We start from the raw sequence: 55,451 nt of genomic DNA on the forward strand, positions 1-55,451 counted from the left end.
GAAGCCGGGATGGCGAGCCGACTGGGGATCCTGCGCCTCAATCAGATGGACCGGCAGCGCGCCGCCGGTCAAACGGGAGATGGCCAGGGCGAGCGTCGCCCCGGTCATCCCGCCGCCGACGATCAGCACGCTCATGACTGGCGCGCCGCCGCCATCAGCGCCTCGATCTCATCCGCCTTCTTCACCACGCCGGCGGTGAGATTTTCGTTGCCGTCTTCAGTAATCACGATGTCATCTTCAATACGGATGCCGATGCCGCGATACTGCGCCGGTACGTCGGCGTCGGCGGCGATATACAGCCCCGGCTCGACGGTCAGCACCATTCCCGGTTCCAGGACGCGCGAACGGTCGGTGTCGTAGTGGCCGACATCGTGTACATCCAGCCCCAGCCAGTGGCTCAGACCGTGCATAAAGTACGGGCGGTGGGCGTTGTTGGCGATCAGCTCGTCAACCTCGCCTTTGAGGATCCCGAGCCGCACCAGGCCGGTGATCATGATGCGCACCACTTCCTGATTCACCTGGCAGATTGAGGTGCCCGGGCGGTAGAGTTCCAGCGCGGTCTCCAGCGATTCCAGCACGATATCGTAGATTTCGCGCTGCGGCTGGCTGAATTTGCCGTTCACCGGGAAGGTGCGGGTAATGTCACCGGCGTAGCCGCGATACTCGCAGCCGGCGTCAATCAACACCAGATCGCCGTCGCGCAGTTCAGATTCATTTTCGGTGTAGTGCAGAATGCAGCCGTTTTCGCCGCCGCCAACGATGGTGTTATAGGAGGGGAAGCGCGCGCCGTGGCGATTGAATTCATGAAGAATTTCGCCCTCCAGCTGATACTCGAACATGCCAGGGCGGCATTTTTCCATCGCCCGGGTATGGGCCAGAGCGCTAATTTCACCGGCGCGGCGCATCACGGCCAGCTCTTCCGCCGATTTGAACAGGCGCATCTCATGCACAATAGGCCGCCAGTCGATGACCGAGTTCGGCGCCTGCAGGTTCTGGCGCGAGCCTTTGCGTAGTTTTTCGAGGGCGTTGAACACAATCTGATCGGCATAGGCATATTCGCCCTGGGCGAAATAGATAGCGTCCAGACCGTTGAGCAGCTGATACAGCTGCTGGTTGATTTCGCTGAACGCCAGCGCCCGGTCAACGCCAAGCTTCGCCGGCGCGGCCTCCTGGCCCAGACGGCGGCCGAACCAGATCTCAGCGGTCAGATCGCGAACCCGGTTGAACAGCACGCTATGGTTGTGGGTTTCATCGCTTTTAATCAACACCAGCAGCGCTTCCGGTTCGTTGAAGCCGGTGAAGTACCAAAAATCGCTGTTCTGCCGGTAGGGATATTCCGAATCTGCACTGCGCACCGCTTCCGGTGCGGCGAAAATCAGCGCCGCGCTGCCTGGCTGCATCTGCGCCAACAGCGCCTGGCGACGCGAGAGAAATTCCTGCTGAGTCATGACGCCCCCTGAACGAATTTTAGTTAGTGTAATGTCGGTTTGCGGACTTCCGGTGCGGTTGGCTGCTGACGCGCAAAGGTGTCGTGGCACAGCAGTGCGGCAACGCGGACATACTCGATAATCTCCTCCAGAGACATCTCCAGCTCTTCCTGATCTTCGTCTTCATCGTAGCCCAGCTGGGCAATATTACGCAGATCGTCAATCGCTTCCCCGGTTTCGTCTTTCACTTTATCCAGCTTCGGCTGGCTCACGCCAAGGCCAAGAAGGAAGTGGTTGACCCAGCCGGCGAGAGCGTCGGCGCGATCAAAGACGCTCACCGCATCGCCTTCCGGCAGATACAGTTGAAAGAGGAAGCCGTCGTCATCCAGTGAGTCGCTGATGGCGGAATGCATGTTACGCAGCGCCTGGGCCAGCTCATGGCCGAAGGCGAGACCTTCGTTAGTCAGGTCGTGCACCAGCGGCTGCCAGCTGCTGTCCGTGTTGCCGCCGCACAGCAATCCGCTGATCAAACCGTGCATCTCGGCCGGGGTAAGCCCTACCCCTTGTTGGTTCAGTAACTGGTCTACATCGTTGTAACCAGGCATTTCGTTCTGTATAGACATGCGCATTCGTCATCGTTGGGAGGAATATTCATGGTATGCTACCACTTTGGACCCTGGTGAACCAGAATAGGGCTTGTATCTTCGCACCAGGGTAGCTATAGTGTCGCCCCTTCGCAGACCCGGGTCAGGGTGTGAAGGCAGCGCAGTCAATCAGCAGGAAGGTGGCATGTCTGCACAACCCGTAGATCTCCAAATTTTCGGCCGTTCACTGCGAGTGAATTGCCCGCCTGAACAAAGGGATGCCCTGAATCAGGCAGCTGAAGACCTTAATCAGCGGTTGCAAGATTTAAAAGAACGCACTAGAGTCACAAATACTGAGCAGCTGGTCTTCATCGCCGCGTTGAACATCAGCTATGAGTTGACTCAGGAAAAAGCGAAGACCCGCGACTACGCTTCCAGCATGGAGCAGCGCATTCGCATGCTTCAGCAGACCATCGAGCAAGCATTGCTTGAGCAAGGTCGCATAAGCGAAAGACCAGGGTCGAAGTTTGAATAACACTTTGCAGTTAACTGTGTTAGAGTAACTCCAGGAACAAAATTTCTCTGAGATGTTTGCAAGCGGGCCAGTCCCCTGAGCCGATATTTCATACCACAAGAATGTGGCGCTCCACGGTTGGTGAGCATGCTCGGTCCGTCCGAGAAGCCTTAAAACCGTGACGACACATTCACCTTGAACCAAGGGTTCAAGGGTTACAGCCTGCGGCGGCATCTCGGAGATTCCCTTCCTCACTTCGCATTATTCCCCCTCACCTGTTTTCGGCTGACGCCGCACTGTATTACACTGCTTTCTATTGTTTCGCCTGCTCGCCATGAGACCTGCATGACCCTACAGCCCGATACCCTGCTTTCCCGCCAGCATATTCGCCAGCAGATCCGCGAGCGTCGACGCGCGCTCAGCCCTGAGCAACAGCGGCAGTTTGCCCTGCAGGCCGCAGAGCGAATGATGGCCTGGCCGCCGGTGGTTCTCGCCCACACCGTGGCGCTGTTTCTCTCCTTTGACGGCGAGCTGGACACCCAACCGCTGATTGACCAACTCTGGCGGGCCGGCAAGCGGGTGTATCTCCCGGTGCTGCATCCGTTTAGCCCCGGTAACCTGTTGTTTTTACATTACCATCCGCAGAGCGAACTGATAGTGAATCGCCTGAAGATCCGTGAACCGAAGCTCGACGTGCGCGACGTGCTGCCGCTCGCTGATCTCGATGTGCTGGTCACCCCGCTGGTGGCCTTCGATGCCGGCGGACAACGGCTGGGGATGGGTGGAGGTTTTTACGACCGGACGCTGCAAAACTGGCAGCAGTATCGCCTGCAGCCGGTGGGCTACGCGCACGACTGCCAGCAGGTGGACACCCTGCCGAGCGAAGAGTGGGATATCCCGCTGCCGGCGGTGATCACCCCGGGCAAAACCTGGTGTTGGTAGGTACGTGGGGAGAAGAATTTCTGCCTGGAAGGTGTTAACAAAAAAACGGGCAGGCACGCGACCTGCCCGAGAGGCAAAAATGGTTAGAACAGCAGACGGGCGCGGATAGTCCCCGGGATCGCTTTCATCGCCTGCAGCGCCTGCTGGGCAACATCTTCTTCCGCTTCGATATCAATAACCACGTAACCCATCTGCGGCGACGTTTGCAGATACTGGGCGGCAATATTGATGCTCTGCGCGGCGAAGATCTGGTTGATGGCGGTCAGGACGCCCGGCCGGTTCTCATGGATGTGCAGCAGACGGCGTCCACCGTGCAGCGGCAGAGAAACTTCCGGGAAGTTGACCGCCGACAGGGTAGACCCGTTGTCAGAGTACTTCGCCAGCTTGCCGGCCACTTCCAGACCGATGTTCTCCTGCGCTTCCTGAGTGGAGCCACCGATATGCGGCGTCAGGATCACGTTATCAAACTCGCACAGCGGCGAAGTGAAGGGGTCGCTGTTGGTCGCGGGTTCGGTCGGGAAGACGTCGATCGCCGCCCCGGCCAGATGCTTACTCGCCAGCGCATCGCATAGCGCCGGAATATCCACCACGGTACCGCGGGAGGCGTTGATCAGCAGCGCGCCCGGCTTCATCAGCGCCAGCTCTTCCGCGCCCATCATATTTTTGGTGGAGGCGTTTTCCGGCACGTGCAGGCTGACCACATCACTCATGTTCAGCAGGTCGGAGAGATGCTGTACCTGAGTGGCGTTGCCCAGCGGCAGTTTGTTTTCAATATCATAGAAGAAGACATGCATCCCCAGCGATTCCGCCAGAATGCCGAGCTGGGTGCCGATGTGGCCGTAACCGATAATACCCAGTTTCTTGCCGCGCGCTTCAAAGCTCCCCACCGCCAGCTTATTCCATACGCCGCGATGCGCCTTAGCGTTGGCTTCCGGCACGCCGCGCAGCAGCAGCAGCAGCTCACCGATCACCAGCTCGGCCACCGAACGGGTATTGGAGAATGGCGCGTTAAACACCGGAATACCGCGCTTCGCGGCGGCGTCCAGATCGACCTGGTTGGTACCGATGCAGAAGCAGCCGACGGCAACCAGTTTTTCCGCCGCGGCGAAAATCTCTTCAGTCAGGTGGGTACGGGAACGCAGGCCGATGAAATGGGCATCACGGATCGACGCTTTCAGCTGTTCGGAATCCAGCGCGCCTTTATGAAATTCAATGTTGGTGTAACCTGCCGCGCGAAGGCTATCGATTGCCTTTTGATGCACACCTTCAACCAGCAGAAATTTAATCTTGTCTTTTTCCAGTGATACCTTAGCCATTTCCCCGTCCTGTTTTGTCTTAACTGATGTCGTGCTGAACGAAAGTTCGTCTCAGCAACATATCAAAAAAAACTATCGCGGCAATATGAACGTTTGCGTCGCCGTCCTGAAGAAATGTCATTCAGAAGGAAATGGCAGGACAAAACACCAGAAAGATAATGAACGGTAGCGCGTTAATCAGAATGGTTGCACAAATGTGACAGAAGTCACTAAATTGCGCCAGGTGAAAAAATATTTGCGAGGGAGCCGGTTGGCTCCCTGCGGACAGACTATTTTACGATGGTTTTCACACCGTCAGCGGTGCCGATCAGCGCCACGTCGGCGCCGCGGTTGGCGAACAGCCCCACGGTCACGACGCCAGGAATGCCGTTAATCGCGTTTTCCAGCGCGATAGCATCGAGAATTTCCAGGCCGTGCACGTCAAGGATCACGTTGCCGTTATCGGTCACCACGCCCTGACGGTATTCCGGACGGCCGCCCAACTTGACCAGCTGGCGCGCCACGGCGCTGCGCGCCATCGGAATGACCTCAACCGGCAGCGGGAATTTACCCAGAATATCAACCTGCTTGGAGGCATCGGCGATGCAGATAAATTTATCCGCTACCGAGGCGATGATCTTCTCACGGGTCAGCGCCGCGCCGCCGCCTTTGATCATCTGCATGTGGCCGTTGATCTCATCCGCGCCGTCAACGTAGATCCCCAGGCGATCGACGCTGTTGAGATCGAAGACGGTGATCCCGAGGCTTTTCAGCTTCTCGGTGGAGGCATCGGAGCTGGAAACCGCCCCTTCGATCTGCCCCTTCATGGTGCCCAGCGCGTCAATAAAATGGGCCGCCGTCGAGCCGGTGCCTACGCCCACAATGGTCCCTGGCTGTACGTATTGCAGCGCCGCCCAACCTACCGCTTTTTTCAGTTCATCCTGCGTCATAATTATGGTCCGAGATGTGAATGCCTGTGGCGCATTATAGAACATCGACAGTGGAAATGTCCCTGCGATGCAGATCACACAACAGAGCAGACCAATTTCGTCTGTATCAAATAAAAATTTATGTCATAGTGCGAGATAACGATTAGTTATGGGGGCACGCCAGAATAATGAAACGACCGGACTACAGGACACTACAAGCGCTGGACGCGGTGATTAGAGAACGAGGATTTGAGCGCGCCGCGCAGAAGCTATGTATTACCCAGTCCGCCGTCTCACAGCGTATTAAGCAGCTGGAAAATATGTTCGGCCAGCCGCTGCTGGTACGTACCGTGCCGCCGCGCCCAACCGAGCAAGGGCAAAAATTGCTGGCGCTGTTGCGCCAGGTTGAACTGCTGGAGGAAGAGTGGCTGGGGGACGAGCAGACTGGCTCCACGCCGCTGCTGCTGTCGCTGGCGGTGAACGCCGACAGTCTGGCGACCTGGCTGCTGCCGGCGCTGGCTAATGTGCTGTCGGACTCCCCTATTCGTCTCAACCTGCAGGTGGAAGATGAAACCCGCACCCAGGAACGCCTGCGCCGTGGCGAAGTGGTCGGCGCGGTAAGTATCCAGCCGCAGGCGCTGCCAAGCTGCCTGGTGGATCAGCTCGGCGCGCTCGATTACCTGTTTGTCGCCTCAAAAGAGTTTGCGCAACGCTATTTCCCCAACGGCGTAACACGCTCGGCGCTGCTGAAAGCGCCGGTCGTCGCTTTCGATCATCTGGATGATATGCATCAGGCATTTCTGCAGCAAAACTTCGACCTGCCGCCGGGTAGCGTCCCCTGCCATATCGTCAACTCGTCGGAAGCCTTCGTCCAGCTGGCGCGCCAGGGCACCACCTGCTGCATGATCCCCCATCTGCAGATCGAAAAAGAGCTCAACAGCGGCGAGCTTATCGACCTCACTCCCGGCCTGTTTCAGCGCCGTATGCTTTACTGGCACCGCTTTGCCCCGGAAAGCCGCATGATGCGCCGGGTGACCGATGCGCTCATCGACTACGGCCACAAGGTGCTGCGTCAGGATTAAGCCGCGGGCATAAAAAAAGCCACTTCGCTGAAGTGGCTTTTTTGTTTCTATCGCTTACTGGGCCGGTTTCGCCGGCGTGGCCGGGGCCGCGGCCTGCGCCGGCTGCAGTTCAAACACGACGTCGACCTGGTCGTCAAACTGGATGGTGGCCTGCTCGTAGGTTTCCTGGGCGGAAACCGGCGCAGCGTCAGCGGCCTTCATCATGCGAACCATTGGGCTCGGCTGATAATTAGAGACGTGGTAGCGCACGCTGTACACCGGACCCAGCTTGCTGTGGAAACCTGCGGCCAGCTCCTGCGCCTGATGCACGGCGTCGTCGATCGCCGCTTTACGCGCTTTATCTTTGTAGGCGTCCGGTTGCGCAACGCCCAGCGAGACGGAGCGAATTTCGTTCAGACCGGCTTTCAGGGCGCCGTCCAGCAGACCGTTGAGTTTATCCAGCTGGCGCAAGGTCACTTCGACAGTGCGCACCGCGCGATAGCCTTTGAGAATGCTTTTCCCGTTCTGATAGTCGTAATCAGGTTGAGTGCGCAGATTCGCCGAGTTGATGTCTTTTTTCGCAATGCCGCTCTTTTCGAGGAAAGAGAGGTATTGCGCAACGCGATCGTCAGCCTGTTTTTTTGCCGATGCGGCATCTTTTGCCGCCACGTTCACTTCGATCGCCAGGGTGGCGATATCCGGAACCGCAGCAACGCTTGCTGTACCTGAAGTCACAATATGCGGACCGTCCGGCAATTCGCTGGCCTGTGCCGCCATCGTGCTAAATCCGAGTGTTGCCGCCAGGGCTAAGACTTTTAACTTCACTGTCGTTTCTCCATGTTACTTAAATCGCCCTTACGGGACGCATGCCAGCAAGCTTAGCGCGTACAGCGGGAAAGTCCATCGGACAACGCTTAGTTGAGCAACGCCTGGATATGGCCGACGCCCTCTTTTGCCAGCTGAAACGCAATAAACCACATGACGGCGCCGACCACAATGTTGATGATCCGCTGGGCTCTGGCGGTACGCAGCCGCGGCGCCAGCCATGCGGCCAACAGCGCCAGACCAAAGAACCACAGGAAAGAGGCGCTAATGGTTCCCAGCGCAAACCAGCGCTTCGGCTCCATCGCCAGCTGGCCTCCCAGGCTGCCCAACACCACAAAGGTATCCAGATAAACGTGCGGATTCAGCCAGGTGACCGCCAGCATAGTGATAATGATTTTCCAGCGCCCCTGCTGCATCACCTCGGCGCTGGCGAGCTCAAGATTCTGGCTGAACGCCGTTTTCAATGCGCCAAAGCCGTACCACAGTAAAAAGGCCACGCCGCCCCAGGTCACGAGCGCCAGTAGCCAGGGGGACTGCATCAGCAGCGCGCTGCCGCCAAAAATGCCGGCGCAGATCAGCAGCAAGTCGCTGACGGCGCACAGCAAGGCAATCATCAGGTGATACTGACGACGGATCCCCTGGTTCATCACGAAAGCATTTTGGGGGCCAAGCGGCAAAATCATTGCCGCTCCCAGGGCAAGGCCCTGAAAGTAATAGGTAAACATGAGGATTTTTCCGCTGTGTTCGAGAGTGGCGCTGACTATAACGCGAATAAATTATTAGCGGAAATTGAAAGTATTAATCATTAATAAGCAAAGCTAATGATGAGCCATTAAAAAAGGCCGGCATCGCCGGCCTGAGTCACTGAGTGGCGGTTTACTCGGCTTTTTCCGGCAGACGCACCACATGAACATCCATCTGCGGATAAGGGAAGCTGATGCCGTTGGCGTCAAATTCACGCTTGATGCGCTCGAGGATATCCCAGTAGACGTTTTGCAGATCGCTGCTTTTGCTCCAGACGCGCACCACGAAGTTCACCGACGAGGCGCCGAGTTCGTTCAGGCGAACCGTCATTTCCCGATCGCGCAGAATTCGATCGTCAGATTCGATAATCGAGGTCAGGAGCTGCTTCACCTTGTCGATATCGGCATCGTAAGAGACGCCGATAATAAACTCATTGCGGCGCGCCGGTTCACGGGAGAAGTTAATGATGTTGCCGGCGATGATTTTGCCGTTCGGCACCACCACCACTTTACCGTCGGCGGTACGCAGGGTAGTGGAGAAAATCTGTACGTTAAGCACCGTACCCGCTACACCACCAAGGTCGACATACTCGCCGGCGCGGAAAGGGCGGAACATCACCAGCAGTACGCCAGCCGCGAGGTTAGACAGTGATCCCTGCAGCGCCAGACCGACGGCTAAACCCGCGGCGCCCAGCACCGCAATGACCGAGGCGGTCTGCACGCCCACGCGTCCCAGGGCGGCAATCAGCGTAAAGGCGATAACCGCATAGCGCACCAGCGCGGAGAGGAAATCGGCAACGGTGGCGTCAATTTTACGCGCCAGCATCAGGCGGTTGACGGTATTAGAGACGACGCGCGCCACGATCATCCCGACGATCAGGATAGCGATAGCCGCGACGATGTTGACGGCATAGCTCAGCAGCAGCTCCTGGTTGCGTGCCAGCCACGTCCCGGCGTGGTTGATGCTATCGACAACGTTCAAATCTTCCATTTAACATTCCTTATGAATCCCCCAGGGGGAAGTAAATAACTCAGCCTGCGACAGGGCAGTCAGGTTATAGGGTAAACAATAAGTGCACGTTTTGCCAAATGGATCACAGTTTTCTGCCGCGCTATCCTGTTGTTAAGATAATAAAAAAGCCCGCATTGCTGCGGGCTTCGGGGTAAGAAACAGATTTTTCTTACAGAACGTCGATCGCATTCAGCTCTTTAAATGCCTGCTCCAGACGAGTCACCATGGAAGTCTGTGCAGCACGCAGCCATACGCGCGGGTCGTAGTATTTCTTGTTCGGCTGGTCTTCGCCTTTCGGGTTGCCCAGCTGGCCCTGCAGGTAAGCTTCGTTCGCTTTGTAGTACTGCAGGATACCATCCCAGGTTGCCCACTGGGTGTCGGTATCGATGTTCATTTTCACTACGCCGTAGCTGACGGAGTCTTTGATTTCCTGAGCGGAAGAACCGGAACCGCCGTGGAAGACGAAGTTCAGGCTGTTGTGCGGCAGGTTGTGTTTCTTGGAAACATATTCCTGAGAGTCGCGCAGGATAGTCGGGGTCAGAACGACGTTACCCGGTTTGTACACGCCGTGTACGTTACCGAAGGAAGCGGCGATGGTGAAGCGCGGGCTGATCTTGCTCAGCTCGGTGTACGCGTAATCCACGTCTTCCGGCTGGGTGTACAGGGCGGAAGCGTCCATGTGGCTGTTGTCCACGCCGTCTTCTTCGCCACCGGTGCAACCCAGTTCGATTTCCAGGGTCATGTCCATTTTGGCCATGCGCGCCAGGTATTTAGAGCAGATTTCGATGTTTTCGTGCAGGGACTCTTCAGACAGGTCGATCATGTGAGAAGAGAACAGCGGTTTGCCGGTAGCGGCGAAGTGTTTTTCACCCGCGTCCAGCAGGCCGTCGATCCACGGCAGCAGTTTCTTCGCGCAGTGGTCAGTGTGCAGGATAACCGGCACGCCGTAGTGCTCAGCCATCTGGTGCACGTGGTGCGCGCCAGAGATAGCGCCGAGGATAGCAGCACCCTGAGGAACGTCAGTTTTCACGCCTTTACCTGCGATGAACGCTGCGCCGCCGTTAGAGAACTGAACGATAACCGGAGAGCGTACTTTCGCAGCAGCTTCCAGAACGGCGTTGATGGAGTCAGTCCCTACGCAGTTTACCGCCGGCAGTGCAAAGTTGTTTTCTTTCGCTACCTGGAACACTTTCTGAACGTCGTCGCCAGTGATGACGCCCGGTTTTACGAAATCAAAAATTTTAGACATGTTACTTAGTCCTGTATCTGTATCTTCGACCGTTGAAGAAGGTTCGCGAGCCCTTAAGCGCGCTGAAAAACAGGCGGGTTTCCCCGCCTGAACTGAATTACTGCTTAGCGCGCTCTTCGAGCATCGCTACTGCCGGCAGGACTTTGCCTTCGACGAATTCAAGGAACGCGCCGCCGCCAGTGGAGATGTAGGAAATTTTGTCAGCGATGCCGAACAGGTCGATCGCTGCCAGGGTGTCACCGCCGCCGGCGATGGAGAAACCTTCGCTGTCCGCGATAGCGTTAGCCACGATTTCAGTCCCTTTACGGAAGTTCGGGAATTCGAATACGCCAACCGGGCCGTTCCACAGAATGGTTTTGGCGTTCTTCAGAATTTCAGCCAGTTTCTGTGCGGAAACGTCGCCAAGGTCCAGAATCTGCTCATCATCTTTGATGTCGTTAACAGATTTCAGAGTCGCCGTTGCGGTTTCGGAGAACTCGGTCGCGACGCGAACGTCAGTCGGAACCGGGATATCGCAGGTGCTCAGCAGGCGCTTGGCTTCATCAACCAGGTCCGCTTCGTACAGGGATTTGCCGACGTTGTGGCCCTGGGCGGCAACGAAGGTGTTAGCGATACCGCCGCCGACGATCAGCTGGTCAGCGATTTTAGACAGGGAATCCAGCACGGTCAGCTTAGTGGATACTTTAGAACCACCGACGATAGCGACCATCGGACGAGCCGGCTCTTTCAGCGCTTTACCCAGCGCGTCCAGTTCAGCGGCCAGCAGCGGGCCTGCGCACGCCACGTCAGCAAATTTGCCGATACCGTGGGTGGAAGCCTGCGCGCGGTGCGCGGTACCGAAGGCGTCCATCACGAACACGTCGCACAGCGCGGCGTATTTTTTGGACAGCGCTTCGTCGTCTTTTTTCTCGCCTTTGTTGAAGCGAACGTTTTCCAGCACCACCAGCTCGCCGGCAGCCACTTCAACGCCGTCCAGGTAGTCTTTAACCAGACGTACCGGGCTGGACAGTTTGTCTTTCAGGTAATTAACAACCGGCAGCAGAGAGAATTCTTCGTTGTACTCGCCTTCGGTCGGACGACCCAGGTGGGAGGTTACCATCACTTTCGCGCCCTGCTTCAGCGCCAGTTCGATGGTCGGCAGAGATGCACGGATACGCGCGTCGCTGGTTACTTTCCCGTCTTTAACTGGTACGTTCAGATCCGCACGGATAAAAACGCGTTTACCAGCCAGATCCAGATCGGTCATCTTAATTACAGACATGGTGAATCCTCTCGTTGATTCATAAAGTTTTGTCGACGTTTACGCGTCGAACCTGAAACCAATAGCCGCCATCGCTAACGTCGTGTCGAGCATTCGGTTAGCAAAGCCCCATTCGTTATCGCACCAGACCAGCGTTTTGATCAGATGCGCGCCACTGACCCGGGTTTGCGTGCCATCAACAATAGCACTGTGCGGATCGTGGTTAAAATCTGTCGAGACCAACGGTAATTCCGTATAGTCAACTATACCATGAAATGCACCTTGTGCTGCTTTTTGCAGCAACTGGTTGACTTCACATGCTTTTACCGGTTTTTTAACCGTCACGCTCAGGTCAATTGCCGTCACGTTTATCGTCGGCACCCGCACGGCAATCGCTTCAAAACGGTCGTTAAACTGCGGGAAAATACGGGTTATCCCTGCCGCCAGTTTGGTATCCACCGGAATGATCGACTGGCTGGCCGCGCGGGTACGCCGGAGATCCGGATGATAGGCGTCAATCACCTGCTGGTCATGCATCGCCGAGTGAATGGTGGTGACGGTGCCGGACTCGATGCCATAGGCATCATCTAACAGTTTAATGATCGGAATAATGCAGTTGGTGGTACAGGAGGCGTTGGAGACAATACGGTGCTCGGCGCGGAGTTCATCCTGATTGACGCCATACACCACCGTCGCGTCGAGGTCGTTGCCGCCGGGATGGGAGAAGAGCACTTTCTTCGCCCCCGCCTGCAGGTGCGCCTCACCGTGCTCACGGCTTCCGTAAACGCCGGTGCAGTCGAGCACCACGTCTACCGCCAGCTCGCGCCAGGGCAGCGCCGCAATGGTCGGCTCGTGCAGCAGACGGATGGCATCATCGCCAACAAACAGCTGCTCGCGCTCCTGACGAACATCCCAGGCGAAACGGCCATGGCTGGTGTCATATTTCAACAAATGCGCGATGCCCGCAGCATCCGCCAGCTCATTGATTGCCACCACGGTGATTTCCGCACGGCGCCCGGATTCATATAGCGCACGAACCACATTGCGTCCAATACGACCGAAGCCATTAATCGCGATGCGAATGGTCATAGATCTCCTGCAAGGCTGTCCCTGTGATGAGGTGGCTGACAGAGTAATCCAGCTACGCTCTGAGGGAAACCTTACCAGCTGCAAACTGCGACTGATTGATTAATTGTCGAACATCTAAACGACTGAAACGCTTCAGCTAGAATAAGCCAAACAAGGAATAAAAGGAATGTTTGTCCAGCGCAATAAACCAGCTATATGACTCACATCACATTTTTGCTGGAATAATTTACAACCGTATTACATGGTTCAGGAATAGCAGATACAAAAAAGCCGGGTGGCGAGGTAAAAGCAAAAACGGTAACCCAGGGGTTACCGTTTTTGGTGCTTGCCCCCTCTCCTGTGGGAGAGGGTTGGGGTGAGGGCATTAGCCCGCACCGTACCAGCGATTACAGCAGCGCTTTCGCTTTAGCGACCACATTGTCGACGGTGAAGCCGAACTCTTCGAACAGCTGCTCAGCCGGCGCAGACTCACCGAAGGTGGTCATGCCAACGATAGCGCCGTTCAGGCCAACATATTTGAACCAGTAGTCAGCGATACCCGCTTCCACAGCAACGCGCGCGGTCACGGCTTTCGGCAGTACGGATTCACGATAAGCCGCATCCTGCTTGTCGAACGCGTCGGTGGACGGCATGGAGACCACGCGCGCCTTCACGCCTTCGGCGGTCAGTTTGTCCCACGCGGCAACCGCCAGCTCAACTTCCGAACCGGTGGCGATGAAGATCAGCTCCGGCTGGCCGGCGCAATCTTTCAGCACGTAACCGCCGCGGGCCACGTTCGCCAGCTGCTCTGCGGTACGCTCCTGCTGCGCCAGGTTCTGACGGGACAGGATCAGCGCGGTCGGGCCGTCCTGACGCTCAACGCCATATTTCCACGCAATCGCGGATTCCACCTGGTCACACGGACGCCAGGTGGACATGTTCGGGGTCACGCGCAGGGAAGCCACCTGCTCTACCGGCTGGTGAGTCGGGCCATCTTCGCCCAGACCGATGGAGTCATGGGTGTAGACCATCACCTGACGCTGCTTCATCAGCGCCGCCATACGTACCGCGTTACGCGCATATTCCACGAACATCAGGAAGGTGGAGGTGTACGGCAGGAAACCGCCGTGCAGCGCGATACCGTTGGCGATAGCGGTCATACCGAACTCACGCACGCCGTAGTGAATGTAGTTACCGGCAGTATCTTCATTGATCGGCTTAGAACCAGACCACAGGGTCAGGTTGGACGGCGCCAGGTCAGCGGAGCCGCCGAGGAATTCCGGCAGCAGCGGACCGAACGCTTCGATGGCGTTCTGAGAGGCTTTACGGCTGGCGATTTTCGCCGGGTTGGCCTGCAGCTTCGCGATGAACTCGTTGGCTTTCGCGTCGAAGTCAGACGGCATCTCGCCTTTCATACGACGGGTGAATTCGGCGGCTTCCTGCGGGAAAGCTTTGGCGTAGGCAGCGAACTTCTCATTCCAGGCCGCTTCTTTCGCCTGGCCAGCTTCTTTGGCATCCCACTGCGCATAGATGTCAGACGGGATGTCAAACGGCGCGTGTTTCCAGCCCAGCGCTTCGCGGGTCAGGGCGATTTCGGCGTCGCCCAGCGGCGCGCCGTGGGAGTCGTGGGTACCGGCTTTGTTCGGCGAACCGAAACCGATGATGGTTTTGCACATCAGCAGGGACGGTTTGTCGGTAACCGCGCGCGCTTCTTCTACCGCGCGTTTGATGGCGTCAGCGTCGTGACCGTCAACGCCGCGCACCACGTGCCAGCCGTAGGCTTCAAAGCGTTTGGCGGTATCGTCGGTGAACCAGCCTTCAACGTGGCCGTCGATGGAGATGCCGTTGTCATCATAGAAGGCCACCAGTTTGCCCAGCTTCAGGGTACCGGCCAGGGAGCACACTTCGTGAGAAATGCCTTCCATCATGCAGCCATCGCCCATGAAAGCGTAGGTGTAGTGGTCGACGATGTCGTGCCCCGGACGGTTGAACTGCGCCGCCAGAGTTTTCTCGGCGATAGCCATCCCGACCGCGTTAGCGATACCCTGGCCCAGCGGACCGGTAGTGGTTTCCACGCCCGCGGTGTAGCCGACTTCCGGGTGGCCCGGCGTTTTAGAGTGCAGCTGGCGGAAGTTTTTCAGCTCTTCAATCGGCAGATCGTAGCCAGTGAGGTGCAGCAGGCTGTAAATCAGCATCGAACCATGGCCATTGGACAGTACAAAACGGTCACGGTCAGCCCAGGCCGGATTGTTCGGGTTATGGTTCAGGAAATCACGCCACAGCACTTCGGCAATGTCAGCCATACCCATCGGGGCACCCGGGTGGCCGGATTTGGCTTTCTGTACAGCGTCCATGCTCAGCGCACGAATAGCGTTAGCAAGCTCTTTACGTGAGGACATTTTGACTCCAGTTCGGACTGTTGAAGGCCATGCCCTTAACGACTTGACGAGAGCGCGTTTTGGGCTACGCCGGAAAAAAGTGTGAACAATGTAACCCAAGCGACAAGTCATGTACATGGAGCATCCTTTTGCCCTTTAAGAAATCTCTGGAACAGGTTGTGCTGCGCCGGAATCCGCTCGCCCGTATCCTGCGATACTCTTTATAATTTACGCAGAATACGGTTCCCTGCCGTCGCCGTATTGTCGGATAAACAACCATAAGATTGTGGAAGATAAAAAATGAAAATTCGCTCAACCGTACTTGCTCTTGGGATCGCAGCAACGCTCACCGGATGTCAGAACATGGACTCCAACGGTCTGCTCAGCTCAGGGGCCGAAGCCTTCCAGGCATACTCCCTCAGCGACGCGCAGGTGAAAACCTTAAGCGACCAGGCCTGTAAAGAGATGGACGCCAAAGCGAAAATCGCCCCGGCCAGTAGTGAATACAGCCAGCGGCTGAACAAAATCGCGGCTGCGCTGGGCGATAACATCAATGGTCAGCCCGTGAACTACAAGGTCTATGAGACTAAGGATGTCAACGCCTTCGCCATGGCCAACGGCTGCATCCGCGTCTACAGCGGGCTGATGGATCTGATGAACGATAATGAAGTCGAGGCGGTGATCGGCCACGAAATGGGCCACGTCGCGCTGGGCCACGTGAAGAAAGGGATGCAGGTTGCCCTGGGCACCAACGCTGTGCGCGCGGCGGCGGCCTCCGCCGGCGGCATCGTCGGCAGCCTGTCCCAGTCGCAGCTCGGCGATCTGGGTGAAAAACTGGTGAACTCGCAGTTCTCCCAGCGCCAGGAATCGGAAGCGGACGACTACTCTTACGATCTGCTGCGTAAGCGCGGCATCAATCCGTCGGGACTGGCCACCAGCTTCGAAAAACTGGCCAAGCTGGAAGCCGGCCGTCAGAGCTCAATGTTTGACGATCACCCGGCATCCGAAGCGCGCGCCCAGCATATTCGCGATCGCATGAAGGCCGACGGGATTAAATAACCGCCAGCGGGAGGCATGTCTGCCTCCCTTTTTTATCTACCAGTAAAAATATTTAGCCGCATCAATTGATAATTTAAGCGCACAAACCGTTAATTATGATTGCACCTCGTCGCAGCCAATTATTTTATATGCTGTTACTCAGCAATATATTATTTGGCAAATGAAAAACGGCGTACGCAATCCGCCTTTCAGAACCGGGTTCGACCAAATATTAAATAGTCCATCCCTCTTCGCCAAACGCAGCCAGCGCGCGCCACACCGCTTGTTTCCTGCCGATACCATTGCTCACACAATGATTGCTTTCGACATTATTTCAGGAGAATATCGCGATTGCAGTGATTCCCTTGAATATATCGACAGACAGAGAAGTGCCCTCAGTGAAAAAAGAATTACCATTCATCGCACTTGGCATTATTGCCGCCGCACCGGCTTTCGCCAGCCAACAATCGACCAGCCAGGGCTTTATTGACGACAGTCATCTGGATCTCTTTTTACGTAACGCTTATATCAAACGCGATTATCGCGATGGGCTGCCGGATAAAGCCGAATGGGGCCAGGGAATTATCGCCACCTTCGCATCCGGCTTTACCCAGGGGCCGGTCGGCTTCGGCGTAGACGGCATCGCCCAGTACGCCGTGCGTCTCGACGGCGGCCGCGGCCGTAGCGGCGCGGGCGGCATCGACTTTTTCGCCCAGGATGACGACGGCCGGGCAAAATCCGACCTCGCGAAATTCGGCGCCACCGGCAAAATGCGCTTTTCGAATACCGTGCTCAGCTACGGCAGCCAGCGCCCAATGCTGCCCATCGTCTACGCCGACGACTCGCGCCTGCTCTACGAGAGCTATACCGGCACCATGCTGACCTCACGCGAAATCGACGGTCTGGACATTAACGCCGGCTACCTGACCGCTCAGCAGCGTAAAAGTGACGACAGCCACAACAGCGGTCTGAAAAGCCTCACCTTCGGCGGGGCAAGCTACCGGTTCAACGACCAGCTCAGCGGCGCGCTGTACGCGTCGCATGTCGAAGATGTGCTGAACAAACAGTATCTTGGCCTCAACTTTAAGCAGCCGTTCGCCGCCAGCCAGCAGCTGATTCTCGATTTCAACGGCTATCACTCACGTCTGGATCAAGAATATGCCGATGCCAATGACACCGGACGCAGTAACAGCATCTGGAGTCTGGCCGCCAGCTATATCTGGGATATTCACACCTTTAAAGTCGCTTACCAGCAAAGCAGCGGCAGCACCGGCTACCACTATGGCGGCTACCAGAACCAGGGCGGCGTCGGCGATGGCGGGAACACCATCTGGCTGGCCAACTCCTACTGGTCTGATTTTAACGGGGAAGATGAACGTTCCTGGCAGGCATCGTACGGACTGGATTTTGCCGGGCTGGGGCTACCGGGGCTGACCTGGACCACCGCCTACGTGCGCGGGGATAATATTAAAACGTCAGAGACCAGCAACGGCAAAGAACACGAATGGTTCAATCAGGTTCAATACCAGGTGCAAAACGGGGCGGCGAAAGATTTGAAATTCAGACTCCGGTATTCGGTACTGCGGGTTTCCAGCAACGCCAGCGACTATAACGTCAGCGGCAATGAAGTGCGGTTCTACGTCGAATATCCGTTTAACGTGTTTTAAGCACGTCATGAACCCTCTCCTGCGGGTCGGCCCTCTCCCGGCGCGCAGGAGCAACCGTCCGGCGCCTTGATTAACCCCCTGTGCCGTACGGTACCCTCTCCCCGGAAGGGAGAGGGTTGGGGTCACTGGGTTATCATTAATACAGCGTCTTCTGCGGCGGGCCGGCAAAGCGCAGCGCGCCAATCTGGCCCATCTTCACTTCCACCACCGATGGCCCCGGCATCGCCAGCGCCTCGGTCATCACCGCCTGAAAATCCTCAGCCCGATCCACGCTCCACGCCTGCAGACCCATCGCCTGCGCCAGCAGGGTAAAGCCCGGCGTGTGCAGCTCGTTGTAATACTGGCGACCGCCAAAGTACTTATCCTGAATACCGCGCATCACGCCGTAGCCGCCATCGTTCATAATCAACAGCGTCACGTTGGCCTTCTCCTGCGCCAGGGTAGCCAGTTCGCCAAGGTTGAGGCTCAGGCCGCCGTCGCCGACCAGGCCGACCACTTTCCGTTGCGGATTGGCAATCGCGGTGCCCACCGCCATCGGCAGCCCCATACCGATGGCTCCGGCCAGAGAATGGATATTCATCAGCGGACCGTGAGCGCGGAACAGACGGCTGCCCCACAGGCTGCCGGAAACGGTAATATCGCGCACCAGGATGCCGTCATCGGGCAGCGCCTGCGCAATCGCGTCATTCAATTTAGCGTAAGCGCCGCACTGGTCGCGCAGCCCCTGCTCCGCCGCCTCTACCGCCTCTTTAAGTTGGCTATCCCAATGCGCATCGCCCCACATCCGGCCCTGTACCCGCTTCGCCAGCGCGTCTAATAAAGCGCGGCAGTCCGCCACCAGCGTGTTGTCCATCAGGTAGTTACGGCTGGCCGCCGCCGGGTCGATATCAATCTGCACCCTCGGCGTGGGCAGCGCCAGCGTCCACGAGCGCGTTTCGTTGCTGCGCAGCCGGGAACCGGCCACAAGTGTGAAATCACATTGTGAAATCAGCGCTTCAACCGAGGGAGAATTATGAAACGCGCGCAAGCTGGCGCGATGGCTGTCTGCCAGAATGCCGCGGCCGTGGGTGCTGGAGATCACCGTCACCCCGGCATCCGCCAGCGTCTTCACTGCCTCGCCGCTCTCTAACGCGCCGCCGCCAAGCCACAGCAAGGGCCGCTTCGCCTGCTTAAGCTGCGCCCACAGCGCATCGACCATCGCCGGTTCCGGCTCAACCGCCGGAGCGCGTTTCAGCGGCGCGGTCAGCAGTGAAAGCGGTATTTTGGCGCTCTGAATGTCGATTGGGATCTCCACCGAGACCGGGCCGCACGGCGGCGTCTGCGCCTCCTGAATCGCCTTATGCAGGATAGCCACCGCCTGGTTGGCGTTGCTAATGCGGTAAGCGCGCTTCGAACTGGCTTTCAGAAAGGTCAACTGATCGCGGGTTTCGTGAATAAAACCGGTGTCGGCGTCCAGCCAGGCTTTTTCGACCTGTCCGGTCAGGTGCAGCAGCGGCGTACCGGCGTTCATCGCCTCAACCAGCGCGCCGACCGCATTACCCGCCCCCGCGCCGGTACTGGTCAGCGCCACGCCGAGCCCTGAAAAACGGCCGTGGGCGTCAGCCATGGTCACCGAGCCCGCTTCACCTCGCGCCGGAACAAAGCGGATTTTTTCCCGCTGGCCGACGGCATCGGCGATCGGCAGGTTATGGATAGAAATGACGCCATAAATGGCTTCAACGTGATACTGCTCCAGCGTTCTGGCGATGGCATCGCCGACGGTTATCATTTCGCTCATTGCTCACCCTTTCTCAGTCGCACCAGTGGTTGACGCTATTACCCGTCGCCAGATAAATGCTCTTTTGCTGCATCCAGGCCTTCAGCCCCTGGATCCCTTTTTCGCGGCCCAGACCGCTCTCTTTAAAGCCCCCAAACGGGGTCGAAATGGAGAAAACTTTGTAGGTGTTGATCCACACCGTACCGGCTTCCAGCTGCTCGCTCAGACGCAGCGCGCGGCCGGTATCGCGCGTCCAGATCCCCGCCGCCAGCCCAAAGACCGAATCATTGGCCTCACGGATTAACGCCGCTTCATCGCGAAAACGCATCGCCACCAGTACCGGCCCGAAGATCTCTTCCTGGCAAACGCGGGCCTGATTGTTCAGCCCTTCAATGATGGTCGGCAGGAAATAGCTGCCTGCCGCCAGTGCCGGATCCGCCGGGATCTCGCCGCCGCATAGCACCCTGCCGCCTTCGCGTTTCGCCAGCTCGACGTACTCCTGCACGCTCTGGCGGTGTTTATCGTTGATCAGCGGCCCGACGTGGGTGCCAGCGTTGAACGGGTGACCAACCCGCAGCCCTTGGGTTAACTCCAGCAGGCGGGCCATTAATTGCGGGTACACTCTGTCATGAACAAACAGCCGCGAGCCGGCAATACAGGCCTGGCCGCCGGAGCTGAAAATGCCGTAGCAGATGCCCCGCGCCGCCTGTTCGATATCGGCATCTTCCAGCACGATGGTCGGTGATTTGCCGCCCAGCTCCAGCGACGCCGGGATCAGTTTTTCCGCCGCCACATGCGCCAGGTGACGTCCGGTGGTGGTGCCGCCGGTAAAGGAAATTTTGCGCACCTTAGGATGGCGGGCCAGCGCATCGCCGATAATCGATCCTTTACCCGGCAGCACGCTCAGCAGTCCGGCGGGTAAACCGGCCTGCTCAAAGATCTTCGCCAGCTCCAGCGCCATCAGCGGCGTGGCTTCCGCCGGTTTGAGGATCACCGCATTTCCGGCGGCGATCGCCGGGGCCACCTTCTGCATTTCGCTGGCGATCGGCGAGTTCCACGGGGTGATCGCCGCCACCACGCCCAGCGGCTCATAGCGGCTCAGGGTCAATAGATCCGCCTGCCGCGGCGTCGGCAGCTCGCCTTCCAGCAGTTCACAGGCGGCGGCAAAATAGCGCGCCGTCCCCGCCGCACTCATCACCAGTGCCCGCGCCTCCGCCAGCGGCTTACCGTTATCGCGGCTCTGCTTTTGGCTTAACTCATCAAGTTGCACCTCTATCAGTTCCGCGACCTTATGCAGGATCTTCGCCCGCTGATGCGGCAGCATCGCCCGCCACGTTGGCTCCCGCCAGGTGCGGTCGGCACAGTCGATCGCCTCCTGCAGATCATCGAGGCTTGCCGCATGCAGCGCCGCGTTAATAGCGCCATCCGCCGGAAACTGGCTGTGCATCAAATTGCCGCCGCCGCGACGCCACTGGCCGCCGATAAAAATGTCTAATTCGTCCATCTCAGCCTCTCTGCGTTATGCCAGTTCACGGCAGGCGCGTACCGCGCTCAGTGCCGCGAGGGTCGATGTTTTCGGATTGCTGGCGAGCGGCAGGCCGCTCAGCTCCAGGTGAAACTCGCCGAACAATCCTTCGGCGTGTAGCGTATGGGTGTTGCGTTGCGTAGCCGGATCGACCATCAGCTGTACCCGGGTCGCGTCAAGGCCGATACCGCCCAGCGCGATGGTTGCCGCCACGTTGGCATTCGCAGGGAATAACCGGGCCGCCTCGCGGGCGCTGCCCTCAAAGAAAATCTGCGCTTCATTGACCGCGCTGAGGTCGATAAGCTGTTCAGCATAGCTACCGCGCCAACTGGCCGGGCTTTTACGCGACCGATAGGTCACTCGTTCAAGCCCCCCCTCTTTCGCCGCCGCCAGGCCATCTATTCCGGCCACCGCGCCAGCCAGCAGCGTCAGCTTGCCACCCGCCTGGCGTAAACGCTGTTCCAGTTCGCTGTCCGCCAACGCACCGGTCGAGATCACCGCCAGATGCCAGCCGCGCGCCAGCACCGCTTCGCCGTACTGCGCGACCGCCTGCTGACTGGCGCATTCCAGCACCAGATCCGGCGTCCCACCGCATTGCAGCGGATCGGTAAGCGGCGTCACCGTTTGACCAAACTGCAGGCAGATCGCTGCGTGATGCGATTCGCGCGCCACGATCCACTCCACCCTCACCTGCGGCGGCAGGCGTTCAATCACCGCCTGGGCCATCGCGCCATAGCCAATTAACATGACCTTTTTCATCATCTTTCCTTACACATGGCGACAGAAACCGCCGGAAACGTCCAGCGCCGCGCCGGTGGTAAAGGAGGCCAGCGGCGAAGCGAGGAATAGCAGCGCTTGCGCTGGCTCCTGCGGCTTACCGAGACGCGCCATCGGGATCCCCCGCTTACGGGCGATATCGGCGGTCCACTGCTGCCAACTCTGGCTCTTATCGCTTCGGCTCTCAAAACGGCGCTGCCACTGCCCGGACTCCACCATCCCCAGCAGAATGGAATTCACACGAATGCCTTTATCCACCAGCTCTTTCGACAGAGTCAGCGTCATATTGAGCAGCGCGGCGCGGGCGGCAGAGGTGGCGATCATGTGCTCTTCCGGCTGTAACGCCAGCAGCGAGTTCACACAGGTAATCGAGGCGATATCCGACGCCTCAAGCAGCGACTGAAAGGCCTTTACAGGGTTAATCACGCCGAACAGTTTCAGTTCGGCTTCGTGCAGCCAGGCCTCGCGTGGCGTATCGGCGAAGTGGGCGACATAGCCCTGGCCGGCGTTATTAATCAGCATATCGACGCCGCCGAAACGCGCGGCGACCGCGGCGGCGAACGCCTCAACTTCCGCTTCGTTCAGTACGTCACAGCGCCAGGAGAACACCTCGCCTTCTGGATATTCGTTTTGCAGTGCTGCATAGGCGCTGGCCAGACGATCCGCGTTGCGGCCGCAAAAGGCGACCTTCGCCCCTTCGCCTAGCAACAGGCGCAGCGTTTCAAAGCCGATTCCTGACGAGCCGCCGGTGACTACCGCGACGCGTCCTTCAATTTGTGCATTCATCGCGCACCTCTTCCCCTATGCGTAAAAGCTGTTGATTAAAAAAGATTTCGTTATCGAGATAGCTGGCATGCCCAGCCTGCGGGATGGCGATGTAAGGAGCGCCGTAACGCAGCGCCACTCCTTGCACTAACTCCGGTTGGGTAATGGCATCCTGCTCGCCACACCACACGGAGAGACGACCGCGATAGTCGGCGAGCCAACGGTGAATGTCGTCATGAGCCAGCATCCAGGCCGCGGCGAGATAACCGTCGCGGCGTAGCCTGCGCATCCCCGCCGCCACCGTCGCCACATCAGCTTCGCGCGCGCCAGGGCGCAGAAGTTTTGCCGCTCGCCCCTGGGCCATCGCCTCGCCGCCTTGCGCTATCTGCTGCTGACGCCCTAGCCAGACGTTTTCCCGCTGTGCGACCTCCGCCTGACCGTAGCCCTGCGCGACGTCGGCCAGCACCAGATAAAGCACCCGCTGCGGATATTTCGCGGCGAAGGCAGCCGCCACCAACGCGCCCAGCGAATGGCCGACCAGTACGGTTTGTTCTACCCCGGCACGGTCCAGCATCAGCGCCAGCGCGTCAGCGTAATCGCCAGCATCCGCCGGCGCCGCCGCAAGCATCGGGCTTTCGCCATAACCGGGCATATCCCAGGCCAGGACGCGGTAGCCGGGCAGCGCCATCTGTTTATGCCAGGAGGCTGCGCCGGAACTGATGCCGTGCAGCAGCGTCAGCGGTACCCCGCATCCTTGTTCACGAAAACCCGTCATCATCGCTCCTTAGTTACGCTTCACTTTTGACAGCGGATGATCTTCCGGATAAGTCGGAACATGCGGTTTCGGCGTGCCCAGCATCACGCACATCAGCGCCTCCTCTTCGCCGTGGTTAAACAAACCGCGATAGATTCCGGGCGGCACCGAGATCAGATCGCGTTCGCGCAGTACCGTTTCGGTATAGTTGTCGCCATCCTGAATCATCAGGGTGATCTGCCCTTTGAGCATGAAGAACACCTCTTCTACGTCATCATGCAGATGCAGCGGGCCTTCACATTTGGACGGCAACACCATGGTGGAAAAGGTGAAGTGCTCCGCCGGAACGGTGTTGGTATCGCTGGCGACGCCGGTGGCGCCGGTGCCGATGTAGCGCATCTGCGCGCGGCGATATTTGGGGTCGAAATCGGCCTGGAATTTCAGCGCATTCCAGTCGTATTTACGGCCTTCGAAGCGCGCGATACGCGACTCCACCCACTCTTCCATCGTCAAATGGTCAGGTTTCAAACTCTGTTTTGCAGTTACGGTTGAATCAGTCATCGTTTTATCCTCAGTAACGTCTCAGCAGCGGCAGTAACAGGGCGCAGCCCACCGCCGCCATCACTGCCAGAAAAATCAGCCCGGAATCCATGCTATGGGTGAAGGCGATAAGCGCGCCCATCACCGCCGGCGATAGCGCCCCGGCAAAGTTTCCCAGCCCGTTGAAAATCCCCCCCGCCGTGGCGCTGACCCGTGGATGGGTCGCTTTAGCCAGTAGGGCGAAAATGTTCGGCGCGCCGGTGCCCCACATAAAGGTGCTAAAGCTCATCGCCGCGATTACCGGCAGCGGCGTGGTGAAATGCATCACTGCCGCCAGGCCAATACCCGCGCCTGCCAGGGAAATAAAGCAGGCGGCGGCGCGCTTATCGACGCGGTCGGACAGCCAGGCGCCGATAATTTCGCCTAGCAACATGGCGATAAACGGCATCGACGACAGCCAGCCGGCGTGTTCCAGATGAATGCCTTTACCTTTAATCAGGTAGCCCGGCAGCCAGCCGTTGATCCCCCACAGATAGGCGAGAAAGGCGATGTTGAAGATGCAGATCATCCAAAAATGCGGACTCACAAAGAGCTCGCGACGCGCGCTGCGGCGCGCTTCCTGCGAGGTTTTATCGCTGCTCGCTCTCGCCTCCAGTTGCACGCCGCGCAGCCCGATGCGCACAAAAATCAGCACCGGTACCGTCAGCATCGCCATCACGAAAAATGTGCTCTGCCAGCCGAAAGTATTGAGTAGCCAAATTGACAGCGGGAAACCCAGCGCTGCGCCAACCGGCGTGCCGAGCAGCCACAGCATGGTGGCGCGGGCCTGTAGCCGCTGCGGGAAGGTGTGGCGCACCACGGCAAACGCCAGCGGGAACAGCGGCCCTTCGGCGATGCCCAACAGGACGCGTAGCATCACCATCAGCGCGTAGTTGTGGGTGAAACCCATGATCACCATCAGGATGCACCACACCACCATCATTCCAGTCAGCAGACGCAGCGGCGCAATCCGGTCGCCAAGGCCGCTTAATAACACTGACGAGAAGCCGTAACTCAGCAAAAAGGCGCTCATCAGAATGCCCAGCCGGGTGGTGTCGAAATCGATGCCCATCGCCTGCTGGAAGTGACTATCGGAAAACAGCGCGGCGATACTGATTTTGTCGAAAAAAGCCAGCAGCACGCAGGCCAGCAGGGACAGCGGAATGGCCCAACGAACTGCTTTTTCAGGCGTGCGGACGCCCTCGCCGCTCGCCTCTGCAGGCGCGGCGTTGGTCTCTAATGTGGTCATTTCTCCCCCTTAAGGGTTCGCGTTACTTATCGCAATGACATCAGCGAGAAAGTCGGGTCAGCGAGCGGGACGTTAGAGAGATCCCTTCCCGCCGCCATCCAGCGCTTCGCCAGCTTCACGATACGTGCATTATTGAAGGCCACCAGCTGAGTTAAGCGTCCATCGGCATTCAGGGAGAAGTAGATCGCGCCCTGCGGCTCGTCACGCACAATGGTGCGGCTGCCCGCCTGCGGGATCCCGAGGATCTGGATATTGCGATCGTATTGATCCGACCACAGCCAGGGCGCCTCGTCGTAGCCGCTGGCCTGCGGATCGAGCATCGCTTTCGCCGTTGCGATGGCCTGATTTTGCGCAAAGGCCCACGACTGAATGCACAGGCCGTACTGATGGTGCTGAGCGACATCGCCAGCGGCGAAAATCGCCGGATCGTTACTGCGCCCCTGGGCATTAACGACAATCCCGCGATCGACAGTGAGCCCGGCATCGCGCGCCAGTTCGAGATTCAGATCGACGCCGATCCCCACCACTACCGCATCGAAGGTTTCCCGCTGGCCGTCGCAGTGCAGAGTCGGCAGGCCATTATCATCTTCCAGCTCCAGCGCGCCGCAGCCGCCGCGAATCTCAACGCCCTGCTGGCGATGTAGTTGCGCCAGCGCCTGCGAGACCTCCATACTGACCGAGCGCATGCACAGCGCCGGCTGCTGCTCGTAAAGGGTTACGGCCACGTCGCTTTTGCGCGCCGAGGCGGCGATTTCGAGGCCAATCCAGCCGCCGCCAACGATCGCCAGCCGCGTTGCCGATGCCAGCCGCTGCTTCAGACGCTGCGCGTCCTGCCAGTGGCGCAGGGTATAAACCTGCGGATGCTGCGCCCAGCCCTCGGACGGCAGTCGCGCCCGGCCGCCGGTGGCGATCAACAGTTGGTCATATGCCAGCGTTTCACCGTTGCTCAGCGCCACGGTTTTATTTTGCCGATCGATCGAATCCGCACGCAGCGGGCGATACCAGCGTAGGTTCAGCGCCTGCTGCGCCTCGGCGCTAAATAACCGCGGCAGCGCCGGTTCGGCCTCCAGCAACGCCGCCTTCGACAACGGCGGGCGCTCGTAAAAATCCCATTGCTCTTCGGCAACCACGCAAATCTCGCCGCTAAACCCTTCATCACGCAGCGTTTTCGCCGCCCAGCCGCCAGCCTGGCCGCCGCCGATAATGACAATCCGCGCCGTCATACCGCCTCCGGTTTTTTCTGCTGGCGACGGGTATCGTGATCGATACCGCCTTCCACCGCCCATTCGGTAAAGGACACGAGTGAATGCTCCAGCTCGCGCGGCCGCCAGTTTTCCGTCAGATAATCATCGTTGGTGTAGTACTCAAAAGCGCCGCCGGTCGGGCTGTTGACATACCAGAAGTAGGCCGAGGAGACCGGATGGCGGCCAGGGCCGATAAAAGTACTCCACGCGTTTTTATTCATCGCAATGCCGCCGCCGATCACTTCATGAATATCCCGTACGGTAAACGCGACGTGGTTTAGCCCGCGTTTTCGGTTGGGCAACTGCAATAAGAAGAGGTTATGGTGTCCGCCGCGCACGCCGCAGCGCAGGAACACCGCGCGATTGATGTAGCGGTCTGACACCTGAAAGCCGAGTACTTCGCGATAGAAACTTTCCACCGCCGCCAGTTCTTCCACGAAGAACACCACGTGGCCGACATTAATGGGCTGCGCGCGGTCGTATACCGGGCTCGGAGTGTCGATGCGACGCACATCGCCCCACTGGTTAATCGGCTCGACGTTCAGTTCCACCGCTGTTTGCTGGCTAACCTGCACCCGCAGCGTCATACCGTTAGGGTCACGACACTCCAGCGCGCCGTCGATTTCACGGAAACCGGGCTGACGTTCCAGCTTCGGGCGCAGCGCATCCAGCGTCGCCCGATCCGCAACGCCCCAGGTCATGCGACGCAGGGTGTTGCCCGCCTCAAAAGCTGGCGGTAAGTCAGCGGCATCGGTTGGGTTAAGTTCGACGCGCGCGCCGCTAAGAGTGGCAAACGCGCGGCCGCTGGCGTCGGCGGTCAGGCCAAAATCGCGCATAAATTTGGCGCAGTGGTTCAGGTCGTCTACGCCAAATTCCAGCTTTTCAATTCCGGTAATACTCATTATTCGTCGCCTCTTTACCGTTCAGTCGCCCGAATTTGGGCGTAAGACATGCCCGACGCAATCAAGCGCCTGCTGTTAAGTTGTTGATTTAACTTGCCTGTGACAAATATCCGAGGAAGCCGGAAATTTTGTCCGCCGCCATACTGACCTCGTTCTGCAACCGCTCGCGATCGCTTTGCGGGATCTCGTCCGACGGCACCAGAATGCTGACGACCGCCGCCACCCGGCCGCTGCGGTCAAAGACCGGATAGACAATCGATGAGATGCCGTGGCGGTAGAACGATTCGCCAATCACGTAGCCGCGAGCTTTATCCTGCTGCACCATCTGCCACAGCGCTTCGCGGTCATGCAACTGGCCCGGCGTATTGCCCGGCAGCCGTTCATCCGGGAACAATTGTTCAAACTCGCTGCGAGAAACATCGGTCAGCAGCATGCGACCAAGCGAGGTGCAGTGCACCGGTAGCCGCGTTCCGACGCTGACCTGGTTGATACGCGAACCGGCGGCGCTGACGCGGGCGATGTAGATAATGTCGCGGCCGTCGCGGATCGCCAGATGGCTGCTGCACTGGCTGATATCGCGCAGTTGCTCGATGACCGGCTGACCCACCTGAGCGACATCCAGGGAGGCGATATATTCAAAGCCCAGACGCAGTACGTTCATGCCTAGCGAAAAGGTATTGGTGCGGGCGTTACGCTCAAGAAAGCCCATATATTCCAGCGTCTGCACCACGCGATAGGCGGTCGCTTTCGGCATATCCACCAGCCGATGCAGCTCGGCAAAGGTCAGATCGCGATGCTGTTCGCCAAACGCCAGCAGCAGTTGTAAACCGCGCTCCAGACCCGGTACCAGGTACTTCACTTCCTGATCGTTCGCCATACCGCCTCACTTGTTAGTTAAAGACAAAACCGCCGTTGACCGGGATCAGCTGGCCAGTGATAAAGCGCGAAAGATCGCTCAGCAGCCAGACCACGCTGCCGGTGACATCTTCCGGCTGCTGCGCGCCGCTGAGCGCGCGGCCGTTCTCATACAGCTGATGACGCTCGGCGGGAACGTATTCCGTGGCCTCAACGCGGGTCAGTCCCGGCGCGATGGCGTTGATACGGATCCGCTTTTCACCCAGTTCGCGGGCCATGGAGCGGGTCATCGCAATCACCGCGCCCTTACTGGCGACATAGGCCATCAGCCGCGGCGCGCCCCACAGCGCGGTATCCGAAGCGACGTTGACGATCGCCGACCCTTCGCGCAGCAGCGGTACCGCCTCGCGGGTCACCAGCCAGGTGCCTTTGACATTGACCGTCATCACCCGATCCCACAGGTCCGGATCGTAATCGATCATATTTTTACCGCCGACGCCGGTGGCCATCGCTGCGTTATTGACTAAGCCATCGACAGGCCCCTGCGCGCCTATGGCGCTGAAGACCTGCTCGATCGACGCTTGACTGGCAAGATCGATGGCGTGGGATTCGATCTGATAGCCCTTCTGCTGCAGGCGATGAGCGCTTTCCGCCAGCTCCCCCTGCAGGATGTCGCACATCACCACCGTCGCGCCCTGCGCGGCGCAGGATTCGGCAAAGTGGTAACCGAGGCCGCGCGCCGCGCCGGTGACGACAATACGTTTACCGTTCAGCAGGCCGTTCATCAGGCGGCACCCTGCTGCGCTTCGCGAAGCGCTAACTGCTCTTTCGCCGCTTTCTGCATCATGCGGCGCAGGCGGGACAAACCGACGTCATGTTGATAGAGATATTCATGATCGCGGGCGTTCGGCGCCAGGCTTTCCAGCACCACGCGATCCTGTTCCAGTACTTCCCAGTGCAGTTTTTCCAGACGGTTGCGGTACATAAAGCGCCACAGATCGCGCTGCCAGCCCTGAACGCCGCGGATGCGCCAGAAGAAGACGCGGCAGTTGTCGTTATCTTCCGGAACCACCATGCCGACGATCCAGAAGTGGCCGCCCGGCCCGAAACGCTTTTTGTACGGAATAGACAGGCGCATCCAGTAGGCGCCGCTGTTGCCCAGTTCAACCCAGTCAAAGTTGACGCCGCTCTGCCCTTTTTTCTCGAAGATAAAGCCGGTTTTCGTCGGCTGCAGCACCATATCGGCTTTGCGATCGCCTTCCGCCATCGAATGCGATGATGAGTGCAGATAGGTGCCGTGCATCGGGTCCATCACGTTTTCCAGCGCGTACTGGTAGTTGCATTTCCACGCCGCAGTGCACAGGAAGTGACTGTATTTTTCGCTATCGGCCAGTTCGTCAGGGAAGCTCAGTTCATCAGGCTGCTGATCGGCGGTGACGCCAAACCACAGGAAGATTGCTCCGTGCGCTTCGTGCACACTGTAGCTGCGCACGCACTGCTGGCCCACCAGCGGGCAGCGGTCCACCGCCGGGACGTCTTTGACTTCGCCGTTGCCGGCGACTTCCACGCCGTGATACCAGCAGGCGATACGATCGCCTAAGTTCCAGCCCATCGACAGGCGCGCGCCGCGATGCGGGCAGCGGTCTTCCAGGGCCTGCACCTGACCGTCTTTATTCCGCCAGACCACGATCTGCTCGCCGAGACGGGTAATGCCTACCGGCGCAGACTGCACTTCCCAGCTCGCCAGCACCGGATACCACAGGCCGCGCAGTCCTTTATCAAGATAGTTTTGTACCGTTGTCGTCATCGCTGTGTCCTCAGTAGCCGTTAACCTGTAAAAATGCCTGGAAGCTGCTTTCGCTCCACGGTTCGCCCTGTTGGTCATGCATCCTGACGCCATTGAGGCCGTTCACCAGCTCACCGAGACTTTCCGCGCCCTGCTCGAACAACGTTTCCAGGGTGGCGATAAGCTGCAGTTCCCAGTTTTCCGGCACCCGGCTGCGGGTTTGCCAGATCAGATTGTGATAGTCGCCAGGCTTATGGATATTGCCGTTTCCGCCTTCCGCCGGTGGCGTAAACTGGCGGCTTTCCGGTAGCGCCGGGTTGAAGTCCAGGGATTCGCTCATGCCACGTTCTCCTCGATAAAGGTAATCTGGATCTGATTGTCGTATACCCGCACCGGGTAACGATTAAGGTTGCGACCGCCGGGGCCATGCAGGCACTGGCCGGTTTTGACGTCGAATACCGCCTCATGCAGCGGGCATTCCACCTTGCCATCTTCGACAAAGCCCTGGCTCAGGAGCGCATAGGCATGAGGGCAAACGTCTTCCAGCGCGTAATATTCGCCATCAATCAGATAAATACCGATTTCCTTACCGTCGATATTGCCGCTATATGGAAAATCTTCTTGTACTTGCTCCGCGTCACATACGCCTATCCAGCTCATCGCAATCCTCCAGGCCGTTGTTTCATATATGAAACTGTGTTTCTTATTTAATACGACCAATATAAAAGCGGCGAATGTTTCGTCAAGCGTTAATGTGACAAACTTGTTAATGAATTGCTTTTAAATTAGCTAAGTGTGCAATTGATCACGAAAAACTGCATTCAGATGAAATGATGATATTTAAAGCGGTGATCCATTATAAATAAAAATTCCGATTTAAATTTCACATACGACTATTGACTTCTTTGCAAATCGATCATTAAAAATGGACAGCAGCGGAAACCATGGTGTTTCACCCATGAAACAACTCTTTATTTAATCATTTAAAAACAATGAGTTTCACAGGTGAACCATTTTACTCATGTAACTATTTCTGGCGTTAAAAAATAATAACTGGCAATCATTAAATTAAGCGTGGAGACAACGAATGGCGGCAAGATGGCAAGGGGTAATAGCATTACTTTTGTTAATAATTATTTCCTACGTCGATCGGGTAAATATCTCGGTGATGATCCTTAACCCGGAATTCGCTGCCCACTTCCAGTTAAATGAAAACAGAATGTTACAAGGCATGCTAATGACATGCTTTCTTCTGGGTTATGGGTTTTCGGCATTATTATTAACACCGGTTATAGAAAGTAGATGGCATTATCGTCAGGGGCTGTTAATCAGCATTGTTATATGGGCGCTGGTGTGCGCCATTTCCCCATTACTCGGTTCACTGGTGGGAATGTTGATCGCGCGCATCGTGCTTGGCGTGGCGGAGGGACCGCTGTTTTCACTGAAAACGCGCTTTATCAACGACAACTTTGCCGCCGATGAAATCGGCAAACCGAATGCGGTAACCGCCCTTGGCGTATCGTTGGGGCTAGCGGTAGGCTTCCCACTGGTCACCTGGCTGATGGCGCACGTTGGCTGGATCGGCTCCTTCTATGCGCTGGCGCTGATGAATCTCCTGCTCGGCGGAGGGTTAATCTGGCGGTTTCTCCCCGCGCCAAAAGTGACTGCACAGCGCGCGAAGCCTGGCTTTAGCCAAACTTTTGCCCTCGCCTGGCGTACGCCGCTGCTTGGCTGGATCCTGCTGGTAGAAATTGCCACCCTCAGCTATCTGTGGGGGAGTAGCGCCTGGCTGCCAGCCTGGCTGCGCGATGAGCATCATTTCTCGCTACAGGCCACCGGCCTGCTGGCGGCTGTCCCCTTTCTGTTAAGCCTGGGCTCAAAGTTCCTTGGCGGCGTGCTCCTCGACAAAATGCGCCCGGAGCAGGCGCCGCTGTTGTTTATTATTGGCGGTCTACTCACCGCCGGTTCCGTACTGGCGCTAATCCTCAGCGAACAGCCGGCGATGCTGGCGCTGTTTATGCTGGCGGCGAACGTGTTCTGGGGATTACAGGGGGCGGCGATCCCCGCGGTGGTTCAGCATCACGCCCCGCGCGAAGCGGTGGGCAGCGCCTATGGGATCATTAACGGCATTGGCAACATCTGCGCGGCGTTTATTCCGCTGCTGATGGGAGTGGTAATGAAATCAGTGGGATCGGTCAGCTCAGGTTTTTCCGTACTGGTGGCATCGCAGATGATTACGCTGTGCGCCGGCGGCGCACTGCTGCTGCGTATGCGTCGCGCAGCAGCAGTAAACGCGTCTATACCCTAAATAAGTTGCAGGACAAAACGGCTAGCCGTTTTGAACAGCGCTTGCGCTGGCCCTGTAAGGACGAGGCCCAGGGATGGGCCGAGTTATTGCCCACGCCTATGCAACTTGAAATATGACGGGAACAGATTTATTCGCCCTTCTTCGCCGCCTGGATGTACAGCATCTCCAGCGCCAGAGTCGCCGCCGCCAGGGCGGTGATTTCGGACTGATCGTAGGCCGGGGCGACTTCCACCACGTCCATCCCGACGATGTTCAGATCCTTCAGGCCGCGCACCAGCTTGATCGCGCGGTCGGAAGTCAGCCCGCCGATCACCGGGGTACCGGTTCCTGGCGCAAACGCCGGATCCAGGCAGTCGATATCAAAGGTCAGGTACACCGGCATATCGCCAACGATCTGCTTCACCTGGGCAATCACATCATCGACGCTGCGGTCGTTAACCTGGCCCGCATCAAGTACGGTAAAACCGTTATCTTTATCGAATTCGGTACGAATACCGATCTGTACGGAGTGGTTGGGATCGATAAGCCCTTCGTTCGGCGCGGTGTAGAACATGGTGCCGTGGTCGAACTCGCAGCCGTTGGCGTAGGTATCGGTGTGGGCATCGAAGTGCACCAGCGCCATTTTACCGAAGTGTTTGGCGTGGGCGCGCAGCAGCGGCAGCGTAACAAAGTGGTCGCCGCCAAAGGAGAGCATGCGCTTGCCGGCCGCCAGCAGCTTCTCGGCGTGGGCCTGCAGCTTCTCGCTCATTTCGCGCGCGTCGCCGAAGGCATACACCAGATCCCCGCAGTCAACCACGTTCAGGCGTTCGCGCATGTCGAAGTTCCACGGAAAACGGTTGTGCTCCCAGGCGAGATTGGTGGACACCTGACGGATCGCCGCCGGGCCATGACGGCCGCCCGCGCGCCCAGAGGTCGCCATATCGAACGGTACGCCGGTGATGACCCAGTCAGCATCGCTGTCGTAAGGCATGAAATTCATTGGTAAACGCAGGAAGCCAAAGGCATTGGATACCAGGGAGTTATCGTATTGATGACCTAAAGTGCTCATGGATATGACCTCTTTTCACAGTCGTGGAACGTAAAAAATAAGTATAAAAAAACCCCTCCGCGTCGTTAGGCCCGACGAGGAAGGGTTTGATAGATAAATCGCTTATTGGCGTGAATTATCGCCGGTAATGCATACGGGTTCAAGTGAGTATCGCCGTCTGCCGGATGACGGCTTCGCCTTATGCGGCCGACATACGCAGGCCCGGTCAGCGCAGCGCCACCGGGCATCAGCGGCTACTCGTCTTCCAGATAAGTGTACCCGTACAGACCCGCCTCGAACTCTTCGAGGAATTGCTGCTGCAGCGCGTCGTCCAGGCCGGTGTTTTTCACCTGATCGCGGAACTGGGTCAGCAGCGTGTTTGGATCCAGCTGCACGTACTGCAGCATATCCGCCACGGTATCGCCCTCGTCGGACAGCTCAACCTCAACGCTGCCGTCAGGGAAGACAAACACGTCCACCGCCTCGGTATCGCCGAACAGGTTGTGCATGTTGCCAAGGATTTCCTGATAGGCGCCGACCATAAAGAAGCCCAGCATCGGCGGGTTCTCCGGGTCATATTCCGGCATCGGCATGGTGGTGGCGATCCCGTCGCCGTCCACGTAGTGATCGATGGCGCCGTCAGAGTCGCAAGTGATGTCCAGCAGCACCGCGCGGCGCTCCGGCGACTTGTTCAGCCCTTCCAGCGGCATCACCGGGAACAGCTGATCGATCCCCCACGCATCCGGCATCGACTGGAACAGCGAGAAGTTGACGTAGATTTTATCCGCCATGCGCTCCTGCAGCTCATCGATAATCGGACGATGAGCGCGGTTGCTCGGGTCGAGTTGCTTCTGCACTTCATGACACATGTTCAGATACAGCTGTTCTGCCCAGGCGCGCTCCTGCAGGTTGAAAGTGCCGGAGGAGTAGCCGATATGGATATCGTGCAGGTCCATCTGGCTGTCGTGCAGCCATTCGCGCAGCGAGCGGCGATTGCCGGTTTCGTGCATCTCCAGCCAGGTTTCCCACATGCTCTGCAGCGGACGCGCGGCGTCTTCCGCCGGCGGGGTCGCCTCGGTGTATTCGTTGCGCTCCACGCCGATGATATTGGAAACCAGCACGGTGTGGTGCGCGGTCACCGCGCGGCCGGACTCGGTGATGACCGTCGGGTGCGGCAGGCCGTTCTCTTCGCAGGCGTCGCCGATGGCCCAGATAATATTGTTAGCGTATTCGTTCAGGCCGTAGTTCACCGAGCAGTCGGACTGCGAGCGGGTTCCTTCGTAATCCACACCCAGGCCACCGCCAACGTCGAAGCACTGGATATTAACGCCCAGCTTATGCAACTCGACGTAGAAACGCGCCGATTCACGCACGCCGGTGGCGATATCGCGAATGTTGGCCATCTGCGAGCCGAGGTGGAAGTGCAGCAGTTGCAGGCTGTCGAGGTGCCCTGCGGCACGCAGGATCTCCACCAGCTGCAGAACCTGGGTGGCCGCGAGACCGAACTTAGACTTCTCGCCGCCGGAGGACTGCCATTTACCGGACCCCTGCGAGGCCAGACGCGCACGCACGCCAAGGCGCGGCACCACGTTCAGGCGCTCGGCTTCTTCCAGCACGATGGCAATTTCCGACATCTTTTCGATGACCAGATAGACCTTGTGGCCCATCTTCTCGCCCACCAGCGCCAGACGGATGTATTCGCGGTCTTTATAACCGTTACAGACGATGACGCTGCGGGTCATCCCGGCGTGCGCCAGCACGGCCATCAGTTCCGCTTTCGAACCGGCTTCCAGACCCAGCGGCTCGCCGGAATGGATCAGCGATTCGATGACGCGACGATGCTGGTTCACCTTGATCGGGTAGACCAGGAAGTAATCGCCGTTATAGCCGTAGGATTCGCGCGCGCGCTTGAACGCGGCGTTGATTGAACGCAGGCGGTGCTGCAGGATCTGCGGGAAGCAGAACAGCGCCGGCAAGCGCTGCCCTTGCGCTTCGCGCGCTTTGACTAATTCAGCGAGATCAACGCGCGCTTCCGGGACGTCCGGATCCGGGCAAACGCTGATGTGGCCCAGTTCGTTGACGTCATAATAGTTATTGCCCCACCAGGCAATATTATAAGTACGCAGCATCTTGCTGGCTTCCTGGGAGCTCATCGCTACCTCCTGCATGGAACGTAGTACACCGTGTTCGCCTGCTGACGAAGGCGAAACCATAGACATGTCGTCAGACATAGCGAACCTCAATTTTTAATAATAAGTGTAAGACAGTTAACTACTATCGCAGTCCAAAGATGCGATAACAACCCATGAACAGTCCTAAAGCCCAGCACTATCTGCTGGTTTTGCGACTGCGCGACCGGTTTCTTATTCATATCATCGTAAAACACGTAGCCGAACAGAGTATGACAGTCCGGAGAAACCACGAGAAAACTCTTGCCTGGCAAGAGCGCCCTTGTTCAGTTTTCTGACGGCCGACCGGCCCTGGAATCCTGAGAAGCGCCGAGATGGGGTGAACATCGGCTGGTTTGCATGAGAGAGATGCAGGTTGCGGAGTGCTGACGCGCGACAGAACGACGCGACGAAACAAGCGAAAAACGTTGGTTCATTATCTGGTATCACCTCCACACCGCCCTGCGACAGGGTCGGCGACAAGCCAAAGCTATACATACCGGGCAACAAGCGCTATGCCGTTGCGAGATTCTGTAAATACAGACTGCTTAACCCGGCTGGAAGTGGCACCACAGGGCCATGCCCCGTGCGCTTTTTTAATGAGCCGCGCGCGGCGTTTTATACCGAGAAGCGGGGTAAAAAGCAAAATAAAAATGTGCCCGTTTGCGCGGTTGTCAGGAAATTTTGCCAGGCGAGTTTTTCGATAAATGCGACCGCCATCAAAAAAGGCTGGAAATAGGCTCAAGATTTGACCTAAAATGGCCGTCCAGAAGTTAATCCGTCTATACTGATTAACACTCAGACTGCTCGTGTCGCTACCTGCGCGGCTTTGCGCTGATTATCCACCAAAGCCACATTACACAACAGTATGAGCTATCCGAATCGTCCACAGGTGAAATAAAATATGGCAAAACACCTTTTTACGTCTGAGTCCGTATCAGAAGGGCATCCTGACAAAATTGCTGACCAAATCTCCGATGCCGTGCTGGATGCGATCCTCGAGCAGGATCCGAAAGCGCGTGTCGCATGTGAAACCTATGTCAAAACTGGCATGGTGCTGGTAGGCGGCGAAATCACCACCAGCGCATGGGTTGACATCGAAGAGATCACCCGCAACACCGTCCGCGAAATTGGCTACGTGCATTCCGATATGGGCTTTGACGCCAACTCGTGTGCCGTACTGAGCGCCATTGGTAAACAGTCTCCGGACATCAACCAGGGCGTTGACCGTGCCGATCCGCTGGAACAGGGCGCAGGCGACCAGGGGCTGATGTTTGGCTACGCCACCAACGAAACCGACGTGCTGATGCCGGCGCCGGTGACCTACGCTCACCGTCTGGTGCAGCGCCAGGCTGAAGTACGTAAAAACGGCACCCTGCCGTGGCTGCGTCCGGATGCGAAAAGCCAGGTGACTTTCCAGTATGACGACGGCAAAATCGTCGGCATCGACGCGGTGGTGCTGTCCACGCAGCACGCCGAAGATATCGACCAGAAATCGCTGCAGGAAGCGGTGATGGAAGAGATCATCAAACCGATTCTGCCGACCGAATGGCTGAGCGCGTCCACCAAATTCTTCATCAACCCGACCGGCCGTTTCGTTATCGGCGGCCCGATGGGCGATTGCGGTCTGACCGGTCGTAAGATCATCGTCGATACCTACGGCGGCATGGCTCGTCACGGCGGCGGCGCGTTCTCCGGTAAAGATCCGTCTAAAGTTGACCGTTCTGCAGCCTATGCGGCTCGCTATGTAGCGAAAAACATCGTTGCCGCAGGCCTGGCTGACCGTTGCGAAATTCAGGTTTCCTACGCCATCGGCGTTGCAGAGCCGACGTCCATCATGGTGGAAACCTTTGGTACTGAAAAAGTGCCTTCTGAACAGCTGACCCTGCTGGTGCGCGAGTTCTTCGACCTGCGTCCGTACGGCCTGATTCAGATGCTGGATCTGCTGCACCCGATCTACAAAGAAACCGCTGCCTACGGTCACTTTGGTCGCGAACATTTCCCTTGGGAAAAAACCGACAAAGCGGCCCTGCTGCGCGAAGCGGCCGGTCTGAAATAATCTCTCCGCTTCCTCTCTTTAAGGCCAGCCTCGCGCTGGCCTTTTTATTCCCTGACCTTCCCTGCCGAACCTTGCTTCAACGTAGCGCAACATCTCAATGAAAGCGATTACATTATGGTAATGGTCGATTGCTGCCTGCGTGCGTCATCTCATAGGGGTGTTTTTCACAATGTTACATATTGTTTCGGTTAACTCTGATTACCGTTTTTCAAATTGTCGACTATCCTTGTTTATATTGCTGATTTAAAAAGCATTTAATGCATTACGTTTCTTTACCTTTGTGGAAACGATTACACAGCCGTGATTATAATCACGTTTTTTTACCGACGAGTGTCCTACGCTAACCATCGACAGAATCAATAACTCAACTGGAGGGCGTTATGCCTGACAACAAAAAACAAGGGCGTTCAAACAAGACCATGACGTTCTTCGTCTGTTTCCTCGCCGCGCTGGCTGGCCTGCTGTTTGGCCTTGATATCGGTGTTATTGCGGGTGCCTTACCCTTTATTGCCAATGAGTTCCAGATTTCCGCCCACACTCAGGAGTGGGTGGTCAGCTCCATGATGTTCGGCGCCGCCGTCGGTGCGGTCGGCAGCGGCTGGCTCTCCTTCAAACTGGGCCGTAAAAAGAGCCTGATGATCGGCGCCATCCTCTTTGTCGCCGGCTCTCTGTTCTCCGCCGCCGCGCCAAACGTCGAGATCCTGCTGGTTTCCCGCGTGCTGCTGGGCCTGGCGGTAGGCGTCGCCTCATACACCGCGCCGCTGTATCTATCGGAAATCGCTCCGGAGAAAATTCGCGGCAGTATGATTTCCATGTACCAGCTGATGATCACCATCGGGATCCTTGGCGCTTACCTCTCCGACACCGCCTTTAGCTACAGCGGCGCATGGCGCTGGATGCTCGGCGTGATCATTATTCCGGCGGTATTGCTGCTGATCGGCGTTATCTTCCTGCCGGACAGCCCGCGCTGGTTCGCCGCCAAACGCCGCTTTGTCGATGCCGAGCGCGTGCTGCTGCGCCTGCGCGATACCAGCGCCGAAGCGAAACGCGAGCTCGACGAAATCCGCGAAAGCCTGAAGGTAAAACAGTCCGGCTGGTCGCTGTTTAAAGACAACAGCAACTTCCGCCGCGCGGTGTTCCTCGGCATTCTGCTGCAGGTAATGCAGCAGTTCACCGGGATGAACGTCATCATGTACTACGCGCCGAAGATCTTTGAGCTGGCAGGCTACGCCAACACCACCGAGCAGATGTGGGGGACGGTCATTGTCGGTCTGACTAACGTGCTGGCCACCTTTATCGCCATCGGTCTGGTCGACCGCTGGGGCCGTAAACCGACGCTGATCCTTGGCTTTATCGTCATGGCAGCGGGAATGGGCGTCCTGGGCAGCATGATGCACATCGGTATTCACTCCTCAACCGCCCAGTACATCGCCGTCCTGATGCTGCTGATGTTTATCGTCGGTTTCGCCATGAGCGCCGGCCCGCTGATTTGGGTACTGTGTTCCGAAATCCAGCCGCTGAAAGGCCGCGACTTCGGTATCACCTGCTCAACGGCGACCAACTGGATTGCCAACATGATTGTCGGCGCCACCTTCCTTACCATGCTCAATTCGCTGGGCAGCGCCAACACCTTCTGGGTCTACGGCGGTCTGAACGTGCTGTTTATTCTGCTGACGCTGTGGCTGATCCCGGAAACCAAAAACGTCTCGCTGGAACATATCGAACGCAACCTGATGCAGGGTCGTCCGCTGCGCGAGATCGGCGCCCGCGATTAATCCGTCTGAGCTTCCTCCCCTTCCGGGAGGAAGCTTCCGCTTGCTCTCCCCCCTCCGCCGCACTATCCTCTGGCGCTATGAAAACACCCCGTATTCCCATCGCTATTCAGCAGGCCGTGATGCGCAGCCTGCGGGAGCATCTCGCCAAAGCGAACCTCAAGCTGGAACGCCGCTACGCGGAGCCGACGTTGGTCTACCAGCAGCGCGGTACCTCCGCCGGCACCGCCTGGCTGGAGAAAAACGAAATTCGTTTAAATCCGGTGCTGCTGCTGGAAAATCAGCAGGCGTTTATCGATGAAGTGGTGCCCCATGAGCTGGCGCACCTGCTGGTGTGGCAACACTTTGGCCGGGTAGCCCCGCACGGTAAAGAGTGGAAATGGATGATGGAGGGCGTTCTGGGCGTTCCCGCACGTCGCACCCATCGCTTTGAACTCGGTTCGGTCCGCCAGAATACCTTCCCCTACCGCTGCCGCTGCCAGCAGCATCAGCTCACCGTCCGTCGCCATAACCGGGTGGTGCGCGGCGAAGCCACTTACCGCTGCGTGCGCTGCGGCGATCTGCTGGTGGCTGAAGAATAACCATTGGAATTAATTAGAAACTTTCTGATCTGACTGATTGCATCCGGCACCCTCATTCGCTACGTTGCGGGCTCGTTTTGACACGGAGTGAACGATGTCCCGTATGCATGTTTTAGCCGTTGCAGTATTGAGCACGGCAGTGAGTGGCCCGCTTGCGGCCGCAGAAATTACCAGTTTTTCCCAGGCCAAGGCCGCTGGCGTCAAAGTAAACGCCGACGTTCCCGGCGACTTTTACTGCGGCTGTAAAATTGCCTGGCAGGGTAAAAAAGGCGTTATCGATCTGGAATCTTGTGGCTATAAAGTGCGTAAAAATGAGAACCGCGCCAGCCGGGTTGAATGGGAACACGTGGTGCCGGCGTGGCAGTTCGGCCATCAGCGCCAGTGCTGGCAGGAGGGTGGTCGTAAAAACTGCGCCAAAGATCCTGAGTACCGCAAGATGGAAAGCGACATGCACAACCTGCAGCCGGCGGTGGGAGAAGTGAATGGCGATCGCGGCAACTTTATGTACAGCCAGTGGAACGGCGGTGAAGGCCAGTACGGCCAGTGCACCATGAAGGTCGATTTTAAAGATAAAATCGCTGAGCCCCCTGCCCGCGCCCGCGGCGCCATCGCCCGCACCTACTTCTATATGCGCGACCGCTACCAGTTAAATCTTTCCCGCCAGCAAACTCAGCTGTTTACCGCCTGGAACAAACAGTATCCGGTCACCGCCTGGGAGTGTGAACGCGATGAGCGCATCGCGAAAGTGCAGGGCAACCATAATCCTTATGTCCAGCAGGCTTGCCAGGCGCAAAAGAGCTAACCTACACTAGCGGCAATTGTTAATTTGCAGCCCTGTGCTTCCCGCCTAATGGCGGGAAGCTGGCATCTGCGCAAAGAACGGAATATCAAGCATGCGCATTCCTCGCATCCATCATCCAGAACGCCTCATTGTCGGCAGCCTGATCGCGCTGAGCGATGACGCGGCCAACCACGTCGGGCGCGTTCTGCGCATGACCGCCGGTCAGCACCTTCAGCTATTCGACGGCAGTAACCAGGTGTTTGACGCCGTCATTACCGAGGCCGGTAAGAAAAACGTCACGGTTGAAGTCCTCAGTGGCGAACCCGACGATCGGGAATCGCCGCTGCATATCCATTTAGGCCAGGTGATGTCCCGCGGCGAAAAAATGGAATTCACCATCCAGAAATCGATCGAACTCGGGGTAAGCCTCATAACGCCACTGTTTTCCGAGCGCTGCGGCGTTAAACTGGACGCCGAACGTTTGCAGAAAAAGATCCAGCAGTGGCAGAAAATCGCTATTGCCGCCTGCGAACAGAGCGGTCGTAACGTGGTACCGGAAATTCGTCCGGCGATGCAGCTGGAGGAGTGGTGCGCCGAGCAGGACAGCGGGCTGAAGCTCAACCTGCACCCGCGCGCCAGCGCCAGCATTAACACGCTGCCGCTGCCGGTTGAACGCGTCCGTTTGCTGATTGGCCCGGAAGGCGGGCTGTCGGCTGAAGAGATAGCAATGACCGCGAAATACCAGTTTACTGATATCCTGTTGGGACCGCGCGTTCTGCGTACAGAGACTACTGCGCTCACCGCCATTACTGCCCTGCAGGTGCGTTTTGGCGACTTAGGTTGAGGCGTTAACGGAGAAGAACCATGATCAAGCTCGGCATCGTGATGGATCCCATCGCAACCATCAACATCAAGAAAGACACCAGCTTCGCTATGTTGCTGGAGGCGCAGCGTCGCGGCTATGAACTCCATTACATGGAGATGAACGACCTTTATTTGATCAACGGCGAAGCCCGCGCCCGGACGCGCACACTGAGCGTCGAACAGAACTACGACAAATGGTATGACTTTACCGGCGAGCAGGATCTGCCGCTGGCGGATCTTGACGTCATTCTGATGCGTAAGGATCCGCCGTTCGATACCGAATTTATTTATGCGACCTATATTCTGGAACGAGCGGAAGAGAAAGGCACGCTTATCGTCAACAAGCCGCAGAGCCTGCGCGACTGTAACGAGAAGCTGTTCACCGCCTGGTTCTCCGAACTGACCCCGGAAACGCTGGTCACCCGTAATAAAGCCCAGCTGAAAGCCTTCTGGGAAAAACACGGCGATATCATCATGAAGCCGCTCGACGGCATGGGCGGCGCCTCTATTTTCCGCGTCAAAGCCGGCGATCCTAACCTCGGCGTGATCGCCGAGACGCTGACCGAGCTGGGCAGCCGCTACTGCATGGCGCAGAACTATCTGCCGGCCATTAAAGATGGCGACAAGCGCGTGCTGGTGGTGGATGGCGAGCCGGTACCTTACTGCCTGGCGCGCATACCGCAGGGCGGCGAGACTCGTGGCAATCTGGCCGCCGGCGGCCGCGGCGAAGCCCGCCCGCTAACCGAAAGCGACTGGGATATCGCCCGCCGCGTCGGCCCGACGCTGAAGGCTAAAGGCCTGATTTTCGTTGGCCTGGATATCATTGGCGACCGTCTGACGGAAATTAACGTCACCAGCCCCACCTGCGTCCGTGAGATCGAGGCCGCCTTCCCGGATATTTCGATCACCGGCATGCTGATGGACGCTATCGAAAGACGTCTCGCCCGATAAGCACTACGGCGGACGAACGTCCGCTCAGGGCACAGCGAGCGCGGATCGCCGCGCTGGCGAAACCCTTCCAGCCAGGCGCCGCTCGGGCGCCTGCCAGATAAAGTGCATCGACACCATTCTACTTTGCCCGCATACTGGGTGTTGCTTTTTGAACCAGGAACAGAACCTCTGACAATGAATTTACAGCATCACTTTCTGATTGCCATGCCTGCGCTTCAGGACCCCATTTTCCGCCGCTCCGTGGTCTATATCTGCGAGTATAACGACGAGGGTGCCATGGGCATTATTATCAATAAGCCGCTGGAAAATCTGCAGGTGGAAGGGATCCTTGAGAAGCTCAAAATTGTCCCGGAGCCGCGTAATCCGGAGATCCGCCTGGATAAACCGGTGATGCTGGGCGGCCCGCTGGCGGAAGACCGCGGCTTTATTTTACATACCCCGCCCTCTGACTTTTCCTCAAGCATCCGTATCTCGGATAACACGGTGATCACCACCTCGCGGGATGTCCTCGAAACCTTAGGCACCGACCGGCAACCGGGCAACGTGCTGGTTGCCCTGGGCTACTCTTCGTGGGAGAAAGGGCAGCTGGAGCAGGAGATTCTAGATAATGCCTGGCTTACCGCCCCGGCTGACCAGAATATTCTCTTCCGTACGCCCATCGCCGATCGCTGGCGCGAGGCGGCTAAACTGATTGGCATCGACATCGTGACGATGCCAGGCGTCGCGGGGCATGCATAATGAGCGGTACCTTTCTCGGCTTTGATTTCGGGACCAAAAGCATCGGTGTGGCGGTAGGGCAACGGATCACCGCAACCGCCCGGCCACTGCCGGCGCTGAAGGCGCAGGACGGTAAACCGGACTGGAATATCATCGAAAAATTGCTTAAGGAGTGGCAGCCTGAGGCGGTAATCGTCGGCCTGCCGCTGAATATGGACGGCACTGAGCAACCGCTGACCGCGCGCGCGCGTAATTTCGCCAATAAAATTCATGGCCGCTTTGGCGTCGCGATCCTTCTCCACGATGAACGTCTGAGTACGGTTGAGGCCCGGGCGGGCCTGTTCGAACATGGCGGCTATCGGGCGCTGAATAAAGGCAGCGTCGATTCGGCCTCTGCGGTGGTCATTCTGGAAAGCTACTTCGAGCAGAGCTTTTAAGCCCTGCTCTTCTGCGCCGCCGGCGAACCGCAGACGGCGCAGCTCCCCCGCCTAGTGGCGCAGATGTTCGTTAGCCCAGCTCACCGCCTGGGTGCGATTCTTAACGCTCAGCTTACGGAACACGTTATACAGGTGCGTCCGCACCGTGTTCTCACTGATAAACAGCGCGCGGGCAATATCGAGGTTGGTCGCGCCGCAGCGCAGTTCGTTGAGGATCTCGCATTCTCGTTCGGTCAGCGGCGAGTTCTCAACCGGCGCCGATGCATGGTCCGCAGCGTACATCGCCGGGTGCATCACGCTCAATTCAGCCGTCTGTTCGCCGTTCAGCACGGCCTTGACGCCCTCAATTAAGCGCGATTCATCATCGTCATGGCGGAACACGCCATATAAAGCCGGCCACTGCGCCATTTCGTATAACTCATACTTTTGTGCGCTATTAATAATCAACAAACGAGGATTATCTGCCTGCAAGCGAATAATATCCCGCCACACCCCGTTTAATTTCTTATTTGACACTGCAATATCAAATAATATTACAGAATCTTTTGCCAGACGCTGCGCCAGCGGTTTATTAATATTTTGTAAAACCACCGGTGCCATCAGGGTTTCGCTCAGATAGCTGGCAAAGGCTTTGCTTTGAATAGACGGGTGGGTAATAAAGGTTACCTGACGAGAAGATGATGAATTTCCATTTAAATTAATCACTTAAAACTCTCCTTAGCAGCTATCCACCGTCATGGTGGTTAAATGAATAAAAAAATATACAATCAGCCGTGAATTTATAAATAGCATTGGCAATTTACAAATTGAAACGTTATTCCATGAGAATCATCCTATTCCCGTAAACAGCATAAATCGAATGACTCAAAGCTGTCAAAAGGTAATCAAACTTTTTTCCTGGAAATGCGTATTCACTGCCGACATATCCCAACTGAATATCTTATTTGAATTTATTCACAAGGATTATTTGTATTATCAAATAATATCCAGAAACAGCTTTTAAACATTTAGTTAACACACCATTTCAACCACCCAACTCGCTTCACACTCCCCTTACAGCTCGCCTGCGGCCACACGTTGCTGAAAACTCTGGGTAAATGTCAACATTCCGGCCTGCATCCCGGTCTGCATTACACCGGGCAGCTGGTGCACTTTTCCTTCGCGGATCAAATTCGCCACTGCCGGCGTATTAACCAGAAGCTCGTATAGCGCAACTCTGCCACCCTGACGTGCGGGTAATAATTTTTGCGCCAGCACCGCGCACAGGCTTCCGGCCAGCTGACTACGAACCTGATCTTTCTCCTCTGCCGGAAAGACATCGATCAATCTCTCCACCGCCGGCGCCGCGCCGCGGGTGTGTAATGTCGCCATCACCAGATGCCCGGTCTCCGCCGCAGTTAACGCCAGACGAATGGTTTCGCTGTCGCGTAGCTCGCCGAGCAGGATCACATCCGGATCCTGGCGCAGCGCCACCCGAAGCGCCGCGGAGAACGAAGGACAGTGCCGGCCAATCTCCCGCTGCTGAATCAGGCACCGCTCGCTGTGATGAATAAACTCCACCGGATCCTCCAGCGTCAGAATATGGCCATCAAGATGCTGGTTGAGATGGCCGACCATCGCCGCCAGGGTAGTCGACTTGCCGCTGCCCGTCGCCCCGGTGACCAGCAGCAAGCCACTCTCTTCCGCCAGCAGCTCGCTTAGCGCAGGCGGCGCGCCCAGCGCCTCCAGGCGCGGACACTGGCTGGGCAGCAGGCGCAGCACCAGCGATATTCCGCGCGTATGGGCGAAAGCGCTGGCGCGTAACCGTGAACCACAGGCCAGAGTCAGCGCAAAGTCTATCTGGCCGTGCTCCTGCCAGTGCTGTAACTGTGCGGCATCGAGCCAGTCGTTGAGTAAATCCGCAATATCCGGTGCGGGAAAGGGCGCGGGCTCCAGCTTACCCTGCCGCCGCCAGCGCGGTGCGGCGGAATTGCACAGGTGTAGATCGGAGACATTATGCTTTACACTAAGGGCTACGATTTCTTCCAGCTTCATAACTCATCCTCGGAATATGAACGATATTGCGCATAACCTGGCACAGGTCCGGGACAAAATCTCCGGTGCCGCCGCCCGTTGCGGGCGTGCGCCAGAAGAAGTGACATTGCTTGCAGTGAGTAAAACGAAACCTGCGAGCGCGATCGAAGAAGCCATCGCGGCAGGCCAGCGGGCATTTGGTGAAAACTACGTCCAGGAGGGCGTGGAGAAGATTAACCATTTCCAGCAGGCAGGCGTCAGCGGACTGCAGTGGCACTTTATTGGTCCCTTGCAGTCCAACAAAAGCCGGCTGGTGGCCGAACATTTTGACTGGTGCCACACCGTCGATCGGTTGAAAATCGCCACCCGCCTGAACGAGCAGCGCCCGGCGCATTTGCCGCCGCTGAAGGTGCTGATTCAAATCAACATCAGCGATGAGCAGAGTAAATCCGGCATCCCGCTGGAAGCGCTCGATGCCTTAGCCGCGGAGATCGCTGAGTTACCTCATCTGGAGCTGCGCGGCCTGATGGCGATCCCCGCGCCTGAGTCAGAATATGTAAGGCAGTTTGCCGTCGCCCAGCAAATGGCGGTAGCATTTGCGCGGTTAAAAACGCGGTACCCCACGGTCGATACGTTGTCTCTGGGAATGTCGGACGATATGGAAGCCGCTATCGCGGCGGGAAGCACGATGGTGCGCATCGGCACGGCCATTTTTGGTGCGCGCGACTACAGCAAATAATAAGGAATCTGAGGAACGCCATGAAGACGTTGACTTTCCTGCTTTCAACGGTCATTGAGCTTTACACAATGGTCGTGTTGTTACGCGTCTGGATGCAGTGGGCGCGCTGCGACTTTTACAACCCGTTTTCGCAGTTTGTGGTAAAGGCCACGCAGCCGATTGTCGGGCCGCTGCGCCGGATCATCCCGGCAATGGGGCCGATTGACAGCGCCTCGCTGCTGGTGGCATTCATCCTCTGCGTCATCAAAGCGATCGTCCTGTTTATGGTGATCACCTTCCAGCCGATCATCTGGATCTCCGCCCTGCTTATTCTGCTGAAAACCATCGGCTCGCTGATCTTCTGGGTGCTGCTGCTGATGGCGATCATGAGCTGGGTCAGCCAGGGACGCAGCCCGGTGGAGTATGTGCTGATGCAGCTGGCGGACCCGCTGCTGCGTCCAATCCGCAACCTGCTGCCGTCGATGGGCGGTATCGATTTCTCGCCCATGGTGCTGGTGCTGCTGCTGTACGTGATCAATATGGGGGTCGCCGAGGTGCTGCAGGCTACCGGTAACGTACTGCTGCCGGGGCTGTGGATGGCGCTATGAGTGCCGTTGAACGCTGCGCTGACGGGCTGGTGCTGAGGCTGTATATTCAGCCGAAGGCCAGCCGCGACAGCATCGTGGGCGTACATGGCGACGAGCTCAAAGTCGCCATTACCGCCCCGCCCGTTGATGGCCAGGCCAATGCCCATCTGGTGAAATTTCTCGCCAAACAGTTCCGCGTCGCCAAAAGCCAGGTACTGATTGAAAAAGGCGAGCTGGGCCGCCATAAGCAAGTTAAAATCATCGCCCCACAACAGATCCCGACTGCGGTCGCGGCGCTAACTGAATAAACAGGATTCATCATGCAAAAAGTCGTCCTCGCTACCGGCAACGCCGGTAAAGTGCGCGAACTGGCCTCGCTGCTGGAAGATTTTGGTCTCGATATCGTCGCTCAGACCGAGCTCGGCGTCGAGTCTGCGGAAGAGACCGGTCTGACCTTCATTGAAAACGCGATTCTGAAAGCGCGTCATGCGGCGCAGATCACCGGCCTGCCGGCTATCGCCGACGATTCCGGTCTGGCCGTCGATGCCCTTGGCGGCGCGCCGGGCATCTACTCCGCCCGCTATGCCGGCGTCGACGCCAGCGACCAGCAGAATCTTGAGAAACTGCTCGACGCCCTGCAGGACGTGCCGGACGACCAGCGCCAGGCGCAGTTCCACTGCGTACTGGTCTATCTACGCCATGCCGAGGATCCCACGCCGCTGGTGTGCCACGGCAGCTGGCCTGGGGTGATCGCCCGGGAAGCCGCAGGTCATGGCGGCTTCGGCTACGACCCGATTTTCTTCGTCCCGTCAGAGGGAAAAACCGCGGCCGAACTGAGCCGTGAAGAAAAGAGCGCCATTTCCCATCGCGGGCAGGCGCTTAAACTGTTACTGGATGCATTACGTAATGGCTAATTTGCCACCGCTGAGTCTCTATATTCATATTCCCTGGTGCGTGCAGAAATGCCCGTACTGCGACTTTAATTCGCATGCACTGAAAGGCGAGGTGCCGCACGATGACTACGTCCAGCATCTGCTGAACGATCTGCGGGCCGATGCGCAGTATGCCCAGGGACGGGAAATAGGCACCATTTTTATCGGCGGCGGTACGCCGAGCCTGCTGTCAGGCCCGGCCATGCAAACCCTGCTCGATGGCGTCCGCGCCTGCCTGCCGCTGGCCGCCGGGGCGGAAATCACCATGGAAGCCAACCCGGGCACCGTGGAGGCCGATCGCTTCGTTGATTACCAGCGCGCCGGGGTGAATCGCATCTCTATCGGCGTACAAAGCTTTAGCGAACCAAAGCTGCAGCGGCTGGGGCGGATCCACGGCCCGGAAGAGGCCAAACGCGCGGCACGCCTCGCCAGCGGTCTGGGCCTGCGCAGTTTCAATCTCGACCTGATGCACGGTTTGCCGGACCAGTCGCTGGAGGAGGCGCTGGACGACCTGCGTCAGGCCATTGCTCTCAACCCGCCGCATCTCTCGTGGTACCAGCTGACCATTGAGCCGAACACCTTGTTCGGTTCCCGGCCGCCGGTGCTGCCGGATGACGACGCGCTATGGGATATTTTTGAGCAGGGACATCAGCTGCTGAGCGCCGCCGGCTACCAGCAGTACGAGACTTCCGCTTACGCCAAACCGGGCTATCAGTGTCAGCACAATCTCAACTACTGGCGCTTTGGCGACTATCTCGGCATCGGCTGCGGCGCGCACGGCAAGATAACCTTCCCGGACGGGCGCATCCTGCGTACCGCCAAAACCCGCCACCCGCGCGGCTATATGGAAGGCCGCTACCTCGAACGCCAGCATGATGTGGAAGAGGCGGATAAACCGTTTGAGTTCTTTATGAACCGTTTTCGCCTGCTGGAGGCCGCGCCGCGCGCGGAATTCCGCCGTTATACCGGTCTTGATGAAGCGGCGATCCGTCCGCAGCTGGACGCGGCGATAGCCCACGGCTATCTGCAGGAAGACGAGCAGAACTGGCAGATTACCGAGCATGGAAAGCTGTTTTTAAATTCTCTTCTCGAACTATTCCTCAGCGAATAAATATCGTTATCCCATTCCCGGCAGCAATATGGCGGGAATGGGAATCACTCGATTCCTCCGCCATATATACCTCATTACATCCGTTCCATTGTTATTAAATATTCCACTCTCAAATTAATTTGCATTAATTAATACAAACCAAATATCAATCCTTCAATAAGATCGGTTATTTCATTACCTCATTGCCAGAAAGTGTGAGTCAGGCAGCTTAAAGATGTACGACAACAAAGATAATATGTCATACAGAAATAAAGCATGATGCCTAAGATATTGACCCATTACCCCAAGTGCATGGAGCCAACTCATGAAAAAATATCCTTTTTCTCGTTCTCTGGTAGGTATAGCTTTACTGGCCCTACTCTCTGCAGGTGCCGTCGCTGCTGAAAAAATAACATTAAAACTGGCGCATAACCTTGAGCGCAGCCATGTGGTGCATCAGGCGTTTGAGGAGATGTCCAAAGAGGTAAACCAGCTTTCTGACGGTAAGATGAAGATTCGCATTTACCCCAGTAGTCAGATGGGCAGCGCGCGCGAGACCATGGAGTTATTACAAAATGGCGCGCTGGATATGACCAAAGGTTCAGCCAGCGATCTGGAATCTTTCGATAATATTTACGCCATATATAATTTACCATTCTTGTTTAACGACCAGAATCACTTCAATAACGTGGTCTTCGGCGAGGTGGGCAAAGAAATAATGAACTCGACGAAAGAGAAAGGATTTTTTGCCCTTTCCGCTTATGTCGCCGGGACGCGAAGTTTTTATGCAAAAAAGCCCATCACCAGGCCGGAAGATTTAAAAGGACTGAAGATCCGCGTTCAGGCCAGTCCGACAACGTTAAAAATGGTCGAATTAATGGGCGGTTCCCCAACCCCCATCTCCTTTGGTGAAGTTTATACCGCCATGCAGCAGGGGGTGGTGGACGGCGCGGAGAATAACGTTCCCTCCTGGGTGCAGACGCGCCATATCGAAATCGCGAAAGTATTCTCTGAAGATGAGCATGCCTCCATCCCTGATTTCCTCGTTATCTCCAGTAAAACCTGGGACAAGCTGACGCCGGATCAGCAACAAATCCTGATCAAAGCGGCGAAAGCGTCAGAGGTTTATCAGCAACAGCTGTGGCGGAAAATCGACGCCGATACCCGCGCGCAGGCCAAAGCCATGGGGGGCGAAATTATCAAAGTGGATAAAGCGCCGTTCCGCGCCGCCGTGCAGCCGCTATTCGATGACTTTAAAAAAGATCCTGTACAGGCCGCCCTGCTGGCCAAATTTGAAGCTGCCGCGGAATAACCATTAACGGGCCAGCCGCTGGCCCGTCTTCACCAGGAAATCAACGATGATACTTAACCGCATCAAGCTGGCGGTGGACCGCACCATCGCCGCCTTCTCTGTCGCTGTTATGATTGCGCTGGTTGTCTGCGTCGTCTGGCAGGTATTCAGCCGCTACGTGCTTAACCAGCCAAGCACCCTGACCGATGAGCTGGCGCGCTTCTTAATGATCTGGGTCGGGCTACTGGGCGCGGCCTACACCGTCGGCGCCCAGCGTCACCTGGCGATTGATTTACTCACCATGACGCTCTCTCCCCGCAGGCAGGCGCTGTTCAGCGTCATTATTAACCTGCTGATCCTGCTGTTTGCCGGCGCAGTGATTGTGACCGGCGGCGTAAAACTGATTGCAAAAACGCTGTCGACCGCCCAGGTCTCAGCCGCGATGCAGATCCCCATGGGCTACGTGTATCTGATCCTGCCGCTCACCGGCATCATGATGATGTTTTACGCATTGTGTTTTATCAGTAACGGCCTGAAAACCATGAAACATGCAGAAGAAGGAGCAACTCATGGATAGCGCTATTGCACTGACGCTATTTGGCGTTTTCTTTATTCTGGTTTTTATCGGCGTTCCCATCTCCTTCGCCATCGGTATCGCTACCGTTGGCTCGATGCTGCTGATGTTTCCCTGGGATATCGCGGTGATAACCGTGTCTCAACGCCTGGCGAACGGGCTTGATAACTTCGCGCTGCTGGCCATCCCCTTTTTTATCTTTGCCGGAACCCTGATGAACAGCGGCGGGATTGCAATACGCTTAATCAATCTGGCGCAGGTGATGGTTGGGCGAGTGCCCGGATCGCTGGGGCACGTTAACGTGCTGGCCAATATGATGTTCGGCTCGATTTCCGGTTCAGCCGTCGCGGCCGCCGCGGCGGTAGGCGGGACGCTGAATCCCATTCAGAGGCAAAAAGGCTACGATCCGACCTTTTCCACAGCGGTAAACGTCTCATCCTGCATCACGGGTCTGCTTATTCCGCCGTCAAACGTGCTGATCGTCTTTTCCCTGACAGCCGGCGGCGTCTCGGTCGCCTCGCTGTTTATGGCCGGTTATCTGCCGGGCATTCTGATGGGTCTGTCCATCATGCTGGTCTGCGGTTGCATCGCTAAACGCCGCGGCTATCCGGTTTCCGAACAGCCGACCTGTGCCCAGGCGGCAAAGGCTTTTTCCGACGCCCTACCCAGCCTGCTGCTGGTCATTATTGTGATGGGCGGGATCCTCGGCGGTATTTTCACCGCCACTGAGGCGTCCGCCATCGCCGTGGTCTACACCTTTATTCTCTCGGTGCTGATCTATCGTGAAGTCAAATGGCGCGATCTGCCGCAGCTGATTCTGGAGTCGGTGGTGACGACATCTATCGTTCTGCTGCTGATTGGCTTTTCGGTCGGCATGTCGTGGGCGATGACCAATGCCGATATTCCCTACATGATAAGCGATGCGCTAATGGGGGTGTCGGAAAACCCGGTGGTGATCCTGCTGCTGATTAACATTGTGCTGCTAATCGTCGGCATTTTTATGGATATGACCCCAGCGGTGCTGATTTTCACGCCGATATTTCTGCCCATTGCTGAGGATTTGGGCATGAACCCGGTTCATTTCGGCATCATGATGGTCGCTAACCTGTGCATCGGCCTGCTGACCCCGCCGGTTGGCAGCGCGCTGTTCGTCGGCTGCTCCATTTCAGGGGTGAAAATTCAGCAGCTCATCAAACCGTTGCTGCCGTTCTACGCCGCCCTGCTGATCGCGCTGATGATGATTGTTTATATCCCGCCGATCTCGCTGTTTATTCCACAGCTGCTGGGGCTGATGTGATCGCCTGAGCGTCGTCGCTACCTGCGGGCGCAGGTAGCGAAATCAAGCTATTTTAACGAGCCAACCAGCGCTTTGCGGCTGTCCTCAAGGGAGACCACCCGGCTGCAGACGTCTTTACCAAACTGCTGGAAATCGGCCTCCTGGTTTTTCCACTCATCCTGGATAGCGGTTTGCAGACCGCCGAGGCTGCCGAGAATGCCCTGCAGCGGGTTGCCGCCGCCTTTGAGCACCGCTTTCGCCCCCATCTCGTTAATGCTGTCCTGCAAAATGCCGCCCATCGCCTGATTTACCAGCTGCTGGCCGTCGGCGCGCACCTGGTCGATGGCTTTATAGTGGAAGGTCAGGCCATCGCTGCGGCGCTCAATGATGCGGTTCATCTGTTCTTTCAGCTGCGCGTCCAGCTTGGTCAGACGACCGTGCATACTGCTATTGGCGCCGACCTGTTCGGTAATGATTTTATCCAGCGCCTTGCGGCCTTTTTCGACTCGCGAACGCGCGCCTTCGTCAATCCACGGCAGGCTGCTACGCAGACTGGCCTGGTAATCCTGCGCCTGTTCGCGCTGGGCGGCGCTGAGCGCATAAGCCTTGCCGTTAAAGGTCAGGTTGCCGTCCGGTTTGATCACCAGATTGCCGTTTTCCCCTTTCACCTGTACCTGCTGAGGGGTGAGGATCACATCGTCACGCGGCGTGACGCTACACTGGTAGTCCGCATGGGCAGACAAAGCGGTGACGGAGAGCGCCACCGCCAGCAGCGTTTTACGCATCATAAAACTCCCTTAAGACAAAACGGGCCGGCAGTTGCCGACCCTTGTCAAACTTAGTCCCACCAGACGTCAAAAAGTTCGCTGGTGCGCACATCCTCTAACTTACGCGCTTCCAGCCATTTGCGCACGATGGCCTGATGCTCTTCGGTGCATTTACCGATCTCCTGCATGCAGATCAGCCCCTCCCAGGAGAGATAGCCGCTGCCGTCAAAGGCCAGCTTGTTCGGCTCAATCACCTCTTCGATCAGATCGTTGACCGTCTGGTCGATCTGCTCTTCACTGGTCCCTTCCGGGAAACGCCAGGCGACAGAGAAGCCTAACTCCTGAAACTCGTCGATATGCATTTTTTTACGCAGACGACGGCTACGATTCTTGGCCATTATTTCACCCTCTCGAACATTAAGTCCCATACGCCGTGGCCGAGACGATGGCCACGCTGTTCAAATTTGGTTACCGGGCGCGATTCCGGGCGCGGTACGTAATCGTTGCTTGCCGACTGGTTACGATACCCTTCCAGCGAGGACATCACTTCCAGCATATGGACGGCATAGGCTTCCCAGTCGGTCGCCATATGGAAGACGCCGCCGAGCTTCAGTTTACTTTTCACCAGCTCGGCGAAAGGCGGCTGTACGATACGACGTTTATTATGGCGCGCTTTATGCCACGGGTCAGGGAAAAACAGCTGCACCATATTCAGCGAGTTATCCGGAATCATAGTGTGCAGCACTTCCACCGCATCGTGACACATCACGCGCAGGTTTTGCACACCTTCTTCTTCGGCCGAGGCCAGACAGGCGCCGACGCCCGGGGAGTGCACTTCGATGCCGAGGAAATTCTGTTCCGGTTTGGCTTTTGCCATCGCCACCAGCGAGGCGCCCATCCCGAAGCCAATTTCGAGGGTGACCGGCGCTTCGCGGCCAAACAGGGCGGCGAAATCGAGCGGCGCATCGTTGAATTCAACGCCCATCACCGGCCAAATGTTATCCAGCGCATGCTGCTGCCCTTTCGTCAGGCGGCCCTGGCGACGGACGAAGCTACGAATACGGCGCAGCGGGCGACCGTTTTCATCGAATTCCGGAGAAATGACGTCGTTTTTCATAAAAGTTTGGTCTGCTTGTGAATGTGTTCGGAAAACGGGCATTATCCAAAGTTACCCGGCGGATGCAAGGGTTTACAGCCACTCGCCCTTATGCTGCAATCTGCCCCCCTGTAATCGCGATCCCGGAGCCGTAGCTTTGACTTTTCTCGCCACGCAATTTTCAGCCCAGGTCCTGGACTGGTACGACAAATACGGGCGTAAAACCCTGCCCTGGCAAATCGCCAAGACGCCCTACAAAGTATGGCTCTCCGAAGTGATGTTGCAACAAACCCAGGTGACCACGGTTATCCCCTATTTTGAACGCTTTATGGCGCGTTTCCCTACGGTGGTCGATCTCGCCAACGCGCCGCTGGATGAAGTGCTGCATCTGTGGACCGGACTGGGTTATTACGCGCGGGCGCGCAACTTACACAAAGCGGCGCAGCAGGTGGCGACGCAGCACGGCGGCGAATTCCCGCAGACTTTTGACGAAGTGGCGGCGCTTCCCGGCGTCGGGCGCTCAACGGCGGGGGCCATTTTATCGCTTTCGCTCGGTCAGCATTATCCGATTCTCGACGGCAACGTGAAGCGCGTGCTCGCCCGCTGCTATGCTGTCAGCGGCTGGCCGGGGAAAAAAGAGGTGGAAAAACGGCTGTGGGAGATCAGCGAAGCGGTCACGCCGGCGAAGGGCGTGGAGCGTTTTAACCAAGCGATGATGGATCTCGGGGCGATGGTTTGCACCCGCTCGAAGCCGAAGTGCGAACTGTGCCCGCTGAGCAACGGCTGCGTGGCCTACGCCAATCATTCATGGGCAGAATATCCGGGCAAAAAACCGAAGCAGACCATTCCGGAACGCACCGGCTATTTTCTGCTGATGCAACACGGTGACGAGGTGTTTCTCGCCCAACGTCCGCCGGTGGGTCTGTGGGGCGGATTGTTCTGTTTTCCGCAGTTTGCCGACGAAGCGGGCCTGCGCGAGTGGCTGGCACAGCGCCAGATTAAGGCCGATAATCTGACGCAGCTCACCGCTTTTCGCCACACTTTCAGCCATTTCCACCTGGATATTGTGCCGATGTGGCTTACAGTGCACTCATCTGGCGCATGCATGGATGAAGGCAACGCACTCTGGTATAACTTAGCGCAGCCGCCGTCGGTCGGTCTGGCGGCCCCCGTGGAGCGCTTGTTGCAACAGTTAAAAGCCGGAACGCCGGTATAAATTTTCGGCTATCAAAGAGGATTGATTATGAGCAGAACCATTTTTTGTACCTTCCTGCAGCG

The 55,451-nt window shown here is 57.5% G+C and carries 58 protein-coding genes and 1 other RNA gene (2 of these 59 cut by a window edge); 25 read left to right on the top strand and 34 right to left on the bottom strand.

Translation table 11 applies throughout. From position 1 onward, the window contains the following. The 3 genes in view from ubiH to ABLU50_RS11010 are tightly spaced (at most 23 nt apart) and all read right to left on the bottom strand, a layout consistent with a single transcriptional unit that may run on beyond the window. On the bottom strand, positions 1-135 hold the 5' portion of the coding sequence (gene ubiH, locus ABLU50_RS11000) for a 2-octaprenyl-6-methoxyphenyl hydroxylase (protein WP_087832718.1). 1,044 nt of this gene lie to the left of the window's left edge; 135 of the gene's 1,179 nt are visible here — the first part of the coding sequence; its start codon is at positions 133-135; its stop codon lies beyond the left edge, outside the window. Continuing rightward, a complete protein-coding gene (pepP, locus tag ABLU50_RS11005) occupies positions 132-1,448 on the bottom strand; it encodes a Xaa-Pro aminopeptidase (protein ID WP_023319121.1) in 1,317 nt (438 codons plus the stop codon). The genes ubiH and pepP overlap by 4 nt, the downstream gene beginning before the upstream one ends. A gap of 23 nt (positions 1,449-1,471) precedes the next feature. Further along, entirely contained in the window at positions 1,472-2,050 is a 579-nt protein-coding gene (locus ABLU50_RS11010) for a YecA family protein (protein ID WP_002916486.1), read from the bottom strand. A 166-nt stretch (positions 2,051-2,216) separates the two neighbouring features. Here ABLU50_RS11010 and zapA point away from each other — a divergent pair, with 166 nt between their 5' ends. The 3 genes from zapA (at position 2,217) to ABLU50_RS11025 (ending at position 3,467) form a co-directional block, all read left to right on the top strand. Next, on the top strand, positions 2,217-2,546 hold the full coding sequence (gene zapA / locus ABLU50_RS11015) for a cell division protein ZapA (RefSeq protein WP_004205298.1): 330 nt from the start codon (positions 2,217-2,219) through the stop codon (positions 2,544-2,546). A gap of 41 nt (positions 2,547-2,587) precedes the next feature. After that, positions 2,588-2,771: non-coding RNA, 6S RNA (ssrS, locus tag ABLU50_RS11020), on the top strand. A 99-nt stretch (positions 2,772-2,870) separates the two neighbouring features. Continuing rightward, complete coding sequence (locus ABLU50_RS11025) at positions 2,871-3,467, top strand: 5-formyltetrahydrofolate cyclo-ligase (protein ID WP_004205297.1); 597 nt, start codon at positions 2,871-2,873, stop codon at positions 3,465-3,467. 83 nt (positions 3,468-3,550) lie between these two features. Here the strand turns inward: ABLU50_RS11025 and serA are convergent, their stop codons facing one another. Both serA and rpiA read right to left on the bottom strand, forming a co-directional pair. After that, positions 3,551-4,783 carry a phosphoglycerate dehydrogenase gene (gene serA / locus ABLU50_RS11030; RefSeq protein WP_043520934.1) on the bottom strand — a complete coding sequence of 411 codons (1,233 nt, stop codon included), beginning with the start codon at positions 4,781-4,783 and terminating at the stop codon, positions 3,551-3,553. A gap of 269 nt (positions 4,784-5,052) precedes the next feature. Then, positions 5,053-5,712, bottom strand: a complete 660-nt coding sequence (gene rpiA / locus ABLU50_RS11035) for a ribose-5-phosphate isomerase RpiA (protein WP_002916495.1) — start codon at positions 5,710-5,712, stop codon at positions 5,053-5,055. 167 nt (positions 5,713-5,879) lie between these two features. Between rpiA and argP the strand changes: the two genes are divergently transcribed. Then, complete coding sequence (gene argP / locus ABLU50_RS11040) at positions 5,880-6,773, top strand: DNA-binding transcriptional regulator ArgP (RefSeq protein ID WP_002916497.1); 894 nt, start codon at positions 5,880-5,882, stop codon at positions 6,771-6,773. 54 nt (positions 6,774-6,827) lie between these two features. On the opposite strand, the gene ABLU50_RS11045 is transcribed toward argP, so the two are convergent. The 7 genes from ABLU50_RS11045 to tkt form a co-directional block, all read right to left on the bottom strand. Beyond that, positions 6,828-7,577, bottom strand: coding sequence for an oxidative stress defense protein (locus ABLU50_RS11045; RefSeq protein WP_087832717.1), 750 nt, complete (start codon positions 7,575-7,577; stop codon positions 6,828-6,830). A gap of 89 nt (positions 7,578-7,666) precedes the next feature. Continuing rightward, a complete protein-coding gene (gene argO / locus ABLU50_RS11050) occupies positions 7,667-8,302 on the bottom strand; it encodes an arginine exporter ArgO (protein WP_004205294.1) in 636 nt (211 codons plus the stop codon). Positions 8,303-8,453: 151 nt separating this feature from the next. Further along, positions 8,454-9,311, bottom strand: coding sequence for a small-conductance mechanosensitive channel MscS (locus ABLU50_RS11055; protein ID WP_017899785.1), 858 nt, complete (start codon positions 9,309-9,311; stop codon positions 8,454-8,456). Between the two features lie 190 nt (positions 9,312-9,501). Beyond that, complete coding sequence (gene fbaA, locus ABLU50_RS11060) at positions 9,502-10,581, bottom strand: class II fructose-bisphosphate aldolase (protein ID WP_004205292.1); 1,080 nt, start codon at positions 10,579-10,581, stop codon at positions 9,502-9,504. A gap of 97 nt (positions 10,582-10,678) precedes the next feature. Then, the gene (gene pgk, locus ABLU50_RS11065; protein ID WP_017899784.1) at positions 10,679-11,842 is read right to left on the bottom strand and encodes a phosphoglycerate kinase; all 1,164 of its coding nucleotides are present in this window, start codon (positions 11,840-11,842) and stop codon (positions 10,679-10,681) included. Positions 11,843-11,881: 39 nt separating this feature from the next. Continuing rightward, positions 11,882-12,910, bottom strand: a complete 1,029-nt coding sequence (gene epd, locus ABLU50_RS11070; RefSeq protein ID WP_004205289.1) for an erythrose-4-phosphate dehydrogenase — start codon at positions 12,908-12,910, stop codon at positions 11,882-11,884. A gap of 386 nt (positions 12,911-13,296) precedes the next feature. Further along, positions 13,297-15,288: a transketolase gene (gene tkt / locus ABLU50_RS11075; protein ID WP_017899782.1), complete on the bottom strand. Its 1,992-nt coding sequence runs from the start codon at positions 15,286-15,288 to the stop codon at positions 13,297-13,299. Between the two features lie 279 nt (positions 15,289-15,567). Here tkt and ABLU50_RS11080 point away from each other — a divergent pair, with 279 nt between their 5' ends. Continuing rightward, complete coding sequence (locus ABLU50_RS11080) at positions 15,568-16,326, top strand: M48 family metallopeptidase (protein WP_017899781.1); 759 nt, start codon at positions 15,568-15,570, stop codon at positions 16,324-16,326. Between the two features lie 377 nt (positions 16,327-16,703). Further along, positions 16,704-17,972, top strand: coding sequence for an OprD family outer membrane porin (locus ABLU50_RS11085; RefSeq protein WP_087832716.1), 1,269 nt, complete (start codon positions 16,704-16,706; stop codon positions 17,970-17,972). A 136-nt stretch (positions 17,973-18,108) separates the two neighbouring features. Here ABLU50_RS11085 and ABLU50_RS11090 read toward each other — a convergent pair whose 3' ends face one another. The 14 genes from ABLU50_RS11090 to ABLU50_RS11155 form a co-directional block, all read right to left on the bottom strand. Continuing rightward, positions 18,109-19,749: a thiamine pyrophosphate-binding protein gene (locus tag ABLU50_RS11090; RefSeq protein WP_087832715.1), complete on the bottom strand. Its 1,641-nt coding sequence runs from the start codon at positions 19,747-19,749 to the stop codon at positions 18,109-18,111. 13 nt (positions 19,750-19,762) lie between these two features. After that, positions 19,763-21,232: an aldehyde dehydrogenase gene (locus ABLU50_RS11095; protein ID WP_087832714.1), complete on the bottom strand. Its 1,470-nt coding sequence runs from the start codon at positions 21,230-21,232 to the stop codon at positions 19,763-19,765. Between the two features lie 15 nt (positions 21,233-21,247). Further along, positions 21,248-22,012 (bottom strand): aspartate dehydrogenase, encoded by a 765-nt coding sequence (locus ABLU50_RS11100; RefSeq protein ID WP_017899778.1) that lies wholly within the window; start codon positions 22,010-22,012, stop codon positions 21,248-21,250. 9 nt (positions 22,013-22,021) lie between these two features. Then, positions 22,022-22,816 (bottom strand): SDR family oxidoreductase, encoded by a 795-nt coding sequence (locus tag ABLU50_RS11105; RefSeq protein ID WP_087832713.1) that lies wholly within the window; start codon positions 22,814-22,816, stop codon positions 22,022-22,024. Continuing rightward, complete coding sequence (locus ABLU50_RS11110; RefSeq protein WP_017899776.1) at positions 22,800-23,570, bottom strand: alpha/beta hydrolase; 771 nt, start codon at positions 23,568-23,570, stop codon at positions 22,800-22,802. Before ABLU50_RS11110 ends, ABLU50_RS11105 begins: the two co-directional genes overlap by 17 nt. 9 nt (positions 23,571-23,579) lie before the next feature. Then, on the bottom strand, positions 23,580-24,110 hold the full coding sequence (locus tag ABLU50_RS11115; protein ID WP_025999198.1) for a cupin domain-containing protein: 531 nt from the start codon (positions 24,108-24,110) through the stop codon (positions 23,580-23,582). A 10-nt stretch (positions 24,111-24,120) separates the two neighbouring features. Then, positions 24,121-25,377, bottom strand: coding sequence for an MFS transporter (locus ABLU50_RS11120; protein WP_087832712.1), 1,257 nt, complete (start codon positions 25,375-25,377; stop codon positions 24,121-24,123). Positions 25,378-25,403: 26 nt separating this feature from the next. Continuing rightward, positions 25,404-26,600, bottom strand: a complete 1,197-nt coding sequence (locus ABLU50_RS11125) for an FAD-dependent oxidoreductase (RefSeq protein WP_064795031.1) — start codon at positions 26,598-26,600, stop codon at positions 25,404-25,406. Further along, the gene (locus ABLU50_RS11130) at positions 26,597-27,523 is read right to left on the bottom strand and encodes a VOC family protein (RefSeq protein WP_087832711.1); all 927 of its coding nucleotides are present in this window, start codon (positions 27,521-27,523) and stop codon (positions 26,597-26,599) included. Before ABLU50_RS11130 ends, ABLU50_RS11125 begins: the two co-directional genes overlap by 4 nt. Before the next feature lie 88 nt (positions 27,524-27,611). Next, a complete protein-coding gene (locus ABLU50_RS11135; RefSeq protein ID WP_048325708.1) occupies positions 27,612-28,400 on the bottom strand; it encodes an IclR family transcriptional regulator in 789 nt (262 codons plus the stop codon). 13 nt (positions 28,401-28,413) lie between these two features. Next, complete coding sequence (locus ABLU50_RS11140) at positions 28,414-29,163, bottom strand: SDR family oxidoreductase (RefSeq protein WP_004205159.1); 750 nt, start codon at positions 29,161-29,163, stop codon at positions 28,414-28,416. Beyond that, positions 29,163-30,185 carry an aromatic ring-hydroxylating dioxygenase subunit alpha gene (locus ABLU50_RS11145; protein ID WP_087832710.1) on the bottom strand — a complete coding sequence of 341 codons (1,023 nt, stop codon included), beginning with the start codon at positions 30,183-30,185 and terminating at the stop codon, positions 29,163-29,165. The genes ABLU50_RS11140 and ABLU50_RS11145 overlap by 1 nt, the downstream gene beginning before the upstream one ends. Before the next feature lie 10 nt (positions 30,186-30,195). After that, on the bottom strand, positions 30,196-30,504 hold the full coding sequence (locus ABLU50_RS11150; RefSeq protein ID WP_004144765.1) for a recombinase-like helix-turn-helix domain-containing protein: 309 nt from the start codon (positions 30,502-30,504) through the stop codon (positions 30,196-30,198). Next, entirely contained in the window at positions 30,501-30,824 is a 324-nt protein-coding gene (locus ABLU50_RS11155; RefSeq protein ID WP_004151769.1) for a non-heme iron oxygenase ferredoxin subunit, read from the bottom strand. The genes ABLU50_RS11150 and ABLU50_RS11155 overlap by 4 nt, the downstream gene beginning before the upstream one ends. Positions 30,825-31,251: 427 nt before the next feature. On the opposite strand from ABLU50_RS11155, the gene ABLU50_RS11160 reads away from it, so the two are divergent. Then, a complete protein-coding gene (locus ABLU50_RS11160) occupies positions 31,252-32,472 on the top strand; it encodes an MFS transporter (RefSeq protein WP_087832709.1) in 1,221 nt (406 codons plus the stop codon). 127 nt (positions 32,473-32,599) lie between these two features. Here the strand turns inward: ABLU50_RS11160 and speB are convergent, their stop codons facing one another. The 3 genes from speB to yqgB all read right to left on the bottom strand — a co-directional run bounded on the left by speB (position 32,600) and on the right by yqgB (position 35,870). Further along, positions 32,600-33,520 (bottom strand): agmatinase, encoded by a 921-nt coding sequence (speB, locus tag ABLU50_RS11165; protein ID WP_004205166.1) that lies wholly within the window; start codon positions 33,518-33,520, stop codon positions 32,600-32,602. A gap of 233 nt (positions 33,521-33,753) precedes the next feature. Then, on the bottom strand, positions 33,754-35,730 hold the full coding sequence (gene speA / locus ABLU50_RS11170) for a biosynthetic arginine decarboxylase (protein WP_004205167.1): 1,977 nt from the start codon (positions 35,728-35,730) through the stop codon (positions 33,754-33,756). A gap of 8 nt (positions 35,731-35,738) precedes the next feature. After that, complete coding sequence (yqgB, locus tag ABLU50_RS11175) at positions 35,739-35,870, bottom strand: acid stress response protein YqgB (RefSeq protein WP_002916578.1); 132 nt, start codon at positions 35,868-35,870, stop codon at positions 35,739-35,741. Between the two features lie 701 nt (positions 35,871-36,571). Here yqgB and metK point away from each other — a divergent pair. The 8 genes from metK (at position 36,572) to ruvX (ending at position 43,829) form a co-directional block, all read left to right on the top strand. Further along, positions 36,572-37,726 carry a methionine adenosyltransferase gene (gene metK / locus ABLU50_RS11180; RefSeq protein ID WP_004205170.1) on the top strand — a complete coding sequence of 385 codons (1,155 nt, stop codon included), beginning with the start codon at positions 36,572-36,574 and terminating at the stop codon, positions 37,724-37,726. A gap of 380 nt (positions 37,727-38,106) precedes the next feature. Then, entirely contained in the window at positions 38,107-39,501 is a 1,395-nt protein-coding gene (locus tag ABLU50_RS11185) for a sugar porter family MFS transporter (protein ID WP_004205171.1), read from the top strand. 77 nt (positions 39,502-39,578) lie between these two features. Then, positions 39,579-40,079, top strand: coding sequence for a SprT family zinc-dependent metalloprotease (locus tag ABLU50_RS11190; RefSeq protein ID WP_087832708.1), 501 nt, complete (start codon positions 39,579-39,581; stop codon positions 40,077-40,079). Positions 40,080-40,173: 94 nt separating this feature from the next. Further along, the gene (gene endA / locus ABLU50_RS11195) at positions 40,174-40,881 is read left to right on the top strand and encodes a deoxyribonuclease I (RefSeq protein ID WP_004205174.1); all 708 of its coding nucleotides are present in this window, start codon (positions 40,174-40,176) and stop codon (positions 40,879-40,881) included. Positions 40,882-40,972: 91 nt separating this feature from the next. After that, a complete protein-coding gene (gene rsmE / locus ABLU50_RS11200; RefSeq protein ID WP_049092316.1) occupies positions 40,973-41,704 on the top strand; it encodes a 16S rRNA (uracil(1498)-N(3))-methyltransferase in 732 nt (243 codons plus the stop codon). A gap of 20 nt (positions 41,705-41,724) precedes the next feature. Then, a complete protein-coding gene (gshB, locus tag ABLU50_RS11205; RefSeq protein ID WP_004205176.1) occupies positions 41,725-42,675 on the top strand; it encodes a glutathione synthase in 951 nt (316 codons plus the stop codon). Positions 42,676-42,849: 174 nt separating this feature from the next. After that, positions 42,850-43,413 carry a YqgE/AlgH family protein gene (locus ABLU50_RS11210; RefSeq protein WP_002916603.1) on the top strand — a complete coding sequence of 188 codons (564 nt, stop codon included), beginning with the start codon at positions 42,850-42,852 and terminating at the stop codon, positions 43,411-43,413. Then, positions 43,413-43,829 (top strand): Holliday junction resolvase RuvX, encoded by a 417-nt coding sequence (ruvX, locus tag ABLU50_RS11215; RefSeq protein WP_004205178.1) that lies wholly within the window; start codon positions 43,413-43,415, stop codon positions 43,827-43,829. The genes ABLU50_RS11210 and ruvX overlap by 1 nt, the downstream gene beginning before the upstream one ends. Positions 43,830-43,880: 51 nt before the next feature. Here the strand turns inward: ruvX and ABLU50_RS11220 are convergent, their stop codons facing one another. Both ABLU50_RS11220 and ABLU50_RS11225 read right to left on the bottom strand, forming a co-directional pair. After that, a complete protein-coding gene (locus tag ABLU50_RS11220; RefSeq protein WP_004205179.1) occupies positions 43,881-44,534 on the bottom strand; it encodes a LuxR family transcriptional regulator in 654 nt (217 codons plus the stop codon). Between the two features lie 348 nt (positions 44,535-44,882). Continuing rightward, positions 44,883-45,863, bottom strand: a complete 981-nt coding sequence (locus ABLU50_RS11225; protein ID WP_004205180.1) for a type IV pilus twitching motility protein PilT — start codon at positions 45,861-45,863, stop codon at positions 44,883-44,885. A 16-nt stretch (positions 45,864-45,879) separates the two neighbouring features. Between ABLU50_RS11225 and ABLU50_RS11230 the strand changes: the two genes are divergently transcribed. The 8 genes from ABLU50_RS11230 (at position 45,880) to ABLU50_RS11265 (ending at position 52,331) form a co-directional block, all read left to right on the top strand. Beyond that, positions 45,880-46,581: a YggS family pyridoxal phosphate-dependent enzyme gene (locus tag ABLU50_RS11230; RefSeq protein WP_004205181.1), complete on the top strand. Its 702-nt coding sequence runs from the start codon at positions 45,880-45,882 to the stop codon at positions 46,579-46,581. Between the two features lie 20 nt (positions 46,582-46,601). Then, positions 46,602-47,168, top strand: a complete 567-nt coding sequence (locus ABLU50_RS11235; RefSeq protein ID WP_004205182.1) for a YggT family protein — start codon at positions 46,602-46,604, stop codon at positions 47,166-47,168. After that, complete coding sequence (yggU, locus tag ABLU50_RS11240; protein WP_023319134.1) at positions 47,165-47,455, top strand: DUF167 family protein YggU; 291 nt, start codon at positions 47,165-47,167, stop codon at positions 47,453-47,455. The genes ABLU50_RS11235 and yggU overlap by 4 nt, the downstream gene beginning before the upstream one ends. A gap of 12 nt (positions 47,456-47,467) precedes the next feature. After that, on the top strand, positions 47,468-48,061 hold the full coding sequence (locus tag ABLU50_RS11245) for an XTP/dITP diphosphatase (protein WP_004205185.1): 594 nt from the start codon (positions 47,468-47,470) through the stop codon (positions 48,059-48,061). Further along, positions 48,054-49,190, top strand: a complete 1,137-nt coding sequence (gene hemW, locus ABLU50_RS11250) for a radical SAM family heme chaperone HemW (RefSeq protein WP_032456619.1) — start codon at positions 48,054-48,056, stop codon at positions 49,188-49,190. Before ABLU50_RS11245 ends, hemW begins: the two co-directional genes overlap by 8 nt. Positions 49,191-49,494: 304 nt before the next feature. Beyond that, entirely contained in the window at positions 49,495-50,481 is a 987-nt protein-coding gene (locus ABLU50_RS11255; protein ID WP_004205187.1) for a TRAP transporter substrate-binding protein, read from the top strand. 46 nt (positions 50,482-50,527) lie between these two features. Beyond that, the gene (locus ABLU50_RS11260; RefSeq protein WP_064150879.1) at positions 50,528-51,037 is read left to right on the top strand and encodes a TRAP transporter small permease; all 510 of its coding nucleotides are present in this window, start codon (positions 50,528-50,530) and stop codon (positions 51,035-51,037) included. Further along, positions 51,030-52,331, top strand: coding sequence for a TRAP transporter large permease subunit (locus tag ABLU50_RS11265; RefSeq protein WP_087832707.1), 1,302 nt, complete (start codon positions 51,030-51,032; stop codon positions 52,329-52,331). The genes ABLU50_RS11260 and ABLU50_RS11265 overlap by 8 nt, the downstream gene beginning before the upstream one ends. 47 nt (positions 52,332-52,378) lie before the next feature. Here the strand turns inward: ABLU50_RS11265 and ABLU50_RS11270 are convergent, their stop codons facing one another. Genes ABLU50_RS11270 through trmB form a run of 3 tightly spaced genes read right to left on the bottom strand, consistent with a single transcriptional unit; the run spans position 52,379 to position 54,194 of the window. Beyond that, positions 52,379-53,098, bottom strand: a complete 720-nt coding sequence (locus ABLU50_RS11270; RefSeq protein ID WP_004205190.1) for a DUF2884 domain-containing protein — start codon at positions 53,096-53,098, stop codon at positions 52,379-52,381. A 50-nt stretch (positions 53,099-53,148) separates the two neighbouring features. Then, positions 53,149-53,475, bottom strand: coding sequence for a YggL family protein (locus tag ABLU50_RS11275; protein WP_002916620.1), 327 nt, complete (start codon positions 53,473-53,475; stop codon positions 53,149-53,151). Beyond that, positions 53,475-54,194, bottom strand: coding sequence for a tRNA (guanosine(46)-N7)-methyltransferase TrmB (trmB, locus tag ABLU50_RS11280; protein ID WP_004205192.1), 720 nt, complete (start codon positions 54,192-54,194; stop codon positions 53,475-53,477). The genes ABLU50_RS11275 and trmB overlap by 1 nt, the downstream gene beginning before the upstream one ends. Positions 54,195-54,330: 136 nt before the next feature. On the opposite strand from trmB, the gene mutY reads away from it, so the two are divergent. Beyond that, complete coding sequence (gene mutY, locus ABLU50_RS11285; protein WP_017899765.1) at positions 54,331-55,389, top strand: A/G-specific adenine glycosylase; 1,059 nt, start codon at positions 54,331-54,333, stop codon at positions 55,387-55,389. 27 nt (positions 55,390-55,416) lie between these two features. Continuing rightward, a protein-coding gene (locus ABLU50_RS11290) for an oxidative damage protection protein (protein ID WP_004105744.1) crosses the window boundary here: on the top strand, positions 55,417-55,451 show its start. 241 nt of this gene lie beyond the right edge of the window; 35 of the gene's 276 nt are visible here — the first part of the coding sequence; it begins with the start codon at positions 55,417-55,419; its stop codon lies off the right edge, out of view.

Source organism: Klebsiella sp. GG_Kp173 (genome assembly GCF_040062415.1).
In the GTDB taxonomy this organism is placed as follows: domain Bacteria; phylum Pseudomonadota; class Gammaproteobacteria; order Enterobacterales; family Enterobacteriaceae; genus Klebsiella; species Klebsiella quasipneumoniae.

Bases quoted from the DNA above. Each gene is read 5' to 3' on its own strand.
- ruvX (WP_004205178.1), top strand. From the start codon at position 43,413: ATGAGCGGTACCTTTCTCGGCTTTGATTTCGGGACCAAAAGCATCGGT.
- ABLU50_RS11265 (WP_087832707.1), top strand. From the start codon at position 51,030: ATGGATAGCGCTATTGCACTGACGCTATTTGGCGTTTTCTTTATTCTG.
- ABLU50_RS11010 (WP_002916486.1), bottom strand. From the start codon at position 2,050: ATGTCTATACAGAACGAAATGCCTGGTTACAACGATGTAGACCAGTTA.
- trmB (WP_004205192.1), bottom strand. From the start codon at position 54,194: ATGAAAAACGACGTCATTTCTCCGGAATTCGATGAAAACGGTCGCCCG.
- ABLU50_RS11125 (WP_064795031.1), bottom strand. From the start codon at position 26,600: ATGACGGCGCGGATTGTCATTATCGGCGGCGGCCAGGCTGGCGGCTGG.
- yqgB (WP_002916578.1), bottom strand. From the start codon at position 35,870: ATGAATAAGAAACCGGTCGCGCAGTCGCAAAACCAGCAGATAGTGCTG.
- endA (WP_004205174.1), top strand. From the start codon at position 40,174: ATGTCCCGTATGCATGTTTTAGCCGTTGCAGTATTGAGCACGGCAGTG.
- ABLU50_RS11190 (WP_087832708.1), top strand. From the start codon at position 39,579: ATGAAAACACCCCGTATTCCCATCGCTATTCAGCAGGCCGTGATGCGC.
- speA (WP_004205167.1), bottom strand. From the start codon at position 35,730: ATGTCTGACGACATGTCTATGGTTTCGCCTTCGTCAGCAGGCGAACAC.
- tkt (WP_017899782.1), bottom strand. From the start codon at position 15,288: ATGTCCTCACGTAAAGAGCTTGCTAACGCTATTCGTGCGCTGAGCATG.
- gshB (WP_004205176.1), top strand. From the start codon at position 41,725: ATGATCAAGCTCGGCATCGTGATGGATCCCATCGCAACCATCAACATC.
- ABLU50_RS11155 (WP_004151769.1), bottom strand. From the start codon at position 30,824: ATGAGCTGGATAGGCGTATGTGACGCGGAGCAAGTACAAGAAGATTTT.
- ABLU50_RS11080 (WP_017899781.1), top strand. From the start codon at position 15,568: ATGAAAATTCGCTCAACCGTACTTGCTCTTGGGATCGCAGCAACGCTC.
- ABLU50_RS11260 (WP_064150879.1), top strand. From the start codon at position 50,528: ATGATACTTAACCGCATCAAGCTGGCGGTGGACCGCACCATCGCCGCC.
- epd (WP_004205289.1), bottom strand. From the start codon at position 12,910: ATGACCATTCGCATCGCGATTAATGGCTTCGGTCGTATTGGACGCAAT.
- metK (WP_004205170.1), top strand. From the start codon at position 36,572: ATGGCAAAACACCTTTTTACGTCTGAGTCCGTATCAGAAGGGCATCCT.
- ABLU50_RS11160 (WP_087832709.1), top strand. From the start codon at position 31,252: ATGGCGGCAAGATGGCAAGGGGTAATAGCATTACTTTTGTTAATAATT.
- rpiA (WP_002916495.1), bottom strand. From the start codon at position 5,712: ATGACGCAGGATGAACTGAAAAAAGCGGTAGGTTGGGCGGCGCTGCAA.
- argP (WP_002916497.1), top strand. From the start codon at position 5,880: ATGAAACGACCGGACTACAGGACACTACAAGCGCTGGACGCGGTGATT.
- ABLU50_RS11105 (WP_087832713.1), bottom strand. From the start codon at position 22,816: ATGAATGCACAAATTGAAGGACGCGTCGCGGTAGTCACCGGCGGCTCG.
- ABLU50_RS11230 (WP_004205181.1), top strand. From the start codon at position 45,880: ATGAACGATATTGCGCATAACCTGGCACAGGTCCGGGACAAAATCTCC.
- yggU (WP_023319134.1), top strand. From the start codon at position 47,165: ATGAGTGCCGTTGAACGCTGCGCTGACGGGCTGGTGCTGAGGCTGTAT.
- ABLU50_RS11090 (WP_087832715.1), bottom strand. From the start codon at position 19,749: ATGAGCGAAATGATAACCGTCGGCGATGCCATCGCCAGAACGCTGGAG.
- ABLU50_RS11055 (WP_017899785.1), bottom strand. From the start codon at position 9,311: ATGGAAGATTTGAACGTTGTCGATAGCATCAACCACGCCGGGACGTGG.
- ABLU50_RS11235 (WP_004205182.1), top strand. From the start codon at position 46,602: ATGAAGACGTTGACTTTCCTGCTTTCAACGGTCATTGAGCTTTACACA.
- zapA (WP_004205298.1), top strand. From the start codon at position 2,217: ATGTCTGCACAACCCGTAGATCTCCAAATTTTCGGCCGTTCACTGCGA.
- hemW (WP_032456619.1), top strand. From the start codon at position 48,054: ATGGCTAATTTGCCACCGCTGAGTCTCTATATTCATATTCCCTGGTGC.
- ABLU50_RS11120 (WP_087832712.1), bottom strand. From the start codon at position 25,377: ATGACCACATTAGAGACCAACGCCGCGCCTGCAGAGGCGAGCGGCGAG.
- serA (WP_043520934.1), bottom strand. From the start codon at position 4,783: ATGGCTAAGGTATCACTGGAAAAAGACAAGATTAAATTTCTGCTGGTT.
- ABLU50_RS11225 (WP_004205180.1), bottom strand. From the start codon at position 45,863: ATGAAGCTGGAAGAAATCGTAGCCCTTAGTGTAAAGCATAATGTCTCC.
- ABLU50_RS11100 (WP_017899778.1), bottom strand. From the start codon at position 22,012: ATGAAAAAGGTCATGTTAATTGGCTATGGCGCGATGGCCCAGGCGGTG.
- ABLU50_RS11115 (WP_025999198.1), bottom strand. From the start codon at position 24,110: ATGACTGATTCAACCGTAACTGCAAAACAGAGTTTGAAACCTGACCAT.
- argO (WP_004205294.1), bottom strand. From the start codon at position 8,302: ATGTTTACCTATTACTTTCAGGGCCTTGCCCTGGGAGCGGCAATGATT.
- pgk (WP_017899784.1), bottom strand. From the start codon at position 11,842: ATGTCTGTAATTAAGATGACCGATCTGGATCTGGCTGGTAAACGCGTT.
- ABLU50_RS11275 (WP_002916620.1), bottom strand. From the start codon at position 53,475: ATGGCCAAGAATCGTAGCCGTCGTCTGCGTAAAAAAATGCATATCGAC.
- ABLU50_RS11150 (WP_004144765.1), bottom strand. From the start codon at position 30,504: ATGAGCGAATCCCTGGACTTCAACCCGGCGCTACCGGAAAGCCGCCAG.
- ABLU50_RS11025 (WP_004205297.1), top strand. From the start codon at position 2,871: ATGACCCTACAGCCCGATACCCTGCTTTCCCGCCAGCATATTCGCCAG.
- ABLU50_RS11210 (WP_002916603.1), top strand. From the start codon at position 42,850: ATGAATTTACAGCATCACTTTCTGATTGCCATGCCTGCGCTTCAGGAC.
- pepP (WP_023319121.1), bottom strand. From the start codon at position 1,448: ATGACTCAGCAGGAATTTCTCTCGCGTCGCCAGGCGCTGTTGGCGCAG.
- ABLU50_RS11135 (WP_048325708.1), bottom strand. From the start codon at position 28,400: ATGGCGAACGATCAGGAAGTGAAGTACCTGGTACCGGGTCTGGAGCGC.
- ABLU50_RS11095 (WP_087832714.1), bottom strand. From the start codon at position 21,232: ATGGACGAATTAGACATTTTTATCGGCGGCCAGTGGCGTCGCGGCGGC.
- ABLU50_RS11245 (WP_004205185.1), top strand. From the start codon at position 47,468: ATGCAAAAAGTCGTCCTCGCTACCGGCAACGCCGGTAAAGTGCGCGAA.
- ABLU50_RS11185 (WP_004205171.1), top strand. From the start codon at position 38,107: ATGCCTGACAACAAAAAACAAGGGCGTTCAAACAAGACCATGACGTTC.
- ABLU50_RS11110 (WP_017899776.1), bottom strand. From the start codon at position 23,570: ATGACGGGTTTTCGTGAACAAGGATGCGGGGTACCGCTGACGCTGCTG.
- rsmE (WP_049092316.1), top strand. From the start codon at position 40,973: ATGCGCATTCCTCGCATCCATCATCCAGAACGCCTCATTGTCGGCAGC.
- fbaA (WP_004205292.1), bottom strand. From the start codon at position 10,581: ATGTCTAAAATTTTTGATTTCGTAAAACCGGGCGTCATCACTGGCGAC.
- speB (WP_004205166.1), bottom strand. From the start codon at position 33,520: ATGAGCACTTTAGGTCATCAATACGATAACTCCCTGGTATCCAATGCC.
- ABLU50_RS11145 (WP_087832710.1), bottom strand. From the start codon at position 30,185: ATGACGACAACGGTACAAAACTATCTTGATAAAGGACTGCGCGGCCTG.
- ABLU50_RS11255 (WP_004205187.1), top strand. From the start codon at position 49,495: ATGAAAAAATATCCTTTTTCTCGTTCTCTGGTAGGTATAGCTTTACTG.
- ABLU50_RS11140 (WP_004205159.1), bottom strand. From the start codon at position 29,163: ATGAACGGCCTGCTGAACGGTAAACGTATTGTCGTCACCGGCGCGGCG.
- ABLU50_RS11130 (WP_087832711.1), bottom strand. From the start codon at position 27,523: ATGAGTATTACCGGAATTGAAAAGCTGGAATTTGGCGTAGACGACCTG.
- ABLU50_RS11270 (WP_004205190.1), bottom strand. From the start codon at position 53,098: ATGATGCGTAAAACGCTGCTGGCGGTGGCGCTCTCCGTCACCGCTTTG.